At 50.7% G+C, this 57,671-nt stretch carries 49 protein-coding genes, 1 tRNA gene and 1 pseudogene (1 of these 51 running past the window's edge); 23 read left to right on the top strand and 28 right to left on the bottom strand.

The genetic code is table 11. The features are described from left to right. Positions 1 to 374: the final stretch of an acyl-CoA dehydrogenase gene (locus RIC19_RS14555; protein WP_350179057.1), read on the top strand. The gene continues 817 nt to the left of window position 1, outside the view; the window shows 374 of its 1,191 coding nt (coding positions 818-1,191); its start codon lies beyond the left edge, outside the window; the stop codon is at positions 372 to 374. A gap of 133 nt (positions 375 to 507) precedes the next feature. Continuing rightward, on the top strand, positions 508 to 1,638 hold the full coding sequence (locus RIC19_RS14550) for a site-2 protease family protein (protein ID WP_350179056.1): 1,131 nt from the start codon (positions 508 to 510) through the stop codon (positions 1,636 to 1,638). Between the two features lie 123 nt (positions 1,639 to 1,761). On the opposite strand, the gene RIC19_RS14545 is transcribed toward RIC19_RS14550, so the two are convergent. From RIC19_RS14545 to mqnC, 10 genes are all read right to left on the bottom strand, one after another. Beyond that, positions 1,762 to 2,343: a transposase gene (locus RIC19_RS14545; RefSeq protein WP_350179055.1), complete on the bottom strand. Its 582-nt coding sequence runs from the start codon at positions 2,341 to 2,343 to the stop codon at positions 1,762 to 1,764. 9 nt (positions 2,344 to 2,352) lie between these two features. Next, on the bottom strand, positions 2,353 to 2,697 hold the full coding sequence (locus RIC19_RS14540) for a DUF3024 domain-containing protein (protein ID WP_350179054.1): 345 nt from the start codon (positions 2,695 to 2,697) through the stop codon (positions 2,353 to 2,355). A 143-nt stretch (positions 2,698 to 2,840) separates the two neighbouring features. Further along, on the bottom strand, positions 2,841 to 3,308 hold the full coding sequence (locus tag RIC19_RS14535; RefSeq protein ID WP_350179053.1) for a YqhA family protein: 468 nt from the start codon (positions 3,306 to 3,308) through the stop codon (positions 2,841 to 2,843). Between the two features lie 172 nt (positions 3,309 to 3,480). Next, the gene (locus RIC19_RS14530) at positions 3,481 to 3,888 is read right to left on the bottom strand and encodes a putative toxin-antitoxin system toxin component, PIN family (RefSeq protein WP_350179052.1); all 408 of its coding nucleotides are present in this window, start codon (positions 3,886 to 3,888) and stop codon (positions 3,481 to 3,483) included. A gap of 6 nt (positions 3,889 to 3,894) precedes the next feature. Beyond that, positions 3,895 to 4,131 (bottom strand): DUF8507 family protein, encoded by a 237-nt coding sequence (locus RIC19_RS14525; RefSeq protein WP_044218872.1) that lies wholly within the window; start codon positions 4,129 to 4,131, stop codon positions 3,895 to 3,897. Positions 4,132 to 4,246: 115 nt separating this feature from the next. Beyond that, positions 4,247 to 7,642 carry a methylmalonyl-CoA mutase family protein gene (locus RIC19_RS14520; RefSeq protein WP_350179051.1) on the bottom strand — a complete coding sequence of 1,132 codons (3,396 nt, stop codon included), beginning with the start codon at positions 7,640 to 7,642 and terminating at the stop codon, positions 4,247 to 4,249. Positions 7,643 to 7,946: 304 nt separating this feature from the next. Next, positions 7,947 to 8,315, bottom strand: coding sequence for a hypothetical protein (locus RIC19_RS14515; protein WP_350179050.1), 369 nt, complete (start codon positions 8,313 to 8,315; stop codon positions 7,947 to 7,949). Between the two features lie 114 nt (positions 8,316 to 8,429). Then, positions 8,430 to 9,527 carry a helix-turn-helix domain-containing protein gene (locus RIC19_RS14510; protein WP_350179049.1) on the bottom strand — a complete coding sequence of 366 codons (1,098 nt, stop codon included), beginning with the start codon at positions 9,525 to 9,527 and terminating at the stop codon, positions 8,430 to 8,432. Between the two features lie 20 nt (positions 9,528 to 9,547). Next, positions 9,548 to 10,387, bottom strand: a complete 840-nt coding sequence (locus tag RIC19_RS14505) for a purine-nucleoside phosphorylase (RefSeq protein ID WP_350179048.1) — start codon at positions 10,385 to 10,387, stop codon at positions 9,548 to 9,550. Between the two features lie 76 nt (positions 10,388 to 10,463). Then, the gene (gene mqnC / locus RIC19_RS14500; RefSeq protein WP_350179047.1) at positions 10,464 to 11,606 is read right to left on the bottom strand and encodes a cyclic dehypoxanthinyl futalosine synthase; all 1,143 of its coding nucleotides are present in this window, start codon (positions 11,604 to 11,606) and stop codon (positions 10,464 to 10,466) included. A 273-nt stretch (positions 11,607 to 11,879) separates the two neighbouring features. On the opposite strand from mqnC, the gene rimP reads away from it, so the two are divergent. From rimP to infB, 3 genes are all read left to right on the top strand, one after another. Next, the gene (rimP, locus tag RIC19_RS14495) at positions 11,880 to 12,359 is read left to right on the top strand and encodes a ribosome assembly cofactor RimP (RefSeq protein WP_350179046.1); all 480 of its coding nucleotides are present in this window, start codon (positions 11,880 to 11,882) and stop codon (positions 12,357 to 12,359) included. A 54-nt stretch (positions 12,360 to 12,413) separates the two neighbouring features. Next, on the top strand, positions 12,414 to 13,652 hold the full coding sequence (gene nusA / locus RIC19_RS14490; protein WP_350179066.1) for a transcription termination factor NusA: 1,239 nt from the start codon (positions 12,414 to 12,416) through the stop codon (positions 13,650 to 13,652). A 322-nt stretch (positions 13,653 to 13,974) separates the two neighbouring features. Continuing rightward, on the top strand, positions 13,975 to 17,139 hold the full coding sequence (infB, locus tag RIC19_RS14485) for a translation initiation factor IF-2 (protein WP_350179045.1): 3,165 nt from the start codon (positions 13,975 to 13,977) through the stop codon (positions 17,137 to 17,139). Between the two features lie 98 nt (positions 17,140 to 17,237). On the opposite strand, the gene RIC19_RS14480 is transcribed toward infB, so the two are convergent. The 4 genes and pseudogenes from RIC19_RS14480 to rpsA form a co-directional block, all read right to left on the bottom strand. Continuing rightward, complete coding sequence (locus RIC19_RS14480; protein WP_350179044.1) at positions 17,238 to 17,756, bottom strand: class IV adenylate cyclase; 519 nt, start codon at positions 17,754 to 17,756, stop codon at positions 17,238 to 17,240. Next, entirely contained in the window at positions 17,743 to 19,503 is a 1,761-nt protein-coding gene (locus tag RIC19_RS14475; RefSeq protein ID WP_350179065.1) for a CHAT domain-containing protein, read from the bottom strand. The genes RIC19_RS14480 and RIC19_RS14475 overlap by 14 nt, the downstream gene beginning before the upstream one ends. Before the next feature lie 189 nt (positions 19,504 to 19,692). After that, a pseudogene (locus tag RIC19_RS14470) lies at positions 19,693 to 19,956 on the bottom strand (tetratricopeptide repeat protein); the annotation flags it as partial. Between the two features lie 750 nt (positions 19,957 to 20,706). Beyond that, positions 20,707 to 22,839 carry a 30S ribosomal protein S1 gene (rpsA, locus tag RIC19_RS14465; protein WP_350179043.1) on the bottom strand — a complete coding sequence of 711 codons (2,133 nt, stop codon included), beginning with the start codon at positions 22,837 to 22,839 and terminating at the stop codon, positions 20,707 to 20,709. 296 nt (positions 22,840 to 23,135) lie between these two features. Between rpsA and RIC19_RS14460 the strand changes: the two genes are divergently transcribed. Together RIC19_RS14460 and RIC19_RS14455 are read left to right on the top strand one after the other, a co-directional pair. Then, complete coding sequence (locus RIC19_RS14460) at positions 23,136 to 24,806, top strand: AMP-binding protein (RefSeq protein WP_350179064.1); 1,671 nt, start codon at positions 23,136 to 23,138, stop codon at positions 24,804 to 24,806. An 84-nt stretch (positions 24,807 to 24,890) separates the two neighbouring features. Beyond that, a complete protein-coding gene (locus tag RIC19_RS14455) occupies positions 24,891 to 25,313 on the top strand; it encodes a RidA family protein (RefSeq protein ID WP_350179042.1) in 423 nt (140 codons plus the stop codon). On the opposite strand, the gene ddlA is transcribed toward RIC19_RS14455, so the two are convergent. Continuing rightward, positions 25,310 to 26,383 carry a D-alanine--D-alanine ligase gene (gene ddlA, locus RIC19_RS14450; protein WP_350179041.1) on the bottom strand — a complete coding sequence of 358 codons (1,074 nt, stop codon included), beginning with the start codon at positions 26,381 to 26,383 and terminating at the stop codon, positions 25,310 to 25,312. The two genes, RIC19_RS14455 and ddlA, sit on opposite strands and share 4 nt — an antisense overlap. A gap of 115 nt (positions 26,384 to 26,498) precedes the next feature. Here ddlA and RIC19_RS14445 point away from each other — a divergent pair, with 115 nt between their 5' ends. Together RIC19_RS14445 and RIC19_RS14440 are read left to right on the top strand one after the other, a co-directional pair. Continuing rightward, positions 26,499 to 28,727 carry a glycoside hydrolase family 20 protein gene (locus RIC19_RS14445; protein WP_350179040.1) on the top strand — a complete coding sequence of 743 codons (2,229 nt, stop codon included), beginning with the start codon at positions 26,499 to 26,501 and terminating at the stop codon, positions 28,725 to 28,727. A gap of 244 nt (positions 28,728 to 28,971) precedes the next feature. Then, positions 28,972 to 30,189, top strand: coding sequence for a flavin monoamine oxidase family protein (locus RIC19_RS14440; RefSeq protein WP_350179039.1), 1,218 nt, complete (start codon positions 28,972 to 28,974; stop codon positions 30,187 to 30,189). A 119-nt stretch (positions 30,190 to 30,308) separates the two neighbouring features. Here RIC19_RS14440 and RIC19_RS14435 read toward each other — a convergent pair. The 3 genes from RIC19_RS14435 to RIC19_RS14425 all read right to left on the bottom strand — a co-directional run bounded on the left by RIC19_RS14435 (position 30,309) and on the right by RIC19_RS14425 (position 32,291). After that, positions 30,309 to 30,385, bottom strand: a tRNA-Ile gene (locus RIC19_RS14435). A gap of 115 nt (positions 30,386 to 30,500) precedes the next feature. Next, positions 30,501 to 31,316 (bottom strand): mechanosensitive ion channel family protein, encoded by an 816-nt coding sequence (locus RIC19_RS14430; protein WP_350179038.1) that lies wholly within the window; start codon positions 31,314 to 31,316, stop codon positions 30,501 to 30,503. 162 nt (positions 31,317 to 31,478) lie between these two features. Then, positions 31,479 to 32,291 (bottom strand): mechanosensitive ion channel family protein, encoded by an 813-nt coding sequence (locus RIC19_RS14425; RefSeq protein WP_350179037.1) that lies wholly within the window; start codon positions 32,289 to 32,291, stop codon positions 31,479 to 31,481. A gap of 314 nt (positions 32,292 to 32,605) precedes the next feature. Between RIC19_RS14425 and RIC19_RS14420 the strand changes: the two genes are divergently transcribed. Both RIC19_RS14420 and RIC19_RS14415 read left to right on the top strand, forming a co-directional pair. Further along, entirely contained in the window at positions 32,606 to 33,082 is a 477-nt protein-coding gene (locus RIC19_RS14420) for a regulatory protein RecX (RefSeq protein ID WP_350179036.1), read from the top strand. A 131-nt stretch (positions 33,083 to 33,213) separates the two neighbouring features. Continuing rightward, positions 33,214 to 33,429 carry a hypothetical protein gene (locus RIC19_RS14415; RefSeq protein ID WP_350179035.1) on the top strand — a complete coding sequence of 72 codons (216 nt, stop codon included), beginning with the start codon at positions 33,214 to 33,216 and terminating at the stop codon, positions 33,427 to 33,429. 119 nt (positions 33,430 to 33,548) lie between these two features. Here RIC19_RS14415 and RIC19_RS14410 read toward each other — a convergent pair whose 3' ends face one another. Beyond that, the gene (locus tag RIC19_RS14410; protein WP_350179034.1) at positions 33,549 to 35,090 is read right to left on the bottom strand and encodes a hypothetical protein; all 1,542 of its coding nucleotides are present in this window, start codon (positions 35,088 to 35,090) and stop codon (positions 33,549 to 33,551) included. A 192-nt stretch (positions 35,091 to 35,282) separates the two neighbouring features. Here RIC19_RS14410 and RIC19_RS14405 point away from each other — a divergent pair, with 192 nt between their 5' ends. Together RIC19_RS14405 and RIC19_RS14400 are read left to right on the top strand one after the other, a co-directional pair. Next, positions 35,283 to 35,702 carry a LytR/AlgR family response regulator transcription factor gene (locus RIC19_RS14405; RefSeq protein WP_350179033.1) on the top strand — a complete coding sequence of 140 codons (420 nt, stop codon included), beginning with the start codon at positions 35,283 to 35,285 and terminating at the stop codon, positions 35,700 to 35,702. Between the two features lie 28 nt (positions 35,703 to 35,730). Continuing rightward, a complete protein-coding gene (locus RIC19_RS14400) occupies positions 35,731 to 36,852 on the top strand; it encodes a glycosyltransferase family 4 protein (protein ID WP_350179032.1) in 1,122 nt (373 codons plus the stop codon). Between the two features lie 72 nt (positions 36,853 to 36,924). Here RIC19_RS14400 and RIC19_RS14395 read toward each other — a convergent pair whose 3' ends face one another. Further along, on the bottom strand, positions 36,925 to 38,079 hold the full coding sequence (locus tag RIC19_RS14395) for a prolipoprotein diacylglyceryl transferase (protein ID WP_350179031.1): 1,155 nt from the start codon (positions 38,077 to 38,079) through the stop codon (positions 36,925 to 36,927). A 42-nt stretch (positions 38,080 to 38,121) separates the two neighbouring features. Beyond that, positions 38,122 to 39,477 carry a tRNA (N(6)-L-threonylcarbamoyladenosine(37)-C(2))-methylthiotransferase MtaB gene (mtaB, locus tag RIC19_RS14390; RefSeq protein ID WP_350179030.1) on the bottom strand — a complete coding sequence of 452 codons (1,356 nt, stop codon included), beginning with the start codon at positions 39,475 to 39,477 and terminating at the stop codon, positions 38,122 to 38,124. 197 nt (positions 39,478 to 39,674) lie between these two features. On the opposite strand from mtaB, the gene RIC19_RS14385 reads away from it, so the two are divergent. Both RIC19_RS14385 and RIC19_RS14380 read left to right on the top strand, forming a co-directional pair. Further along, the gene (locus tag RIC19_RS14385; RefSeq protein ID WP_350179029.1) at positions 39,675 to 40,778 is read left to right on the top strand and encodes a 2Fe-2S iron-sulfur cluster-binding protein; all 1,104 of its coding nucleotides are present in this window, start codon (positions 39,675 to 39,677) and stop codon (positions 40,776 to 40,778) included. Between the two features lie 197 nt (positions 40,779 to 40,975). Beyond that, positions 40,976 to 41,782: a TIR domain-containing protein gene (locus RIC19_RS14380; protein ID WP_350179028.1), complete on the top strand. Its 807-nt coding sequence runs from the start codon at positions 40,976 to 40,978 to the stop codon at positions 41,780 to 41,782. Positions 41,783 to 41,896: 114 nt separating this feature from the next. On the opposite strand, the gene RIC19_RS14375 is transcribed toward RIC19_RS14380, so the two are convergent. From RIC19_RS14375 to RIC19_RS14360, 4 genes are read right to left on the bottom strand one after another with little or no spacing between them, the layout of a single operon-like run. Beyond that, positions 41,897 to 42,997: an SO2930 family diheme c-type cytochrome gene (locus RIC19_RS14375; protein WP_350179027.1), complete on the bottom strand. Its 1,101-nt coding sequence runs from the start codon at positions 42,995 to 42,997 to the stop codon at positions 41,897 to 41,899. Between the two features lie 12 nt (positions 42,998 to 43,009). Further along, the gene (locus RIC19_RS14370) at positions 43,010 to 44,206 is read right to left on the bottom strand and encodes a parallel beta-helix domain-containing protein (protein ID WP_350179026.1); all 1,197 of its coding nucleotides are present in this window, start codon (positions 44,204 to 44,206) and stop codon (positions 43,010 to 43,012) included. A gap of 27 nt (positions 44,207 to 44,233) precedes the next feature. Further along, entirely contained in the window at positions 44,234 to 44,926 is a 693-nt protein-coding gene (locus RIC19_RS14365) for a DUF4412 domain-containing protein (protein ID WP_350179025.1), read from the bottom strand. 48 nt (positions 44,927 to 44,974) lie between these two features. After that, a complete protein-coding gene (locus tag RIC19_RS14360) occupies positions 44,975 to 45,553 on the bottom strand; it encodes a DUF6090 family protein (RefSeq protein ID WP_350179024.1) in 579 nt (192 codons plus the stop codon). A gap of 124 nt (positions 45,554 to 45,677) precedes the next feature. On the opposite strand from RIC19_RS14360, the gene RIC19_RS14355 reads away from it, so the two are divergent. Both RIC19_RS14355 and RIC19_RS14350 read left to right on the top strand, forming a co-directional pair. After that, positions 45,678 to 46,568, top strand: a complete 891-nt coding sequence (locus RIC19_RS14355; protein ID WP_350179023.1) for a competence protein CoiA family protein — start codon at positions 45,678 to 45,680, stop codon at positions 46,566 to 46,568. Between the two features lie 126 nt (positions 46,569 to 46,694). Beyond that, positions 46,695 to 47,339, top strand: coding sequence for a hypothetical protein (locus tag RIC19_RS14350; protein WP_350179022.1), 645 nt, complete (start codon positions 46,695 to 46,697; stop codon positions 47,337 to 47,339). Between the two features lie 74 nt (positions 47,340 to 47,413). Here the strand turns inward: RIC19_RS14350 and RIC19_RS14345 are convergent, their stop codons facing one another. Both RIC19_RS14345 and RIC19_RS14340 read right to left on the bottom strand, forming a co-directional pair. Next, entirely contained in the window at positions 47,414 to 48,430 is a 1,017-nt protein-coding gene (locus RIC19_RS14345; RefSeq protein ID WP_350179021.1) for a tetratricopeptide repeat protein, read from the bottom strand. Positions 48,431 to 49,364: 934 nt separating this feature from the next. Continuing rightward, entirely contained in the window at positions 49,365 to 50,819 is a 1,455-nt protein-coding gene (locus tag RIC19_RS14340) for an aldehyde dehydrogenase (RefSeq protein WP_350179020.1), read from the bottom strand. A 292-nt stretch (positions 50,820 to 51,111) separates the two neighbouring features. On the opposite strand from RIC19_RS14340, the gene RIC19_RS14335 reads away from it, so the two are divergent. Beyond that, positions 51,112 to 53,022 carry a YgiQ family radical SAM protein gene (locus RIC19_RS14335; RefSeq protein WP_350179019.1) on the top strand — a complete coding sequence of 637 codons (1,911 nt, stop codon included), beginning with the start codon at positions 51,112 to 51,114 and terminating at the stop codon, positions 53,020 to 53,022. A 328-nt stretch (positions 53,023 to 53,350) separates the two neighbouring features. Here the strand turns inward: RIC19_RS14335 and RIC19_RS14330 are convergent, their stop codons facing one another. Then, a complete protein-coding gene (locus RIC19_RS14330) occupies positions 53,351 to 53,491 on the bottom strand; it encodes a hypothetical protein (RefSeq protein WP_350179018.1) in 141 nt (46 codons plus the stop codon). 263 nt (positions 53,492 to 53,754) lie between these two features. Here RIC19_RS14330 and RIC19_RS14325 point away from each other — a divergent pair, with 263 nt between their 5' ends. From RIC19_RS14325 to RIC19_RS14305, 5 genes are all read left to right on the top strand, one after another. Continuing rightward, positions 53,755 to 54,003, top strand: coding sequence for a hypothetical protein (locus RIC19_RS14325; RefSeq protein WP_350179017.1), 249 nt, complete (start codon positions 53,755 to 53,757; stop codon positions 54,001 to 54,003). Positions 54,004 to 54,032: 29 nt separating this feature from the next. Continuing rightward, positions 54,033 to 54,434 carry a hypothetical protein gene (locus tag RIC19_RS14320; RefSeq protein WP_350179016.1) on the top strand — a complete coding sequence of 134 codons (402 nt, stop codon included), beginning with the start codon at positions 54,033 to 54,035 and terminating at the stop codon, positions 54,432 to 54,434. A 13-nt stretch (positions 54,435 to 54,447) separates the two neighbouring features. Next, entirely contained in the window at positions 54,448 to 55,206 is a 759-nt protein-coding gene (locus RIC19_RS14315; protein WP_350179015.1) for a hypothetical protein, read from the top strand. A 135-nt stretch (positions 55,207 to 55,341) separates the two neighbouring features. Then, positions 55,342 to 56,325 carry a helix-turn-helix domain-containing protein gene (locus RIC19_RS14310; RefSeq protein ID WP_350179014.1) on the top strand — a complete coding sequence of 328 codons (984 nt, stop codon included), beginning with the start codon at positions 55,342 to 55,344 and terminating at the stop codon, positions 56,323 to 56,325. Positions 56,326 to 56,635: 310 nt separating this feature from the next. Beyond that, on the top strand, positions 56,636 to 57,103 hold the full coding sequence (locus RIC19_RS14305; RefSeq protein WP_350179013.1) for a S41 family peptidase: 468 nt from the start codon (positions 56,636 to 56,638) through the stop codon (positions 57,101 to 57,103). Positions 57,104 to 57,671 lie beyond the last annotated feature (568 nt).

Below are 57,671 nucleotides of genomic sequence, written 5' to 3'. Positions count from 1 at the left end.
AAGCCATCAGCAAGCATCAGGCAATTGCTTTCAAGCTGGCGGATATGGCTACGGAAATTGAAGCAGCCAAACTTATGGTTTACCGGTCGGCCTGGCTCAAGGACAATCATATGGACTACGATATGGCGAGCTCGATGGCGAAAATGTACGCTTCGGAGGTGGCTATGCGGCATACAGTTGAGGCCGTGCAGGTCCACGGTGGCTATGGCTTCGTGAAAGAATACCACGTAGAGCGCCTGATGCGCGATGCGAAGATTACACAGATTTACGAAGGCACTTCTGAGATACAGCGTGTGGTGATTTCCCGCAATATCCTGAAAGGGCAGTTGTATCTGCCTATTTTCCGGGGCAGTATGCAGGAACAGGGCGCATAAGCAGCGGCTGCCCGCCAAAAAAGTATAGGAAAGCATCTTCTCAGTATCGGGGAGGTGCTTTCTGTTTTTTAAAAACTAAGCCTCCGGTTTTTACGTTTGTCAAGGGAGTATATTTCTTTACCTAACCTCACTCATGAAAGGCGTTGTTCAGATTGCAAAGTTCTTCGGTATACCGGTACAAGTCCACTGGACCTTCCTGCTCATCTTTGTGTGGGTGTTGGCCAAGGGGCTGGGAGAAGCCTGGGACTGGGAGACGATGGCATGGATGACGGGGTTTGTGCTGGCCATCTTTGGCTGCGTGGTACTGCACGAGTTTGGGCATGCTCTCACCGCCCGCCGCTACGGGGTGGATACCCGCGATATCATTTTGTCGCCCATTGGAGGGGTGGCCCGCCTGGACCGCCTCCCCGAGGATCCGGTGCATGAATTTATGGTCGCTGTGGCCGGGCCCATGGTCAATGTGGTCATTGGTATAGTCCTCTCCGCTCAGCCTCTGCTGGCCTCTGACCAGAGCCGCACGAAGTTCTACAACTTCTTCATGAGCCTGGTCTACCCCAATTCAAATATCTTTTCTGTGGGGTTGTCGGGTTGGGATTACTTCCTGTTCGGGCTCATTTTCCTGAATGGTATTCTGGCGGTTTTCAATATGGTACCGGCTTTCCCGATGGACGGGGGGCGGGTGCTGCGCGCACTGTTGTCGATCCGGCTTGGCCGGCTGAAGGCTACGCGGATCGCCACTTACGTGGGGCAGTTTCTGGCTGTTGGCCTGGTGGCTTTTGGGGTATGGCAGTTCAGTATTATCACAGCGGTGATCGGCGTTTTCGTATTTGTGATGGCGGCCAATGAGTATAAAATGGTGCGCTTCGATGGCATTCTCAGCAAGCACGCTGTAGCCGACATTATGCGTCCGCAGTACACTCCGTTGTACACCGATCAGCCGCTATCTGCTGCTTTTGATCAGATGCAGCATGGCACCGAGCGCCACTTCCTGGTGTTTGACGAGTGGCACAACCTGACCGGTACGCTAGGCGAGCGCAAACTGGTGAAGCTGGCCAAAGACAAGAAACTCGATCCTTCCTCGATCCCCCTCAGCAGCGTCATCCGCCCTTTCCCCGATGCCCTCCTTCCCACCGACCCGCTGGATGAAGCTTACGGCAAGGTGTACTGGAAAGGCCGTGGTATCCTCCCGGTCTTCCATCAGGGCAAGCTGGTAGGTGTGGTGGATGAGAATGGGCTGTCGGGGTTGTTGAAGGTGAAGCGGTAGGGTAGTTAACCTCGTACTTCGCTAACTTCGCTTCTGTGAATTTTACTTTTTCGGGTGCTTCCTGAAGGCGTACATCTATCTTAATGTTGCCGTCTTGGTTCTGGTAGATGAGGATTTCGCTGTTCATATGGTATGAAATTTATCATCCGTCCAATTTTCAGGATTATTGATGATGTATTCCGAAATGCGTTGATACGATTTTTTGGTTCTGATGATGTGGTCGTGATAATTTCGTTGCCATAATTTACCCATTGTTTTATTTTTGATTTTGTAAATTTTCAAACAACCATTCGCCACCAATGATTTATATGCCCCAACAATGTCGCCAACCGTTTTCGTAGGGGCAGGGCTTACCCCTGCCCTAATATCATTGCCAACAATCATTTCATTTTGGGCAACCGCATCATTTTGGGCAACCGCAAGGGTTGCCCCTACACCCAATGCGATGATACCGTGCATATGGTTGGGCATTATTTGAAAAACATCCAATTCTAAATTTGGAAACCGTTCCGATAATTGCACCCATTCATTATAGGCAATTCGGCCATATTCATTCAAAACCATTTGGCTATTTTTAATATGTCCAAATCGGCAAATTCTATCCTGACAACAAATCGTAACAAAATACAATCCTGCCTGCGAATAATCGTATCCTTTTAATCGGATAGACCTGCGGTGGTGAATATGTGGATTGTATCTATTCATTCATCTGGGTTATCCAAAAAAACAATGGTGCTTATCCTCTTCAATCACTTCCAATAATTCCTCCAAATGTGTAGCAACGGGATAAGGTTCGTATGCCTCCCATTTTCTGCTGGCACGTATCCAATACAAGTTCCATTCGCCACGTGATTTGTAATATCGTATTTTGGCAAATTCGTGATGCAGTATATTCTCGGGTTTGTTCCATTGCGGACGAATTTCATAGATTAAAACAACACTACCGTCCCAAGAAAAGCCCATATCCAATTGCTTTCGAACTTCTATATCTTTTGGGCGAATCTGCTCTATGAATACCTTTAGTATCCTATCATTAAGATCTATCTCCTTTCCTTTCATAACAAATCATTAATCATTGACGGCTTATCAGAAACCATCCTCTTCACAACCCCCTCTCATCAGTACAGGGCAAAGTAGTCAGCTATTGAACTTGTGCCATTTGCACCAGCCAGACAGAGCCTTCAGGCGCTTTTGCACAAGTGCTAACTTTCTTTCTTCTGCTTGATGCTCAGGAAGTAGCTCAGCCCAATGATCACCAGCCCCAAAGCAATGCCATAGCCCATAATATCGTCCTCCCCATTCCAGGTGACGACTTTACCCATAAAGGAAATACTCATGACTAAAATCGCCACCGTAATGAGCATGACCTTGAGCTGATCCATGTTTTTGATGTTGATCCAGTCGGGCAGGCCGGCGATCGGTTGAAAGAAGAGCTCGTACAAGCCTACCGCTACAAGCAGGGCGGTGATGCCGAGCAGAAAAAAATCAACGATGCCCACCACAATTACGATGATGTCTTTTTCGGAGTGCTGATTCTGCAGGATACCACCTGCCGCGTGTACCGTCTCTACCATACCGTACAGCATTACCGCAACGGATAAGGCAAAGATGCCCAGCAGCCCAATTGCTGCCAGTCCTTTTATGCAGTAAATGAGAAACCGATTGCCCATAGTTGTTTTTATATATAGTTGACAGTTGGTTACTATGCTTCTAAGTCGGGGGCGGTGGGTAAGCAGTCTACCTGTACAGACTTGTAAATAGAAAACTGTACTTTATTGACCCAATAAATTGAAGGGCATAAAGATAAAAAGATAATAGGGTGCAATTACCAACAATATCTACTTACTCTTGCATCAATTTAAGAAATGCCGCTGCTTTTTGGACATTGACCTTGGGAAAAGATAGATCGTGTAGTACATTAAAGTGTTTATCATTACTTACAATAAAGTCAGCATTACTCGCGATCGCGCAGTCTACAAATTTATTATCGTCCGCATCTGACTTGACGAGCTGCCATTTGAAGTACTTGGTAGTCCAAAGAACGTTTGGAGCATTTTCTATAAGCTGCAAAGCGTACTCTGTTAATTCATTGCCCATATGCCTGGACAAGACCTCTTCATACTCTGCAAGAATATCTGTCGTGACGCAAAGTTTGTACCTCTCCGTAATAAAGGCATCGAAAATTGGGCGAAACCTGGATTTCGGAGAAATGGAAACGAGTAGCACATTAGTATCCAGCACCACTTTCACAATAGCTTAATTTTCAGGGTCATAGGGGGTGCGTTCATGCGTTTCCAGCAGCCGGTCCATGTCTTCGTCCGACCAATTATTTTTTTCCCAGGCTTCATCGGCCAGGTGGGACACTTTTTGAGCCAGGTATTCTACGATCAACCTTTTAATCTCACGCAGATCTTCTTCATCCAGTTCACGTGAGAACAACCTGAGGATCTCAAGTTGCTGGTCGTTTAGGGGGAGTTTTTGTGCAGAGTCCATGAAAATTCTTTTTAGCAGTCCTAACTAAAACCTACTCCGGATCAAAAGTATGTGAGCCCTGACCGGGAGGGTTATAAATAGGAACAGCTTACCCTGAAAAGCGGTTCCGTTTTCTCTACATATTCCGCCGGTACTGTCCACCGACTTCATACAAAGCATGCGTAATCTGCCCCAGGGAGCAGTACTTGGTGGCTTCCATCAGCGCATCAAAGAGGTTGCCGTTTTGGATCGCAAGCTGTTGCAGGTGCTTCAGGTGGCGTTCGCTGCGGTTGGCATTCGCTTCGTGGAGCTCTCGCAAGCCTTGGATTTGCCCTTCTTTTTCTTCTTTGGTAGCGCGGATGACCTCTCCGGGCCGCACCGTAGGCGAGCCTTCTTTATTCAGGAAGGTATTCACGCCAATGATAGGCAGTTCGCCGGTGTGCTTGAGCATCTCGTAGTGGAGGCTCTCATCCTGAATCTTACCGCGCTGATACATCGTTTCCATCGCGCCCAGTACGCCGCCGCGCTCAGTAATGCGGTCAAATTCCAGGAGTACGGCTTCTTCCACCAACTCGGTCAGCTCTTCAATGATGAAGGCACCTTGCAGTGGGTTCTCATTCTTAGACAGACCGAGTTCGTGGTTGATGATCATCTGAATAGCCACGGCGCGGCGCACGCTTTCTTCCGTTGGCGTGGTGATGGCCTCGTCGTAGGCATTGGTGTGCAGGCTGTTGCAATTGTCGTAGATGGCGTAAAGGGCCTGCAGGGTGGTACGGATATCGTTGAAGCTGATCTCTTGTGCGTGCAGGGAGCGGCCCGAGGTCTGAATGTGGTACTTCAGCTTTTGGGAGCGCTCATTGGCGTTGTACTTTTGCTTCATGGCTTTCGCCCAAATACGGCGGGCTACCCGGCCGATCACGGCATACTCTGGGTCTACACCGTTGGAGAAGAAGAAGGACAGGTTGGGCGCAAAGTCGTTGATGTCCATGCCCCGGCTCAGGTAGTATTCCACGAAAGTGAAGCCGTTGGCCAGGGTGAAGGCGAGTTGCGTAATAGGATTGGCACCAGCTTCTGCAATATGATAGCCGGAGATGGAGACGGAGTAGAAGTTGCGCACCTTATTCCAGATGAAGTGCTCCTGCACATCGCCCATCAGCTTGAGGCTGAATTCGGTAGAGAATATGCAAGTATTCTGTGCCTGATCTTCCTTGAGGATGTCGGCCTGCACGGTGCCACGCACGGAGGAAAGGGCTTTGGCTTTAAGCTCATTGTACACACTTTCTTCCAGAATTTGATCACCGGTTACGCCCAGCAGGAGCAACCCGAGCTGATCATTGGTTTTGGGGATATCGGCGCGGTACTGCGGACGGGGCAGCCCGTGGTCATCGTATAATTCCTTCAGTTTGGCTTCGACTTGGTCTTCCAGCCCATGCTCGCGGATGTACTTCTCGCACTGCTGATCGATAGCCGCATTCATGAAAAAGGCGCAGATGGTTGCCGCCGGGCCATTGATCGTCATGGAGACGGACGTCTTGGGGTCGCACAGGTCGAAGCCGGAGTAGAGGCGCTTGGCATCATCGAGGGAGCAAACACTCACGCCGGAGTTGCCGATTTTACCGTAGATGTCCGGCCGGTAGTCCGGGTCTTCGCCGTATAGCGTCACCGAGTCAAAAGCGGTGGACAGGCGCGCGGCTGGCATGCCTTCGGACAGGTAGTGGAAACGCTTATTGGTGCGCTCCGGACCGCCTTCTCCGGCAAACATGCGCGTAGGGTCTTCGCCTTTGCGCTTGAATGGGAAAACGCCGGCGGTGTAGGGAAATTCTCCCGGCACGTTTTCCTGTAAGGACCACCGCAGGATCTCACCCCAGTCCTTGAAGCGGGGCAGGACTACGCGGGGAATGCGGGAGTGGGATAGAGAAGTCGTGAATGTCGGCACACGGATTTCCCTGCCCCGCACCTGATAGACGAATTCATCGGCCTTGTACTGTGCCTTTTTATCTTCCCAGGTCTCAATGATACGCTTGCAGTAGCCATCGAGCCCCAGCTCCACTTCCTCGTAGGCTTTTTTCAGACTCGCCAGGGTTTCTGCTTTATTGGGCAGGTTGTCCTCCGCCTCAATCGCTTTGATGGATTCGTTGAGGGCGAAGAGCTTACGTGCCACCTGTTCCTGCCGGTCCACCCAGGCATCGTAGTTGCGGTTGCTGTCGGAGATTTCCGAAAGGTAGCGCACCCGCTTGGGCGGAATGATGAATATCTTTTCGCTCACCTCATCGCTGGCCATAAAGTCGGACTTCAGGCCAGCGCCGGTGCGCTCGGCGAGCACGTCCATCAGCGTGCGGTACAGCTTGTTCATGCCCGGATCGTTAAACTGAGAAGCGATGGTGCCAATGACCGGCATCTCGTCCAGCGATTTGTCGAAGAGCATGTTGTTGCGCTGATACTGCTTCTTCACGTCCCGGAGAGCATCCTGTGCGCCCCGCTTGTCGAATTTATTGATGGCGATTACGTCCGCAAAGTCGAGCATGTCGATCTTCTCCAGCTGAGTGGCGGCCCCATACTCCGGTGTCATGACGTAGAGCGACATATCGGAGTGGTCGATGATTTCCGTATCGGACTGCCCGATCCCGGAGGTCTCCAGGATGATAAGGTCGTACTGTGCGGCTTTGAGAATGTCGATGGCATCCTGTACATGCTTAGAAAGCGCCAGATTGGACTGCCGGGTGGCGAGGGAGCGCATGTAGACGCGGTTCCGGGCGATAGTCCCTGTAACAGCGTTCATCCGGATGCGGTCGCCCAGCAGCGCGCCCCCGGTTTTACGCTTGGAGGGGTCCACGGAGATGATGGCGATGGTTTTATCTTCGAAGTCGAGCAGGAAGCGGCGCACGAGCTCATCGACCAGGCTCGATTTGCCCGCCCCGCCGGTACCGGTAATGCCCAGCACCGGAATGGTTTTGCCCTCAATGTCTTTGCGCAGTTGTTCGAGCCAGCTGCGGTTCTCTTCCGGGAAGTTTTCGGCTGCAGAGATCATGCGGGCGAGTACATGCGGGTCTTTATCTTTGAATTGCTTCAGCTCACCGTTGAGGTGGGTGCCCACGGGGTAGTCACACTTTTCCAATACGTCATTGATCATGCCCTGCAGGCCCATGTCGCGCCCGTCATCCGGGGAGTAAATACGGGTGATACCATAGTCGTGCAGCTCTTCAATTTCTTCCGGCAGAATGGTACCGCCCCCACCTCCGAAGAGTTTAATGTGGCCCGCACCCCGCTCCTTAAGCAGGTCGTGCATGTACTTAAAAAATTCCGTATGCCCACCCTGATAAGAGGTAATGGCAATGCCCTGCGCATCTTCCATGATGGCGGTATCGACAATTTCCTGTACGGAGCGGTTGTGGCCGAGGTGGATGATTTCAGCGCCTGAGCTCTGCATGATGCGGCGCATGATGTTGATGGCGGCGTCGTGCCCGTCAAAAAGAGAAGCGGCGGTCACGATCCGAACTTTATGTTGTGGTTGGTAGGGCGCTACGGTTTGCATACGTGGTTTTATTGGTTAAAAGCGGCACAAAATTACAAAAATTCTGTAAGACTAGTTTGGTGACTAGCCTACAGATGTATAACAAACCTGAGGGTTGGTGGTTTTACACAGCGTGGTTGACCGCGCCTTATATTCAAGAGGAATGATTTTCAACAAGACCAGGGGATTGAAGGCATCTCCAATCCCCCGCCGGGTAAATCTACCTGGCTATCTGTGTATGATCTGTTCCTTATTTTATGGCTTCAAGGATGTACTCTCTATATAGCGAAAGTCCCCAGGCGCATGATGGCGAGGTCAGAACGATCTAGTTTTCCGGCATTTGCTGATAGCGCATCCCTTCCACGGACTTACTTAGCCTGGCTCTTACCTTCACGTCTCTCGGGGTGGGGTTTGAAAGTAGGACCGTTTCCCGCCTGCCTGCCCGAAGTTGGGTTTGCCCTCTGCCAGCCAGGATGAAGCTTTGGATTTGTTTACCGGTTGATTTTTCTATAGTCCGAATATTTAGGGTTACGCTGCTCAGGTTTTTAAGTTCAGCGCGAAAGCTGCTGTTCTCCCCTTCACCCAGCACAAATTCTTCTCCGGCAGGAATGCCAATGGTAGAATAGGAGGCGCAACTGCTGAGCGTGATAGCAAGCAGTATTGCGAAATTTCGGAAATAAGATAGCTTAGTCATGGTGCATTAGGTTTTGATCCATAATGCTGCAAAAGTGCCGTTTCAAAGGCTTTACAGCGCCTCGAAATGCATAATGAGACGGATTGGACCGTCCGGTCTGAGGGAAAAACAATATCAGTCTTGAAAAAATGCGGTGGGTGAGCTGCCGGTATGGCCTTTGAAGGCGCGGTTGAAAGAGGCTTTAGAGTTGAAGCCTGATTCGAAGGCGATAGCGAGGAGCGTCAGGTGTTCGTGTTGCCCTTCCTGTACGAGCCGGATAAATTCCTCCACCCGGTACCGGTTGACTAATCCCCGGAAGGATTCGCCCCGGCTGCTGAGTACTTTGGATACGGTGTTGCGGTGTACGCCTAAAAGCTTAGCAAAGGCTTCCAGGCTGAGTTCAGGGTCAAGATAGGGCTTGTTTTCCTCAAGTAATGCATCAATTCTGGCCGAAAGTTCCGGCGCTTCAGCAGGTGGTTTGGTTTGGGCTTCCGGCAAAATCAGGCTCTGATGCTGGTACAAATAGGCGTGGTACCCGATCAACAGGCTGATGCCAGCATAGGACAACTTCAGCGGGAAAGCCACCCATTCCATATTGAACAGGTTGTACTCGAAAAAGCCATACAGCACCCAGTCCAGGATTTCGTAACCTGAACTGATCAGGAACAGAAACGCCAGGGAGATGTTGAACCGCCGGAGCCAGCGGTAGACAGGGCCTTTCCAGAACAATTCCGGGACACCGTGCAGCATGCGGTAAGCTGCCCCCAGGTACCCAAGTGCAAGTACTATGAGCAGCCCTTCCTCAATAAACTGTCCGCAGGGGGCGATCACCTCCCGCCAAATCCAGCTCTTATATGCCGCGCTTCTAAATCCAATCGACAAATAAAAAAGGAATTGTAGCACCGGGAGGATAAAGTGGGGCAGGTGCCGGCGTTGCAGTCTAAAGGAAGGCTGTATCCTTGACCGCACGAAAAAGTAAAAGAGCGGCCCAAGGCTCAGGCTAAAGTTGATCGGGATAAAATACAGAAAGGGATACTGTGCGTAGATGCCAGCCATAGCAAACAGACCATTGCTGAGCGTTAATGCATAGAGGATCAGCAGTATACCCAGCAGCAAATTAGACTGCCGCATCCCCGCTTTGCGCAGCAACAGCTGAACGCCCACCACAAGGCAAAGGAGTATGCCAAACCCGGAAAGGAAGATGGCGATCAGGTCAGGTATGGCGATGTTCATGGAGGGCTGGGCTTATGTGCTTATCCCTCCGGCAGCAAATCTGGCATCAGGCCCGACAAAATCTCCCGCATTTTAGGCTCAGCGCCCTGCGCTACTGCAATGACTTCCTCCACGCTTGTCTCGGTCAATTCCTCAATAGGATAGCACTTATTGGTGGCTACGGACAGGACCAGTACAGGAAGGTTGGCGTGGCGGGCTACAAGTACCTCGGGCACGGTAGACATACCCACGAGGTCAGCGCCAACTACGTGGGCAAATTTATACTCCGCCGGGGTCTCCAGGTTGGGGCCCTGCAGGCTGAGATAAACGCCTTCGTGAGCGCGGATGCCCAGGTTTTTGGCCACAGCGAGCCCTTTGGCATTCAGCCTGCGGTCGTAGGCATTGAGCATATCCGGGAAGCGCGGGCCCAGGCGCTCGTCGTTTTCGCCCCGTAGTGGGTTTTCGGGGTGGAGGTTGATGTGGTCGCGCACAAAGACGATATCGCCGGCCTCCATATTGGCATTCACGCTACCTGCCGCATTGGATATCACCAGCCGCTGCACCTGCATGGCCGCCATGACCCGCACCGGGAAGGTAATCTGCTTCGCCGTATAGCCTTCATAATAGTGGAAACGGCCGGCCATCGCCATCACCGGTATACCCTGGAATTGCCCGAATACAAGCTTGCCCTGATGGCTTTGCACGGTAGAGACCGGGAAGTGTGGGATATCCGCGTAGGGGATTGCGACCTCGGTATCGATGTGGTCTGCCAAATTGCTGAGACCCGTACCGAGAATAATACCCAGTTTGGGCTTGACGGCCGTCTTACTTTTGATATAGGCAACGGCTTCCTGTATCTGATCGTAAAGTATTGTTGACATAGATAAGGTGTGCTGAGGCAGTAGTGAATAGTTGAATTTGCTGCACCGGAAGCGCTTCCCGGTGCAGCAAACTTATTTAATCGACAATCATTTGCTCGCGGTCGAGCTTTTGCTGAACGATATTTTCCGGTAGCTCGACGTGCTCGTACTCCTGACTGCGGAGCTGCGGGATATACCCGGCTTCGCGGATGGACTCCTGTATGCCATCGGCTGTGAAGCGGAAGCGGGCACCGGCAGCGGAGACCACATTCTCTTCGATCATGATGGAGCCAAAATCATTGGCCCCGGCATGCAAGCAGAGTTGTGCCACCTGCTTGCCCACGGTAAGCCAGGAAGCCTGAATATTGGTGATATTGGGCAGCATAATGCGGCTCATAGCGATCATGCGTACATACTCGTCTCCGGTACAGGTATTGCGTGCCCGCTTGAGGCGCTTCAGGATGGTATCCTCATCCTGAAAAGGCCAGGGGATGAAGGCGATGAAACCCTTGGCGCCTTCCGGCTTCATGGCTTGCACTTCGCGGATGCGCACGAGGTGGTCCATGCGCTCCCAGTTGGTCTCAATATGCCCGAACATCATCGTGGCAGAAGTGGTCAGGCCTACGTTATGGGCGGCATGCATGATGTCCAGCCATTCCTGCCCGCCACATTTGCCTTTGGAGATGAGTCGGCGGACCCGGTCGGCGAGGATTTCAGCCCCTGCGCCCGGCAGGGAGTCCATCCCGGCATCTTTCAGCGCCTGCAGCACTTCGGTATGCGTACTGCCCTCCAGTTTGGTGATGTGCGCGATCTCGGGCGGGCCGAGAGCATGCAGCTTAAGGTCAGGGTACAGCGCCTTGAGCTGTTTAAACAGGTCGACATAGAAGCTTAGGCCGAGGTCGGGGTGGTGCCCGCCCTGCAGCAGGAGTTGCCGCCCGCCGTAGGCATAGAGCTCGTCAATTTTCTTTTGGTATTCTTCAATGCTTGTTGTGTAGGCCTCCTCGTGCCCGGGGCGCCGGTAAAAATTGCAAAATTTGCAATTGGCGATACAGACATTAGTGGTATTCGAGTTGCGGTCGATGATCCAGGTAACTTTGTTGTGTGGCACGTGTTGCTTACGCAGCTTATGCGCAACGTGCATGAGCTCCGCAGTAGAGGCATTTTCAAAAAGGAATACGCCTTCATCTGTGGAAAGGGGCTCAAGATTAAGCGCCCGGTGCAGCAATTCGTCGACTTTCATATTTTTCTTTTTCCTGGTCTCTGTAATTATTGATCCAACAAATATAGCGCAAGGTGGTTTGGCCCCGGGCACAAACGGTTCAAAAATCATTGAAACCCGGGGGCGGCTCGCCCTAAAAATGAGGCGCGCTGCTCAAATATGTCGCAGTGTGTTGCTTTTCAAACAATAAGGACGTATATTTGCACCAGAAAGAAAACAAACTCGAAAGAGGGAACGCGAAAACGTTCCCTCTTTTTGTTGCAGGTACTTCACGTGCCGGGTTCAAAATTTTGAATGGCTGTGGTAGAAGATAAAATCAAGGCCCTCCTTGAAGAGAAATTTCTGGAGGATGCCTTCTCCGATTGTTTTTTGGTAGACCTAAAGCTGCACGCGCACAACAAGCTTGATGTGTTTCTGGACAGTGACTTTGGTATCTCATTTGAGCAGTGTCAGCGGATCAGCCGCTACCTGGAGCACTATCTGGATGAGGAGCAGTGGCTGGGCGAAAAATATGTACTCGAAGTGTCTTCGCCCGGGGTATCCCGCCCCCTGATGATGCAGCGTCAGTACCCGCGCAATATCGGCCGCAAGGTTGAGGTTATGCTCAAAGACGGCGACAAACGCACCGGCATTCTCAAGGAAGTGGACGAAGGGGGGATTACCCTGGAAGAGAAGATCCGTATCAAAGAAGGCAAGCGCAAAAAGACCGAAATCATTGAGACTGAAATCTCCTTCAGCAGTATTGAGCATACTAAGGTGAAGGTTACTTTTTAAAAAATCATAAGCAGGGAGTGCCTGAGCACTGCCACCAAATAGTAGATAACCATGATGAATCTGGTTGAAACCTTTTCGGAGTTCAAATCCGGAAAGAACATAGATCGCCCCACAATGGTCCGCGTACTGGAAGACGTCTTCCGCACGCTCATCCGCAAAAAATACGGGACGGATGAAAATTTCGACGTTATCGTAAACACCACTAAGGGTGACCTGGAACTTTGGCGTGTCCGCGAAATCGTACCCGATGGAGAAGTAACAGACGACCGCAGTCAGATTTCAATTTCTGAAGCCTTTGCTATTGATGAGGACTATGAGATTGGCGAGGAGTGCTACGAGCAGCTCCACCTGGAGGATTTTGGCCGCCGTGCCATCATGGCCGCCCGGCAAACGCTGATTTCACGCATTATGGAGTTGGAGAAAGACGAAATCTACCGCAGCTACAGCGAGCGCATCGGTGAAGTGGTGGTGGGCGAAGTGCATCAGATTCTGAAGCGGGAGTTCCTGGTTTTGGACGATGCTACCGGCAACGAATTGGTGCTGCCCCGTAGCGAGACGATCCGCGGCGACTTTTTCCGTAAGGGAGATATGGTGCGCGGTGTGATCAAGGCGGTGGATATGCGTAACAACAACCCTGCCGTAATCATGTCCCGTACGGATGCCTTGTTCCTGGAAAAACTTCTGGAGCAGGAAGTGCCGGAAATCGAAGACGGGCTAATCACCATCCGCCGTATCGAGCGTATCCCCGGCGACCGCGCAAAGGTGGCCGTAGAATCTTATGATGACCGCATTGACCCGGTAGGTGCCTGTGTGGGCATGAAGGGGTCTCGTATCCACGGAATCGTGCGGGAACTGCGCAATGAGAATATTGATATTGTCAACTTCACGAATAATGAAACGTTGTTCATACAGCGTGCTCTGACGCCAGCGAAGATCACACGGATCGCCCTGGACCAGGAAAAGAAGCGGGCAGAGGTATTCCTTGAGCCCGATCAGGTCTCCCTGGCTATCGGCAAAGGCGGTACCAATATCAAGCTGGCCAGCCGTCTGGTCGGTTATGAAATTGACGTATACCGGAATCAGGTCGAAGAAATTGAAATCGACGATGTCGATTTGGAAGAATTTGCAGATGAAATTGATGGCTGGGTTATTGAGGCCCTCAAAGCCATTGGTTGCGATACCGCCCGCTCTGTACTGGAGCTCAGCAAGGATGAATTGCTGCGCCGTACGGACCTGGAAGAGGAAACCGTCGCGGACGTTCTGGGTGTCTTAGCTGCTGAATTCGAAGATTAATTTAAAATATCGGGAACTCGTACGCTGCTTTTAGTGTTCGAGTTCTATAAATCATGGTATAAAAGCCTTCAGCCTGAAGGCTTTTTGCTGTTTTACCGTACAGATTTTTACAGATTAGAGGTTAATCCTTTTATCTTTGCGGCAGATCAGGTCATTCTGAATGAGAAAGCCCTTTTATTGATCCTGATTATTTGAGATAGGTTGAAAGCTTTTGGTATGTTACTTTCTATTTTATTCATCCAAAAAAGATAGTAAGATATGTAAAGGAAAAGAGAAGCTCTTGCCTATCTGCAGACGTTGCAAAAAGTACTAAAACTTCATAATGGCGAAACGTTTAGTTAAGATAGCTAAAGAATTAAATGTAGGAACCTCTACGATCGTAGAGCACCTCACCAACAATGGGTTCGAGATAGAGAACAAGCCTACCGCTAAAATCTCGGACGAGATGTACAATGAGCTCCTCAAGGAATTTCAAAAGTCCATCGCTATCAAAGAAAAGGCTGATCAATTGGTGATTGGCAACCGTCCCGCCGCGGAAGACCCTGGCAAAGGGGATAAAAGGGCTCCCGAGGTACCTGCTCCCAAGCCTAAAGCTGAAGTCAGTAAGCCTGTTACGAAAGCTCAGCCACCTACCGAAAAAGCAGTGCCTCCTGCTGCAGAACCTTCCGCGCCCAAACCTCCTTCTTCCGAAAAGGAAAAGCCCGCTGAGCCCAAAGAGGCTCCCAAAGAAGCCGAGCCTGAAAAGAAGGCAGAGCGGGTGAGCGGATTGAAGGTGATGGGCAAGATTGACCTGGACGCGGCCGGCAAGGGCAAGAAAAAGCCAGCTGAAGACAAGAAGGAAGAAGCACCAAAAGCGGAACCCCAGAAAGAAGAAAAAGCAAAGACCCCTGCGTCTGATGCCAAACAAGACCCTCCTGCTGATAAAGCGAAGGAAGAAAAACCGGCTGCTAAGGAAAAGCCTGTAGAACCCAAGCAGGAAACAGAGGCACCGAAAAAAGAAGAAGCCCCGAAAGAAGAGGCGCCTGCACCCAAAGCGGCTCCTGTCGCTGAAACTGAGGTGCCTTCCAAACCGGAAAAAACCGAAAACAAAGCGCCCGAGGAAGCTCCTAAGCAAGAGCAGGCTGCCAATTCAGACGAAAAGGCTCAACCTGCAGCTGCCGAAGGACCGAAAGGTAAGCAAGAAGAGGCCACCGATAAAGGGGCAGAAGCCGGAGACGCGGCTGCAGACCAATCGAAAGGAGGACTGGTCAAAGCTGAAGCGCCTGAACTTCGCGGCCTGAAAATCCTCGGTAAAATTGACGTCGATAAGGTTGATCGGTCGAGCCGAAAGAAAAAGAAGAAAGACGACAAAAAGGAAACGCCTTCTACTTCTACCTCTACTAATGATGAGCCTCGCAAAAAGCGCCGTAGAAAGCGTAAAAAAGTGGTTGCGCCATCGGATAGTGGTTCCGGGAAAGGCGGAACTGCACGTAGTGGCAGTGGTGGTAGCGGAGGCAGTGGTGGTAGCCGCCGTCCTAAGCGGGGCCGCAAAAGAGATGATGAAGTAAAAGAAGTCTCTCAAAAAGAGATCGAAGATAAGATCAAGGCAACGATGGCCCGGATTTCCGGGGGTGGAAGTAAGCGAAAGCGACAGAAACTGCGCCGCGATAACCGTGAACGCCTGAGAGAGCGTCAGGAAGAGCGCGAGCAGGAAATGGAAAGCAAGTTTCTGGAAGTTACAGAGTTTATCTCTGTTCAGGAACTCGCCAACCTGATGGATGTAGGGGTCACCGATGTGATCATGACCTGTATGAACCTCGGCGTTATTGTTTCCATTAATCAGCGCCTTGATGCCGAAATCATCGAGCTCGTTACGGAGGAATTTGGCCACGAAGTCAAATTCATCAACGCGGGTGAGGAAGATGAGGAAGAAGAAGAAATCATCGACGATCCGGAAGATCTGGAACCAAGAGGACCGATCGTTACGGTGATGGGCCACGTTGACCACGGTAAGACTTCATTGCTGGACTACATCCGTGAGGAGAAAGTAGCCGACGATGAGGCGGGTGGTATTACGCAGCACATTGGTGCTTACGAGGTTTACCTCGGGGCGCAGGATGATGTAGCCAAGAAAATTACCTTCCTGGATACGCCGGGTCACGAAGCCTTTACGGCTATGCGTGCACGGGGTGCCAAGGTCACTGATATTGCGGTGATTATCATAGCCGCGGACGACAGCATCATGCCGCAAACCAAGGAGGCTATCAGCCACGCACAGGCTGCTGGTGTACCAATGGTTTTCGCCATCAACAAGGTGGATAAGCCCGGTGCTCAGCCGGAACGCATCAAGCAGGAACTCGCTTCTATGGACTTCCTGGTGGAAGAATGGGGCGGTAAGTACCAATCACAAGATATTTCTGCCAAAACCGGAATGGGCATTGATGAGCTGCTGGAGAAAATCCTGCTCGAAGCAGAATTGCTGGAGCTCAAAGCCAATCCGAACCGTGAAGCGGTGGGAGCGGTTATCGAAGCCTCGCTGGACAAAGGCCGGGGTTATGTAACCAAAATCCTGGTACAGACGGGCACACTCGAAATTGGAGACCCCATGGTGGCAGGTGAGCATGCAGGTAAGGTGAAGGCGATGTTTAATGAGCTTGGTAAGCGTGTGAAAGAAGCAGGGCCTTCCAGCCCGGTTCTTGTACTCGGCCTTGGCGGTGCGCCACAGGCAGGAGAGCGCTTCAGAGTCATGGAGAGCGAGCAGGAAGCCCGTACGCTGGCTACCAAACGAGCCCAAATTTCCAGAGAGCAGGCCAATCGTGCAACTAAACGGATCAGCCTTGATGAAATTGGCCGCCGACTCGCACTGGGCAACTTTAAGGAGCTCAACCTGATCGTGAAGGGTGATGTGGATGGCTCAGTAGAGGCATTGGCAGACTCCCTGATTAAACAGTCTATTGAGAGCGTTCAAGTGAATGTGATCCACAAAGCGGTAGGGCAGATCATTGAATCTGACGTACTGCTGGCTTCTGCTTCTGACGCTATTATCATTGGCTTCCAGGTGCGCCCATCAATGGGTGCCCGCCGACTGGCAGAGCGCGAAGGAGTTGAGATCAATACGTACTCCATTATCTACGAAGCGATCGAGGAAGTTCGTGCAGCCATTGAAGGTATGCTCGAACCGACCAAGGAAGAGAAGATTACGGCGCAAGTCGAAGTCCGCGAAACTTTCAAGATCAGCAAAGTGGGTACGGTTGCCGGCTGCTACGTGCAGGAAGGCAAGATCAACCGCAATTCTTTGATCCGTATCATCCGAGATGGTATTGTCATCTATCCGATTAAGGAGGGGCAGACCGGAGAGCTCTCTTCACTGAAGCGTTACAAAGATGACGTTCGGGAAGTGAAGTTCGGTACGGAGTGCGGTCTTTCCGTCAAAAACTACAACGACCTCAAAGTCGGTGACTTTATTGAAGCCTACGAGATTATAGAGATTAAACAAACACTGGATTAGAGCGCGAAGCACTAATTGAGCTTGTTTTAACGATAGAAAAAGGCGCTTTCAGTTGCTACTGAAGGCGCCTTTTCTGGTGTGCAAACTCTTCTTTGGAGCTATTGCTGCCCGATCATCATATCGCTGTAGGACACTTCGATCAGGTCTTTGGATCTGATTTTGAATAAGTCGAGATAGTACTGGCACTGCTCCCGCAGTTTCTCTTCACCGATGCTCCCATCTTTGTCAATGGCTTCGATTTCCACGAAGGAACCCAGCCCTTCCACTTCATCTACATGAAACTTTACATTCTCAATGAAGTAGATAGAGCGGCGTTTGGTCACAATGGCCAGTACGGGCAGGGCTTGTTCCAGCACATCCTTTAACTCTGCTCCTCCTTCCGTTTTGTACAGAGACACATCGGAGCGCTTAGGCCCCGCTTGATTACTGCGGAAGTAATGGATCAGGGCATTTTCTATGTTGCCCTGCCGAAGTTTCAACCGGCCTTTGTTCACTTTAAAGTAGGTGTCTGTTTGTTTATCAGTGCCCAGGAATTCGGCTTGTTGGGCGGCAAGCAGAGCGTGGATTTCGGCCGGGTTTTGAGACTTGGCCTTTATTTCTACATTAATTCTTTGCATGGGTTTGCTGTCTTTTCGATCTGATTAAACCGCCCAAAATTACGAATAGCCCCAATAGAAACAGGCATATCCACCACAGAAAATCTCCGGAAGAAAGGGAAAGTGGGGCCATATCGCCCTGTGCGACGTAGCCGGCCCAGAAAAAGGGGTGCGCAGCTTTGGCGGAGGCGCGGTGTATGTAGTCGAGCTTGGCGTTTCGTAAGGCCGCATCCTTGGTGATACCGGTATGGAGTTGTTCGTAGAAGCTGCTCATGAGGTCGGCGGAAGCCTGATCGCTTACCCGCCACAGGGTAGTGATCAGGCTCCGGGCTCCGGCCTTGGAAAAAGCCTGGGAGAGACTGATTACACCTTCCCCTTTGGAGAGCTCACCGAGGCCAGTCTCGCAGGCACTTAGCACGACCATGTCTGCCGAAAGGTTCATCAGGTATAACTCCCGCGCATACAAGCGGTGGCTCATTGCGGTATCCCCGGGAATTTCCGAAAAGCACAGGTAAGAATACTCGCCCTTTTTATCATTGGCCTTAGCATGTGTGGCCAGGTGCAGGACCTGATACTTTGGTGCCTGCTTCAGAAAAGCCGCTTTAGTAGCAGCATCTGCTTCCAGGGTTTTTGCAGAAAAGAAGTCGGAGATCCGATTGACCTCTTCCTGGTTAGCCATCAAAGGGCCGAATTCACGCCTGCGCTGTGATACGGTTGCTTCAGCAGCCCTGCTATCAGAAAAAGAAGGTGCAAAACCCAGAATGGCCGAGCGGTCGTGCCTGTTGCTACCGCCTTGCCTGACAAAATCATAGGGCGAATAGGCATAACTCACCTGATGGCTCTGAATCAGGTATGGATACTCGTTAAACGGGGTTTCCGGGTCCGGCGTTGCTTTGAGCAATACATCAAACGGCAGGTAGGCCACGCAGTTGTCTGGCACGATCAGCAACCGGAAGGGCAATAGGCTATCCACAGGTTCCAGCAATTGCTGGTAAAGCCAGTGCGCACTTTTGGCGTAGTTCTCCACCAGTGCAGGAGAGGGCTCAAGTGCCCATTCGTAGAGCGCGTCCCGCATCGTACTGACCTCCCGGGCAAGCCCCTCCGGGATTTTGGTATTGTAAAGGCTGATATTTTCCCCATCCAATACAAAGGTGAACACATATTGGTAGCCAATGAAATACTGCACCATCGCGCGGTCATCTTGCCTAAGCTGTGCCTGCACCAGTTGCAAATCAGGAGGCTTGGGGATGTCCCACATCTGTTGCATGCCAGGAAAGGCAGCCTGCAAGCTGTCCAGAAAATTGAAATATTGGTTTTTAGCATAGAGGGCAGAGTCGACGAGGCTGGGCGCTTCCCCTTTGTCTTCCCGTTGTTCATGCAGTCGGTTTTCGAGGGTAACAAACTTTTTCCTCAGTTCAAACCGGCGCTGAAGCAATGCCGTGGGAAAGAGCTGCTCCGCCGCTGCATTTTGTGCCGCTTCCCGTACATGTATCGCTTTGCCGCGGCCCGCTACCGAAAAGGCTTCCTGCAGGTAGCGGGTATCCTGTGTCTCCTCGTAGAGTTTGTACCGGACATACAGGGCTTCTTCGTACATATAGTAAAACCGGTCAATGAAATAACGCGAAGAAGTGTGGCTGAGGTTTTTACTCATGTACTCCAGCAAATCGAGGTACTGCTCCTGGTACGCCCGGGATGCCCGTAGGTTGTCTAGTGTGCCCCCGTTGGCGTAGTGGAATTGTTCGTTTTGGGCGTGGTAATACAGAGTCAATAGTAAGGATATTGGACTATCTAACCGATCAAAAGGGAAAGGTTTATTTGGAGTGTAGCCTAACTTTTCAAGGGCTTGATCTAGATATTCTTTTGCCTTTTGATTTTCTCCTAACCAAGAATAAGAAGCGGCTATGTTAAATAACGAAAATATAGGAGAGGCAGGGAACGGGTGTAGTCTTTTTAATTCTAATGCGTTCTTATAACATTCAATTGCTTTGTTTAGCTGGCCATCATAGTAGTATATATCTCCAAGCTTTTTGATAATTAGTGCATTGTCTTTTGGTGAAAAACGGGTGGGGTTTTTCTCTACTCGTTCGACAAGAGGTTTGATAAATCTGATTGCTCTTTTTCTTTCACCAACTCTTTCATAGTAGTTCGCTAAATTTATGCTATACTTTATATAGCATTTGTTTTCAGGCAGATTGCAATAAGGTTTTGCTCTATTAAGCATTTCTTTAGCTTCTTCTATCTTTCTCTTTTTGAATTCTAATTCTGCGAGTAAGCAATAAAGAAAACCTTTGAACTCTCTGTCTTTTGATATCGATTTCGCATCTGTATCTAGTAATCTGAACGAGAGCGTAATATAATGTTGGCTTTTATCTAAGTTTGAATTGTGAAAGGAAGCTTCTGCGAGGTTGATAAGAACTCTTAGCTTCTCAAGGACTAAATAGTTTGCTGGGTAGCTGTCGGCTAGGAGAAGGAATAGCTCACCGGTTTCAATAGTTTCTTTTTCGTCTTGCCTGAATTCTACTAATGCAGTATTGACCCACATCAGGGTTGAAGCAAGGTGCTTTGGATATTTTTGGGCTAGTTCATCTAACTGAGGTAGGAAATAACTTTTAATGTGATTTAGTAACATTAAGGTGTTTTGTCCATTTATTCGGTTTTCTATCTCTTTGCCATACGCCTCTATTTCATCAAGGGAAAGGGACGAACCAGTGGGGTATTTAACTTCTAAAGGATTAAAGCCCTGATGAGCTTGAGTGTATAAACAAAGAGGTGTTAGTACTATGCTTATGACTAATAAAGGTCTTCTAATAAGGGATGTCATAGCGGATTAGGTATTTTTAGGAATAAGGCGCACTTTTTTGCTTTTTACGGAAGTGATATGAAAAATACGATTTTTTAACAAATAAAAAAAGACCCACAACCAATGAAGGCTGCGGGTCTTATGATTTACAGAGGTTGGTGACCGTTTTAATTATTGGTCATCCTCACTCTTATTCTCGGTATCATCATCGCCCTCAAGCTGATCCTTCAGCTGACTGAATACGTCGAGGTCGCCCAGTGTGGACTTCTCAACTGTAGACTGTTGCTTCTTGACGGCTTGACGGGTCTCCTTACGCTCTTCCTGCTTCTCCTTGCGTACTTCGTCCTTCGCTTCACGGCGAATATCATCGAGGTAACGCAGGTGAGAAACAAGGATACGCTTGTCGTCACGGTTGAACTCAATCACCTTAACGGTCAGGGTCTCGTCTACTTCAGCGAGCTGACCATCTTCCTTGCGGATGTGCTTGATCGGTGCGAACGCTTCCAGGCCGTAAGGCATCTGCACAATTGCGCCCCGGTCGTCGCGGCGTACGATTGTGCCTTCGTGGTAAGAGCCTACCGGGAATACATTTTCGAAAGTATCCCATGGGTTCTCTTCCAGTTGCTTGTGGCCTAACGACAGCTTGCGGTTGTCCTTATCGATTTCAAGAATCATGATGTCGATGTTCTCACCAACCTTCGTGAATTCAGAAGGGTGAGAGAAACGCTTGGTCCAGGAAAGGTCAGAGATATGGATCATACCACCAATACCTTCCTCCAGCTCAACAAACACGCCATAAGGAGTGAGGTTCTTCACTTCACCGGTATGACGGCTGCCTTCAGGGAAGTTGTTCTGAATCTCGCTCCAGGGGTCTTTAGACAGTTGCTTGATCGAAAGCGACATCTTACGATCCTCGCGGTCGATGGTCACAATCTTCGCATCGTACTCCTGATTGAGCTTGAAGTACTCACGGGCATTGATCGGCTGATTGCTCCAGCTGACCTCAGATACGTGGATCAGGCCTTCAACGCCGGGCTGTATTTCAAGGAATGCACCGTAGTCTTCGATGTTGACAATCTTACCTTTAACGGTAGAGCCTTCTGAAATATCTTCAGGTAGCACCTCCCAAGGATGTGGCTGCAGTTGCTTCAGGCCAAGAGAAATCCGCTTCTTGTTCTCGTCGAAATCGAGTACAACCACGTTGATTTTCTGGTTGAGCGACAGCACTTCGCTTGGGTGGCTGATGCGGCCCCAGGAAATATCTGTGATATACAGCAGGCCGTCTACACCACCAAGGTCGAGGAACGCACCGAAGTCGGTGATGTTCTTCACGAGGCCTTCGAGTACCTGTCCTTTTTCAAGGCTGGCAATGATCGCCTCACGCTGCTCTGCAAGATCGCTTTCGATAAGCGCCTTGTGAGAAACCACAGCGTTCTTGATCTGCTCATTGATCTTGACCACCTTGAATTCCATGGTCTTACCCACGTATGAATCGTAGTCAATGATTGGCTTGATATCGATTTGCGAGCCTGGGAGGAATGTCTCCAGTCCGCTGCAATCAACGATGAGTCCGCCTTTGGTTTTGCTGATAACGGTACCTTTAATGACGGTGCCGTTCTCATACGAGTCAACGATGCTTTCCCATGCACGCAGCAGTTTTGCTTTGCGGCGGGAGAGTACCAACTGGCCGCGGGCATCTTCCTGCTGTTCTACGTAAACGTCGATTTCGTCTCCAGGGCCCAGGTCTGGTGTGTCCCGGAACTCAGAAGTTGGCACGAGTCCGTCAGACTTGAAGCCAATGTCCAGTACAATATCACCATCGCTAATTGCGGTAATCTTACCCTTAACGATTTCGTTTTCCAGAACAGAAGTCAGCGTTTCCTCATACTGATTGGTCAGCTCTTTGCGCTTCTCTTCGGTATAAGCAAGGCCGGAACGGCGGTCGGCAGACCAGTCGAAGTCGTCGTGTGCAGTTTCTGCAACAACAGGCTCTTCTTCCTCTTCGTCTTCGTCCTCCTCCTCGTCTTCTGTTGCCTCATCCGAATCGTCTTCTGAGTCATCATCAGACGCTTCGTCTTCCGCTTCCTCAGTTTCCGCTGCGGGAGCTTCTTCTTCTTCTTCAGACTTTTCAGCTTCCACTTTTTCAGTTTCCGCTACGGGAGTTGCCTCTTCTTCAGGCTTTTCAGCCTCCGTTGTTTCGGCTTTTTCTTCTTCTTGTTCAGCAGCAGAGGTGGTTTCCTCCGGCTGTTCAGCAGGTGTCTCTTCCTGCTGTTCTTCTTTTTCGAGATCTTTGTCGTCTAGCATTGAAAGAATGCTTTTGGTTAAAAAATCGGATTAAAAACAGGGCTTTGCAAGCCTTATTAAGGCATACTGCTCCCTAAAGCGGGGCAAAGGTACTGCAATAAATCAGGAAATGAAAATAAAAAGTACTGTAAGTTAGCAGCTTAGAGGGTAGGTTTGGAGGTGTTTACAGCGTAAAGGTTGTTGCAAACACACTTCTAAGTAGGCTTTTGTGGTAAAAGTGCGTACAAAATACTTATTTTAGGCACTCCTGAACCTGCTAGCATAACCAAAACGGAAAAAACCAGAGATAAGAAATGATGAGTGATCAACGGCCGTGGCTTAAGAACTACCCAAGCGGAGTTCCTGCCAACATCAATCCAGACGAATATCCCACATTGGTGGATATGTTTGAAGATACTTTCAAAAAGTACAGCCGCCGGGTGGCTTTCTCCTGCATGGGCAAAGAGCTTTCTTTTTCGGATATCGATAAGCATTCTAAAGCATTCGGTGCTTATTTGCATTCACGTGGACTAGAGCCTGGCGACAAAATCGCCCTGATGATGCCCAACCTCCTGCAGTACCCCATCGCGCTATTCGGGGCCTTAAGGGCCGGGCTAATTGTAGTCAATACCAATCCCTTGTACACGCCCAGAGAAATGCGGCATCAGTTTACGGATTCCGGTGCCAAAGCCATCGTTATCGCCGAAAACTTTGCTTCCAATCTGGAAAAAATTATCGGGGACACGAATATCACAACGGTCATCACCACAAGCATCGGTGAGATGCTGGGCTTTCCTAAAAAGCTTGTCGTCAACTTTGTGGTACGCCAGATTAAGAAAATGGTGCCGGCTTATAATATCCCGAACACCGTGAGCTTCTCCGATGCGCTGAAGCAGGGCAAGCGGTTTACGCTCAAAGCCCATAAAGGGAATGCCGACGATGTGATCTTATTGCAGTATACCGGGGGCACCACCGGGGTAGCCAAAGGTGCGATGCTGACCAACCGCAATCTTATTGCTAATATGCAGCAGATCCGGGCATGGATGATGCCGTTCCTGAAAGAAGGGGAGGAAATCGCTCTCAATCCACTACCGATGTACCACATCTTCGCCTTTTCTGTCAACTGCCTGGCGCTCATGGGGGTCGGTACGACTAATGTGCTGGTCACCAATGCCAGAGACCTCCCTTCGGTCATCAAAGCGATGAAGGATTATCCGGTTACACTAGTAACGGGTGTCAATACCCTCTTCAATGCCCTGGTCAACCACAAAGACTTCAGCTCAGTGGATTTTAGTTCGCTCAAAGTGACTGTAGGTGGGGGAATGGCCGTACAGCGCTCGGTAGCGGAGGCCTGGCAAAAAGTAACAGGCTGCCAGCTTTCTGAAGGCTACGGTATGACGGAGTCCTCGCCGGTAGTCAGTGTGAACCCACTGGACAATACGGGCCGGATCGGAACCATAGGTCTGCCGGTGTCTTCCACCGATGTCCGCATCGTGGATCAGCAGGGCAATGTGCTGGGCTACAATCAGCCGGGCGAGCTGCAGGTGAAAGGCCCGCAGGTGATGAAGGGCTATTACAACCGGCCCGATGAAACCAACAAGACCCTCGTGGATGGATGGCTGTGTACCGGCGACGTTGCTATGCTTGATGAGGATGGCTTTATGCAAATTGTTGACCGGAAGAAGGATATGATTCTCGTCTCTGGTTTCAATGTATATCCGAATGAGGTAGAGGAGATCGTTGCTTCTCACCCAAAAGTGCTGGAGTGCGCTGCCGTGGGCGTACCGGATGAGAAGAGTGGCGAAGTTGTGAAGGTCTTCGTGGTCCGTAAAGATAATTCGCTCAAGGAGAAAGAGCTGATTGAATATTGCCGGGGCGAACTGACTGGCTACAAAGTGCCCAAAAAAGTAGAGTTCCGTGATGAACTGCCCAAAACAAATGTTGGAAAAATCCTTCGGCGGGAATTGCGCGAAGACGCACAGAAATAAAATCATCTGAGCCCGGCGTGCTTGCTGTACAGCCGGGCCAACAGATGCTGGCATAGCATCTGTTCGTGCTATAAATGATAAGATATGGCTTCCGAAAAATTTGATGCCAATAGTGCGCCCAAACCCGTTGGGCTTTACCCGCATGCCCGCCGGGCCGGCAATTTGCTCTTCCTCTCCGGCATTGGCCCCCGGGACCCGAAAACGGACGGCGTGCCCGGTCTGGAACAGTCTGGCAGCGGCAACTACACGAGCTTCGATTTTGAGGCACAGTGCCATGCGGTCTTCCAGAACGTACGGCGAGTATTAGCCGACAGCGGTGCCAAATGGGAAGACCTGATAGACGTGACCGTTTTCCTCACCGATATGAAGCGGGATTTCCATACCTACAACCGCGTGTATGCGGAATACTTCAAGGACCATCAGCCTTGCCGGACTACAGTAGGTATCGATAGCCTGCCAACGCCTATTGCTATTGAGCTGAAGTGCATAGCGGCCGTTGGGGATTAGTCCCTAAAACTGGTCTTTAATGCTTTGCGCGCCTGATGCCTTTGTACGGCAAGTTCGATCAGCCGTTCGATCAGTTCCGGATAACTCAGCCCCGCTGCCACCCACAGCTGAGGGTACATGCTGATATCTGTAAAGCCGGGCAGGGTGTTCACTTCATTGACATAAATATCGCCTTCGGGGGTCAGGAACATATCGACCCGGGCCATCACTTCACACTCCAGCGTCCGGAAAGCCTTTAATGCAATGGCCTGCAGGCGGGGCAGTTCTTCGGGTTTGACTTTGGTAGGGATGAGCAGTTTGGCCGTATCCGGGTTTTCGTATTTGGCATCAAATGAATACTCTTCCTGCGTGACAATTTCGCCCACCTCAGTGGCTTCCGGGCGCTCATTGCCCAGCACGGCGCATTCCACCTCTCTGCCTTCAATCATTTCTTCGATTAATACCTTGCGGTCATAGGAGAAGGCATCCGTTATGGCAGCCTCAAACTGATCGGCCCGGCTGACTTTATGCACGCCCACCGAGGAGCCCATATTGGCAGGCTTGACGAATACCGGACTGCCGAGCTTTGCCTTGACCTGCTCGTAAGACCACGATGCCGCAGTGGAGCTATGGAGTACGATATCCTGCGCTACTTTCACGCCCGCTTGCCGCAGCAACCGCTTGGCCACATCCTTGTCCATGGAAACAGCCGACCCCAGTACGTCGGGCCCCACGAAGGGGAGGTCGATCGTGCGGAGCAAACCTTGCAGTACGCCATCTTCGCCGGTGGGGCCATGCACGATCATGAAGGCGGCATCGGGCTGCGCAATGGGCTGCTGATTATCAAGGCGGATGAGCTGCCCTTCGGCCCGGCCCGGAATAATAGCCAGCTCCGGCCCGCTTTCGGCTATGAACCGCCCAAGGCCCGCCTCTTCCTGTAGGCGCCAGCACCCCGACCGGTCTATACCAATGAGCAGCACTTGGAACCGGTCTCGCCGGATAGCGGCCAGAATATTTTTGGCAGAACGGACCGAAATTTCGTGTTCCGGGGATTTGCCCCCGCAGATGACAGCAATAGTCTTCACAGGCATGTGGATTTAAGGAGCCAATATAGGACAACCCGCAGTTGTGCGCTAAAAATTGTAAGTTTATTCTTCGAGCAGTTTCAAAAACTCCGGAATCGTACAAGCATTCAAAAAATTAATCATGCACAAATTTCTTTTCTTTTGTTGGGTGGTCGCCTGTTTGTGCCCGGTTGGAAGCAACGCCCAGCTTAGTTTGGTCAAAAACGGGCAACCTCTGGGGCGTATCCTCATTGATAAAGAAGTAGCTGCCGACAGTATGGCAGCTGCCGTATTGCAACGCTTTATTGGCGAAATGAGCGGCGCAGTACTGCCCGTCCGGGATTTCAGGTCTGCCCGCCCCCAGCCCGGTGATGCGCTGATTGGGAGCTTTCAGCTCGGCACCTGGCCTGACCTTCCGGCGGTTGCGGATAGCCTGGTGGAGGATGGCTTTCTGATTCATACCCAAGATGGCTACCTGCGCCTGCTCAGTGGTGGAGGCCAAGGCAGTGTGTATGCCGTAGTCACCCTGCTGGACGATTTCCTGGGCATGGATTACTACGCCAAAGACACTTACACGCTGCCCCGCCAGACGGATATCACCTTACCTGCGCTTAGCCTGGAAGACCACCCCGCATTCGCCTACCGCCAAACCTTCAGCTATGGCCTGGAGGACCCTGTTTATAAACTGTGGTTCCGCCTGGAAGCACCGAAAGAAGCCTTTGCGGGCAACTTGTGGGTACATACCTTCGACCGGCTCCTGCCCTCGGCTCAATTTGGCGAAAGCCACCCGGAGTATTACTCCCTGATCAAAGGCAAGCGGCAGCCCGGAAAAGCCAGTCAGTGGTGCCTGACAAATGAGGAGGTGCTGGAGCGTACAACGCAACAGCTGGACTCGATTTTTAAAGTACACCCGGAGCAGGATATTATTTCGGTCAGTCAGAACGATGGCAACTTTACGTACTGCACTTGTGATAATTGTGCCGCGATAGACGAGCGGGAGGGCAGCCCCAGCGGTACGCTCATCCACTTCGTCAATCAACTGGCGGACCGGTTTCCGGACAAAATGATTTCTACGCTAGCCTACCTGTACAGCATGCATCCGCCGAAGCATTTGAAGCCTCGCCCGAATGTCAACATTATGCTCTGTAGCATTGACGCCAAACGAGAAGTACCACTTACTGATAACGCTACCGGGCAGGATTTCGTGAAAGCACTTAAAGGCTGGGCCGCTATCTCGGATAATATCTTTGTATGGGACTACGGCATCAATTTCGATAACCTGGTGGCCCCTTTTCCAAACTTCCATGTGCTGCAACCCAACATGGCGCTTTTCCATCAGCACAACGTGCGTATGCACTTTGCACAAGTAGGTGGAAAGCGGGGCGAAGACTTTTCAGAATTACGCGCCTATATGCTTTCCCGCCTGCTTTGGGACCCCTATCAGAATGCCGACGAACTGATGCTTGAGTTTATGGAAGGGTACTACGGTGCCGCGGCGCCCCATTTATACCAATACCAGAAGATGCTGGAAGCCGCCCTTTTCGCGGGTGATATCCCGCTGTGGATTTATGATACGCCGGTTTCGCACAAATCAGGCATGCTGCGTGCCCGACTCCGCGCCCGCTACAACGAATTATTTGACCGGGCAGAAGCGGCCGTGGCGGATGAGCCTGAACGATTGCGCCGCGTACGCCGCTCGCGCCTGCCCCTGCAGTACGCCGAGCTGGAAATTGCCCGTACCCTTCCTGAGCGCGATCCTGCACAACTGAACATCATGCTCGACACCTTTGCCGCCCGGACAGCCCGCTATGGGGTGGAAACCCTGAACGAGCGCAACAATGCTCCCGCAGACTACTGCCGGCTCTACCGCGAGCGTTACCTCCGCAAGCCCGAAGGCAATCGGGCTGCTGGTGCAAAAGTGACCTGGCAGGAGCCGCCGTCCCCCGGTTACCTCGATGGCGCAGCTGCTGCCCTTACCGACGAGCTTTACGGCGGTACCACCTTTGGCGACAGCTGGATCGGCTGGGAAGGTAAAGACGGCAGCTTCGTCATTGACCTCGGTAGGGTACAGCCCGTAAAGTCGGTGGAAACTGATTTCCTGCATCAACTTGGCGCCTGGATTCTGTTGCCCAAAAGCGTCACCTATGAGGTGTCAGCAGATGGAAAAAACTATAAGCCTTTCGGCAAAGAGCTACTGCCGGAAGACCGCTCCCGGGAGGTGAAGTTTGTGGGCGTTAAGACGGAGCAAACGGAGGCGGTTCAAGCCCGTTACATCCGTGTATCGGTAGAGGGGGTTAAAACCTGCCCGGCCTGGCACTACGGCGTAGGCTATCCGGCCTGGTTTTTTTTGGATGAGGTGGTGGTGCGGTAGCTCCGCGCTTTTCCTAGTTGTATTTTTAAGAGGTGAAATACGGGCCTTGATGCATTGGGCCAGTATGGTGGGAAACATGAGCTGTTACCAACTACGCATAGGTTTTTTGCCTGTCTTTATCCTGCAATACAAGTCTGCAAAAGCTATCTTGCAGACTTGCAGCGTAGAAAGGAAAGCGCTGCTTCAAGCAGGGGGGACTCCCAACACGCTCTTAATGACGAACCCAAAATCTTAACCTACGGCTATGACCCGCAAAGCATTTATCGAAAAAGCCCTGAAAGCCAGTATGGGGCTGCCCTTGTTTTCGTCCTTTTTACTGGAATCATGCAACCGCTACGACTTGGAATTCCCGGTTCTTCCAATGGGCTTTCAGGGTAAAGTCCTTGTAGTGGGAGCTGGCGCTGCCGGTCTTGCTGCCGGGCACCTGCTGCAACGCTCTGGTATTGATTTTGAAATCATCGAAGCTGCACCGGTTTGGGGCGGGAGGATGAAAAAAGCAGTCGGCTTCGCTGATTTCCCCATTGACCTGGGCGCAGAATGGATCCACACCCATCCGGATATTTTATCGGATATCCTCAACAGCCCGGGCATGGATATGGATACGAAAATTGATTTCATTGCGTACAGCCCGAAGACCACACAGACCTGGAACAACGGAAGGCTCAGGAACCATAACTACATCAGTAAGTTGTATTCCGAATGGAAATTCAAGCACACCACTTGGTTTGGCTTTTTCGAGGCATATATCGTACCGGGTATTGAAAGCCGTATCACTCTCAATACCCCCATTTCAGAAGTAGACTATTCTTCTGACAGGGTGCAGCTAAAAACAACAGACGGCCGCATTTTTGAGGCTGATAAAGTACTGTTCACCGTACCGGTCAAAATCCTGCAAAATGAGCTCATCTCGTTTGTCCCGCCTTTGCCTGTATCTAAAACTAAAGCCATTAACCAGGTTGCTGTTGGCGATGGCATTAAGATTTTTGTGGAGTTTCAAAGCCGGTTTTATCCCGATATGCTCTCCTTTGGCCCTATCCTGAAAGCCTTTCGGAAGGAAGAGAAGTTTGTTTACGATGCAGCATTCGGTAAGGATTCTGATAAGAATATTTTGGGGCTATTTGCGATTAATGAAGCAGCGGCAGCCTATACGCAGCTTGGTACAGAATCAGCCATTATCGGGGAATTTCTGAACGAGCTCGATGAGATATTCAGCGGTCAGGCTTCGGCTGGTTATGTAAAGCACATCATTCAGAACTGGTCTGCAGAACCTTATATTCAGGGGGCTTATTCTTACGATTTTGAAGAGAAGCAGTGGCGCGTGGTGGAGGCCATTCAGGAACCAGTAGCAGATCGGCTGTTCTTTGCCGGCGAAGCCCTCTCTATCGATCATCAGGCGACGGTGCACGGTGCTTGCGAATCGGCATTCGAGGCGATGTCCCGCATGTTGGCGGCAGGGCAATAGATTCTGAGGGGGGCGTTGTAAGAGCGTGTTGGGACTTTAGTAATCGGTTTGTCCCGGTGCACCGGTACACTTTCCTCCCTGCGTAAAACCAAAAAAGCCCTGGCATTTGCCGGGGCTTTTGGTGGTCCCACTTGGGCTCGAACCAAGGACCTACTGATTATGAGTCAGTTGCTCTAACCAGCTGAGCTATGGGACCAGAGCATTGCATAAATGCAGCGCAAAAATAAGTATTCTAAGGTTGTCAGGCAAGAGTTGACTGAAAATAGAGGGCTGTAAAAGTTAAATGCTTCTACAGCCCCCTGTGATGTTGCTTATTCGCCCTTGTCCAAATGTATATCCATTTGAGGGTAAGGAATGCCGATGCCATTGGCGTCAAACTCCTTCTTGATGCGCTCAAAGAAGACCTTATAAGCTGGCCAGAAGTTTTCGTTTTTCGCCATAAAGCGGACTGCAAAATTGACGGAGCTGTCGGCCAGTTCTTTTACAAAGATGTCATAGCCTGCCTCCAGCTCAATATTGGGGAGGCCTTTGACGATCTCTTCAATCAGCGCCTTTGCTTTGTCGATATCATCGTCGTATCCGATGCCAACGGTAAGGTCATGCCGACGGATGCCCTGTGCCGTGTAGTTCTGAATGGCGTTGCTGGTAATTTGCCCGTTCGGGATGATGATCAGGCGGTTGTCAAGTGCAACCAATACGGTATGGAAAATGAAGATATCGGTCACCGTCCCGGCATGGCCATTCACTTCTATAAAGTCGTTGACTTTAAAAAACTTGAAGATTAAAATGAGCACACCACTGGCAAAGTTGGCCAGATTGCCCTGTAGCGCCAGTCCAACCGCAAAGGCTAATGCACTGAAAATAGCGACAAACGATGTCACCTCAATACCGAACATAGAAGCCACACTGAGTAATAGCAATACCTTCAGGCCAATGCTTACCAATGAGCCCAGAAAATCACGGACAGACTCTTCGTCCACGTACTTGTCCATGGCTTTTTTGATCAGCTTGGTAACGCGGCCAATGACCCAAAAACCAATGATCAGGGTTAAAATAGCTCCAATAAACTGCATCGCATACTGTGCAATGAGACCTTGGGCTTGTTCAAGAATTGAGTTCAAATCCATGACTTGATAAATTTTTTAGATTGTTAATAGTGAGATTTGCTGCGAAGGATAGGTAAAAAAATGATTTTCTACAAAATACAGGGCTGAAAATCATTTCCCGGTTTCCAGCCCTGCGTGGCCTAGCCTGCCTGTAACGTACTACGCTGAGACTCGGCCAGTCTCTTACTTGTCCAGATGTACGTCCATCTGCGGGAATGGAATACTGACGCCCGAGCGGTCAAACTCCTTCTTGACGTGCTCATGCATATAAAAATAAGTATCCCAGTAATGTTCACTTTTGATCCACGGGCGCACGAGGAAGTTTACCGAGCTATCCCCCAGTCCGGAAACTTTGATGAGCGTCTCAGGCGTGCTTAGGACGTAGGGGCAGGCATCGGAAACGCGCTTGATCGCTTCCCGCGCCTTGTCGATGTCATCACCATAGCCGATGCCAAAGGTCATATCTACACCCATTTCACCCTGACCGGAGATATTGGTGATCACATTGCTGGTCACGACACTGTTTGGGATGATGATGCGTTTGTTGTCTAATGTTTGCAAAACGGTATTGAAGACTTGAATGCCAATGACTTTTCCGGTTTGCCCACCACCTATCTCCACCAGGTCACCGACGGTATAAGGCTTAAAAATCAGCAGGAGTACACCACTTGCAAAATGGCCAAGGCTACCCTGCAAGGCCATACCTACAGCAAAGGCGAGCGCACCAAACAGTGCTACGAATGAGGTGGTTTCGATACCGAACATACTGGCTACGCTGAGCAGCAACAGTACCTTAAGGCCTACACTGAGGAGTGAGGACAGGAACGGGCGGATGGTAGGGTCGAAGTTCCGCTTCTCCATACTCTTCTTGAGCATGTCTGTTATTTTCCCAATAATCCAGAAGCCTATAACGAGCGTCAGAATAGCGCCGCCAACTTTGGGCAAATAAGTGGTGACGAGCGTACCAAGCAATTCGAAGTCTAGCAATTGATCCATGTTGATTGTTGTTTTGTTTTGAGTATTTTAGAGCCTGTAGGGGTTTTACACTTCGGGCTGCTCTTGCCAAATTTCGTCCTGCTCTTCGTTGCTTACCGGTCACGTAGCTAAGGCTATGTGATTTAAGAATGGGCCCCTTTGCTCCCATTCTTGAATGTATCGCGCCTCGATCAGAACAAAATTTGGCGCCGTTCGCTCCAAAAGTAAAATCCCATAGAGATCCTGTATTCAGGACTCCTGGTTTTTCAGACGTAATTTTAGCTGAAAGTTACGTTTGCTTATTATAAAAAAGGCGCAAAAGCAATGTGAAAGATATGCCAAAGTGGTATTCAAAGGAGGAAGCCTTACAGAAATTGCAGCACTATTGTGCCTATCAGGACCGCTGTCATCAGGAGGTCCGGCAGCAACTCAGAGATATGAATGTGTATCCGGATTGGCGGGAGGAGATTATCGTGGCGCTTATCGAAGAGAATTTCCTGAACGAAGAGCGTTTCGCCCGTAGCTACGTCAGGGGCAAGTTCCGGATGAAAAAATGGGGCCGCGTACGCATCAAACAAGAACTGCGCCGAAGGAATATCTCCGATTATTGTATCCGAAAAGGCCTGTCAGAAATAGAGGAAGCCGCCTATTCCGAAACGCTAAATGAGCTGGTTGAAAAAAAAGGAGACCGGACTGATGCTGCCAACCTCTGGGCTTTCCGGAATAAAGTAGCTCACTTTGTGATCAACAAAGGATACGAGCCAGCCATGGTGTGGTCGGCTGTCAAGGAAATTTACCCGGATAGCACTTAGAGTATGTTAGGATGCTGACTTTTGATAGTTTTTGGTTTGAAAAAGGTAAGAGGGGTGCCTTATATTTAGGTTGGATAGAAACGGGTTAATTTCAAACCCCCGTTATTCTGGTTATTTAAAACAGGAAAATCATGAAAAAACGTCAACATGCTCTTCAGAAATTTGAATCCGCCCGCTTGTCCAAAAAGGCATGCCTAAAGGCAAAGGGTGGGCATAAATACAGCCCGACCGGAGCTGGTTTCCAGGGAACTTTTATTTGGGAAACCGTAGATGTACGCGGTTTGATGGGGCAAGGCCATGAGTCAGAAAAAAGCCTCAATACAACCCTGAGCCAACTTGGCGGATAGCGCCGGATACACTACTCGTGGATGAGATAAAAGGGATTGTTGATTTCAAGCCCGGCATGAGTAAGTGTTTCAGCCCCAATAAATTACGATTTGTTTGATGCGGAATAGGGAGTACAGCTTTACCGGCTGCGTTCCCTAAATTTCCGCTTGATAACCGCTCCATATGTCTTCCCTTCCAATTTGCTTTCCAGCCAGGCCATCAGGTCAAATGCACGGACAAAGAAACTTTTGGCCCGTTCTGCCTGTGGCAACCGCTCAAACTCGCCTTTGAGGTTTTCGTAAGCCGTCTTTAGCTCGTGCCGTGAAGGCGAGCCGGTCGCTTTGCGAATGAAACTGATGATTTCCCGTTCCACATCGTGCAACTGCTCCCGTTTTTTCAGGTACCGGTAGGTGCTCCTGATCAGAGAGTCGAGCAGCACGTAGTTGCCGAGCTCAAAGTGTACAATCAGGTTGAGAATGCGCGCCGTACCCTGTAACTCCTGCCGTTCTACCGTTGTGCTCAGGTTGAGCCAGTCGTTGAGGTACGAGAGCGCATCATCGTAAGCTCCTGCACCAAATGAGATATGGAAATAGTAATAATAAAAGGTGTTGGTCTCAAAGAGGTCATTATCGAAGCCCTGCCGTTCTGTTAGGTGGGTTTTCAGAGCTGATAAGCCTTCGGCAAAATCACCTTTGGCAATGCAGAGCGAAAACTTATTTTGATAATACTGCCGGTGAATCTTGAGCTCATCGTCTTTGCTCAGCGGGTGGACTTGCCTGAGTTTTTCCAGGTACACCTCCAGGGCTTCATAGTCGCCTACCCGCCCACAGCTCATGATGAGGTTGCTCAGCGCAGAAATATATTCAGAAACATCTTCCTTTAAAAAGTGGGGCTTAGACTCCATCAGCTCTATGAGCTGCTCGCTGTTTTGGTTGAAGCCCTGCAGGTCGCCCGTGGCCAGCTGATAAATGCTCAGGGTACGGAAGTAGTAAATTTGCGCCTGATGTGCATCGTGCTCCGGTGCTTCCTGCAACAAAGGCGTATCTACGATGTCGGCCAGGCGCTTCCGGAACGCCGGCCCGGCCAGAGAGGCATCTTTACGCAGGCTGACGAGCAACCGGAAGAACAGATTGCGGTAGGCCGAAATACTGCTGAGCTGTTGTTGCAGCATGCGTTCTTCGGTCTCTATGCGCTCCAGTGCCTCATTGAGGTAGTCGATGTCCGATTTGGCGTAAGCCAGCTGTTTTTCCCAGCCCAGAAGGTCCAGAAGTACCGTGAAGCGCTCGTACTTATAAGCCACCTTCCGGGCTTTGTGCAGAATATCCTGACAATCGGAAAACAGGGAGCGACGAAACAAGACCTGTAAACTTTGCATGTAGTGGCGCAGCTTGTAATCTACTGAAGTCTTCTCGTCGTAGCCCTGCAGGCTCTTCAGGCACAAGTCGTAGAGGTAGGCTTTGAGCTCTGAGTACTTGCGGCTCTGTACCGGTGCGCCCTGATACACCGCTTCCTTGAGCGCTTCATCATCAAAATCTTCACGGGCCTCGATAGCGTCGAAAAGGCGTAGGTATTTGCTATCCTTACCGGAGGTGTTGCCGACAAAGACTTTGAAGTACCGTTTTTCTGAGCCCGACATGGACTTGATAAGTTGGAAGAGCTTATTCGATGGGGTCTTGGGCATAATCTATGTCCTTTATCAATACAACTGGGCTTATATAACCCCGGCAAAGCCATTTTGGCTGCCTGCCAGGCAAAGGTATTTTAAATTCTGAAACCTGACAATAAACCGAATGCGTATTGCGCTGCCAGCTCCCTTCGCCTAATATTAGGTTAGATTTTTACATTCATAAACGCTACTTAATACAAACGGCCTATGAAAATGGTAAGCTTTACACCAAAATCCAGCAACTTACGCCCGGTAACGCCCGCTACGAGCTTGAATATACGCCGGGCAAAAATTGCGCTGCCCACACTTGAGGGCTACCTCTTTCGTCCGGTAGCCGCTATCCTCTACCTGAAAGCAGAAGGTAACTATACCACCATCCGCTTTATTGACGGCACGCAGGAGCTGATCTGCAAAACCCTGAGCCACGTGGAGAGTATGCTGGGGCAGTACCCGCAGTTCGTTAGGGTCCACCGGTCCTTCGCTGTCAATATTGAGCGTATGGACCGCTATGTGCGGGGCAAAGGCGGATATGTGGTGATGGAATGTGGTAGAGAGATCAGCGTTTCCAATAGCAAAAAAGCTCACCTGGCAACGGCAGTAGAGTTGCACTTTGGTGCCCGTCTGTAGATCGGGTTTCCTATCTTTGGCGGTCTATATGAGAGTCGCCATCAATACCCGATTTCTGCTGCCGGGCCGCATCGAAGGCATCGGCAGGTATACCTACGAAGTGGTACGCCGGCTGCTGCGCGAACACCCCGAGCACGAATATCTGTTCCTGTTCGACCGCCCGTTCGACCCCGCTTTTACATTCGATGGGCAGGCGCAGGGTATTGTACTGCCTCCTCCTGCCCGCCACCCCTTGCTTTGGTACCTGTGGTTTGAATGGGCAGTGCCGGTTGCGCTACGGAAGCACCGGGCAGATGTGTTTTTCTCACCCGACGGCTACCTGTCCCTGCGCTCGAAAGTGCCGGCGCTCATGACCGTGCACGACCTGGCTTTCGAGCATTTTGACGGTCATATCCCAGCTTTAGTCAATCGCTATTACCGCTATTATACGCCTCGTTTTTGTGCCCACGCCAGCCGGTTGCTGGCCGTTTCCGAGTATACCGCAGCGGATGTGCAGGAGCGCTACCATATTCCCGGGGAGCAGATCGCTGTTTGTGGTAATGCCTGCCGGGAAGGGTTCCGGCCACTTCTTGAAACAGAAAAACAGGCTGCGCGGGCGCGTTGGAGCGCCGGTCAACCCTACTACCTCTACATCGGCTCCATTCACCCCCGGAAAAACATCCACCGGCTAATTGCAGCATTCTCTGCGTTTAAGGCACAAACGCAGAGCCCCGCCAAATTGCTGATTGCGGGCCGCTTTGCCTGGCAGGCCGGGCCAGTAAAAGCAGCCTATGAAGCTTCTGCCTATCAGCAGGATATCGATATGCTGGGCTTTGTGCCGGATGAAGCACTGCCGGAACTGCTGGGCGCAGCAAAGGGGTTCGTATACCCTTCTCTTTTTGAAGGTTTTGGGCTGCCCTTACTGGAGGCGATGCATGCCGAAGTGCCGGTCATCACCTCCAGCGTATCTTCTATGCTGGAGGTGGCCGGAGACGCTGCTCTGCTTGTGGACCCGCATAATACCGATGCGCTGGCCCAGGCGTTGGTACGGTTGGATGGAGCGGCTGAGCTACGGCAGCGGTTGGTGGAGAAAGGGCGGGTTCAGCGCAGGCAGTACAGTTGGGAGCAGACGGCTTCTGTGGTTTACAAAAACCTGGAACTGCTTTTTTAGCTTGTTGGTAGATCTGCCGACAGACCAAACCGGCCTTGTTTCCCTTTCGGCAAGATGAGCAGCTGCAGGAGCCTAGCTTTTCCGCCGCCCCAGCCAAACTGCACCTCCAAGTCCGATCAGGAACAAGCTCACCGCGATAAACTGTGCCTGCGTCAGGCCCGTACCCAAAAAGGAATAGACCTCATTAATGCGCACCTGCTCAATGAAAAACCGCTCCATCCCGTTAAACATCAGGTAGATGAAGAAGAGCATGCCCGGATAGCTTTTGGTGACGCCGCGCAGCCCGAACAGTATCCCTCCAATCGTGAACGCCATTAGCGATTCGTAGACCGGGGTGGGGTACACCGGTGGCTGCAGCCGGGTGCAGTAGATCATTTCGCAGCCTTCAATAGGTATGCCCCGCCGTAGTACATTATGCGGATAATCGTATGACCACAGCCAGTCGGGCAGGAACCACCACTCGGGCTGCGCTGCTGCGTTCACTATGCCCCAGTCGCCATCACCGGAAAAATGGCAGCCCAGGCGGCCCACTCCGTAGGCAATGATCAGGGCAGGGGCAACGGCATCCAGAACATGCACAATCGGAATGTTCTTCCGCCTGAGGTACAAAGCCACAAAAAGGAACCCGAAAATCAGCCCGCCGTAAATCGCCAGCCCGCCACCCGAGAGGAGCGTGCCCAGGGGGTCAGCCAACAGCGCGGGAATATCTTCAACGACGGCAAAAACTTTGGCACCTACTACCCCCGAAATAGCAGCAATAATGGTGATTTCGCTGATCCGGTCGTGCGGGTAGATTTTCCGGATGGCCTGCTTGGGTTTGGGCAAAGCCTGCCGGTTCCCATTCCAGTACCGGTAGGCCGCGAAAGCCACGCCCAGCAATAGCCCCCCGCTCCAACTCCCGGCGGAGGAGAGCAGTATTTCTGCCGCATCGGCCTTTAGTGCAGCAAAGTTCTGGTAGGCATAAATGCCCTTGAAGCCCAGGATGAAACCCCAGATACCATTGGAAGCAATTTCTGCAGCTGTGGGCGGTTTGCCAAGCTCAATTTTGACCTGCTCCGCTTCAAAGAGGCCTTCTCGTGCCTTGCGCTTCAACTCATGGTAAAGGATCAGCGCAGCCGATAAAATGGCCAGGACCAAAAGCAGCCCGAAGGTCTTGAAAATGGATAGCCAGTTGTCGGCAGGCGTGCCGAAGAGGTCATGAAAAACATAGGAGAGGTCGGGGTACATCCGTTGCGGAATTGGTGTGCCCCAAAGGTAGGGCTTTGTCGTTTAATTTGCTACTGATGCACTGGCTTCCGCCAATGCCGCCTCCACAATGCCCTGCTCATTGATGTGGTGCAGGTGCACCGTTGCCATTGTGTTGAGGCGTTCTTCCTTTAGGGGCAGGCTGACGCGTACGTAGTTGTCGGTGAAGCCGGACATCAGCCCCTCTTCCTTGCTTTGTTCAAAGAGAACGGTACGGGCGGTGCCGGCAAACTGCTCATAGAAGTACCGGCGCTTTTTCTCACTCAGTATGGTCAGCATTTTATTGCGTTGGCGGCGCTCCTCCATCTCCACATGGTCGGTACGCTCGTAAGCCGGTGTATTCGGGCGCTCGCTGTAGGTGAAAACGTGCAGGTAGGAAACGTCCAGCTCATTCAGGAATCGGTAGGTCTCCAGAAAGTCTTCCTTGGTCTCGCCGGGAAAGCCTACGATTACGTCCACTCCAATGCAGCAGTGCGGCATGAGGGCTTTGATCTTTGCCACGCGGTCGGCGTACAGCTCGCGCTTGTAGCGGCGGCGCATCTCCCGTAGCTGCTTGTTGTTGCCCGACTGCAGAGGCATGTGGAAGTGCGGTACAAACCGCTTCGATTGAGCTACAAACTCGATGACCTCATCGGTGCACAAATTGGGCTCGATGGAGGAAATGCGGAAGCGGTCGATGCCTTCCACCTGATCAAGTTCGCGGATCAGATCGATGAACATTGCCTCTTTCTTGGGGCGCACACCTTCAATCACTTCGGTTCCATTGCCAAAGTCGCCGATGTTGACACCGGTAAGCACAATTTCCTTTACCCCCATCTCTGCGATACGCTGTGCGTTGGCCACCACGCTCTCGACCGTGTCGCTACGGCTGCTGCCCCGTGCCAGCGGAATGGTGCAGAAGGTGCATTTGTAGTCGCAGCCATCCTGTATTTTCAGGAAAGACCGGGTACGGTCGCCAAAGGAAAAGGCATTGACAAACTCATTGGCTTCTTTTACCTCGCCGGCGCGCACCATGCCTTTGCCGGGCGCCTTGCTGAGCTCCTCCACATAGTCGAGAATACGGAACTTCTCCGCTGCGCCCAGTACCAGGTCTACGCCTTCGATTTCGGAAATCTCCTCTGGCTTAAGCTGTGCATAACAGCCCACCACCACCACTTTGGCCTCTGGCGAGTACTTCAGGGCCCGGCGTACAATCTGCCGGCATTTCTTATCCGCAAAGTCAGTCACGGAGCAGGTATTGACCACGTAAATATCCGCGCCATCCTTAAACCCCACTTCTGCATACCCCGCCTCTTCGAACAGCCGCCCGATCGAGGAGGTCTCGGAATAATTGAGTTTGCAACCCAGGGTATAAAAAGCGACGCTGCGTGGTGTGCCCATGTTAACTGCTTGATTATGCGTTTGCTAAAGAGCCGCAAAGTTACATATACTTATCCGGTTCGTCAAGCAGGTTTCAATCGTGAGATTGAACCGCAACCGTTCTACTGCGTTACCTGAATTCTACTTTCAAATTCAGGCTTGGGCAATGAGGCAATTTTAGCCTATTTTTGCCCCGTAAAATGAAATATGAAGAGATTATGAGTAAGCAATTTTATGATCTGCCGGTACGGGAAGTACGCCCCGAAACACAAGATGCGGTAACACTGGTTTTTGAGGTGCCGGAAGACCTGCAGTCTGCTTTTAAATATAAACAGGGGCAGTACCTGACCCTGCGTTTTGACATCAACGGGCAGGAAGAGCGCCGTTCGTACTCGATGTGCAGCAGCCCGGTAGAAGAAGACCTGGCTGTGACGGTAAAGCAGGTGGAAAACGGGAAAGTGTCGACTCACATCAACCAAAAGGTAAAAGCCGGGGACACCATCTCGGTTATGCCTGCCGACGGGCGTTTCTACACGGAGCTTGACGCTGATCAGCGGAAGGACTACTACCTTTTTGGTGCCGGCAGCGGGATCACTCCATTGATGTCTATTCTCAAAACCATTTTGGAGGAGGAGCCGCAGAGCACGGTCTACCTAATGTATGGCAACCGCAATGAGGAGTGTATTATTTTTAAGGAAGCTCTTGAGGGTTTACAGCGCAAGTATGAGGGGCAGTTTTATGTAGCACATCTCCTGAGCCAGCCCAAACGGGAAAAAGCAGGGGGCGCACTGGGCTTTCTCAAGAAAAGCAAAACATCATGGGAGGGCCGGACCGGCCGTATTGACCCCGGGCAGGTGCAGTGGTTCCTGGGGGAGTATAAAAAACGCAGCCAAACGGCAGAGTACTTCATCTGCGGCCCTGGCGATATGATTGATACCGTGGAAGGGGCGTTGCTTGGGCAGGGTATTGACAGCAAGCACATTCACACCGAGCGCTTTACCACCGGGCAGACCGCAACGGATGCCCCAAAGGCAGAAGGTGTGGATGGTGCCAAAGTGAAGGTCCATCTCGATGGCTCCGAAGTAGAAGTAACCGTAAAATCCGGCAAAACCATCCTGGATACACTTCTGGCAGAAAAGCTCGACCCGCCTTATTCCTGTACGTCTGGTGCCTGCTCGACTTGCATGGCTAAGGTGCTGAAAGGCGCAGTGGAAATGGATGCCTGCTTTGCACTGGATGAGGATGAGGTGCAAGAGGGATTCATCCTTACTTGTCAGGCTCACCCCACTACGGACGAGGTGGAAATCACCTACGACGTATAAGCTTTGGCATTTCGGGGTGATATTGGTAGCTTTGGAGTATAAAGGACGGTTCCTCGGGAAATGCTGTGAGCAATACCAGTGTGATCGTTGGAAGGATTGCCATTATGGCGGTATTCCTTCCGCCGCGCTCATTTCCTGTGAAGCTTGTCCATGAATACTGAATTTTCTCCTGACCTGTTTGCCAAAATACCTGACCAATGAATCCCCACGCCATACTGAAGCAGATTGATGTGTTCAGAGATAGTATTGCCACTGCTTCTGACAACCGTCAGCTCAGCCAGTTGTCTGAGCGGCTAACTGCCTTGCTTAATGCTCACTTCCCCGATGCTTCGGAAACCCATAGTGCCATCTTGCTGACCAGTGAAATGCACGACCTCAAACAGCGGGAGATGAAAGGCATCATCGGTGCTTCGGAGGGGCGGCTTGCCCGGAATCAGTGGACGGACAAATTCCTCAATTTGCTTATAGCCGCTAAGCTCATGGTGGCTAATGAGAGTGGTGAAAATCCCAAGGATCCAAGTATTCCGCAGAGCGGGCCGGTCAGGGCCGAAGCCCCGCTTAAGTTGTTCCTGTCCTATGCGGAAACCGACCAAGAGCTGAAAAACCGCCTCGATAACCACTTGACTGCCCTTAAGCGGGGCAACCTCATTGATGTGTGGAGCGATGAGCAGGTCATAGCCGGTCAAGACTGGGGGCAGGAAGCCAAAAATAAGATAGAGGATGCCGATATTGTCCTGCTGCTGGTTAGCGCAAGCTTCATCGCTTCTGAGCATATCTGGAAATCAGCAGTGGAAAAGGCAATGGCGCGACGCGCAGAGGGCGTTATCGTGGTACCCGTGGCCCTGAAACCGGTAGATGGGGAAGGGCTGCCCTTCGCCGGGCTGCAAGGCCTGCCCCGCTCCGGCAAGCCAGTCACGTCTTACGATGACCTTGACCTCGGGCTGCTGGAAGTCGCCAAAGGGGTGCGGGAAGTCGTAGAATATGTTCGGCAGCAGAAAGCCTAACGCTGCGTATCTATATTGGAACTGATCAGCGTTGATCCGCACTCCAATTCTCCGGGGCCTAAGCTCCAAACAAACTCTCAGCCAGGGCCCGTACGGACAAGTATGAGCGCTTTCCTATTTCCCACATTCTCCCTCCAGCCCTGCAATCCACTCGCGGACCAGGGCGATGCCTTCTTCATGGGGGACCGCCCGTCCAATTTCCGGCATCATTACCCCCGGGTCATCGGCTTCCATACGGTAAACCAGGATGGAGCGGTCGGGCTGACCGGGCTGAATGCCAAACTGCCTGCCTCCCGAGCCTTTGCCGGCAGCAACCGGCGATTTGCAAATGCCCAGCTGAGCGGGCTGCCCCAAAAAGTCGGTACCCAGGTAAAGGCCGGTGGTATGCGCCGGCCCCTTAGGATGATGGCAATGCCCGCAGTTGATCTCCAGATAAGCCAAGGCCCGCTCAGCTACTGTGCCGGTTGCGGGGTCGTCCCAGTCGGGCAGAGGGGCAAACTGTGCCGCCCAATTTCCGGCTGCCAGCTTGCCAGTTGCCTGCCAGCGCTCGACCTGATTGTCCACCGTGCCATCCGGATAGCTGTAGGGTGCATTTAGGTTGCGCACCTTAGGGCCTATAGGGAGTAACACCTTGTCCTGATTGTGGCAGCTTTTGCATTGGTTTTTGTTGGGCACGGCATACTCCACAGTGCGCGCCCAGCCCTGCTCATCGGTCCAGGCAATGTCTTTGAAGCCGCCTACCAGATTGAGCTCCGCTTCAGTATCGGCTTCGTTCCAAATGTAGGTGTAGGCATCCCACTTCCCGTGGCGCTTCATCAGCAAGCGGGTTTCTACCAAGTCCTGGTTGTGTGCAGGCTGTCTAAAATCAGAAGGGTAATAGAAAGTTTTGATCAGGACCGTATGATCGGGGAAAATCACCCGCCCCTCCGTATTCACGGTAGCTTGTACACTGTCCGGCATCCAAACATAACGCGCCTTGTGCGCATAGTCGGTGAAAAGAGAGGTGATGGGTGCGTAGGGCAGCACGCCGGTATTGGGCACAGCACCGTCCTTTCCTAACGACTTGAAAAAGGCATAGTCGGACAACTCGGGGTAGGGCACAGCGACCGGGTCAAATTGAACAGGCCCGACAGCAGGTGCGGTACGGCATTGCCATAGTACAACCGCCAGGCTCAGGCTGAAAATACAGAAGGTCAAAATACGCTTGATGCTCATCGTCGAATGGTTTTACCCTTCCGGGGCACAGGCGTATGCTGATACTTCCTGCTGCACCTTTTCAAAATCGTTTGCGGCATCTACATCGGCAAACCGCAGATCAGAACCGGGCTGATCAATGCAAATATTCATGGGGTTGCTGCCACTTCGGCTATGGTCCAGGATACCATCGTAGAGGATGTCCTGTGGCTTGCCGGGGAAGAGATAGTTGACCATTTTACCAAAATCCTTGCTCAGGTCTGGCACAGCACGCTTGCGCTCGTAAGTATTGCCATAAATGCGGATGTCGTAAGAGTATGGGTCGTAGTTCTCGTCTTCCCAGGGATTCTCCGTAATGTAGTAGCTGGCAATAGCGGTGCCAATGGTTTTGTGCCCGATGATCCGGTTGTTGTACACGTCCACTTCTTTGGCCGCCAGCAGGATGATCCCTGTACCCGGTGGTACAATGCCCACAATATTGCCTTCGGGCGCAAAGTTGGTGTGGTTGTTTTCAATAATTTCGTTGTCATAAAGTTTACAGCCCCGGCCATTGCCTGCAGGCAGCTCCGGCAGGTCAAAGACGAGTATGCCACCGGTATTTTGCGCTGCCTGGTTGTTGTAGACCTCGGCCTGCGTGCAGTTCTCAATTTCAATACCCGCTACATTTTCGTGAGCATAACAGTTGCGGACTATCACATTGGTGCATTGCCCCACATAGATGCCAGCATCCGAAGCATAGCTGGCTTCGCAACCTTCAATGAGCACATTGGTGCTGGAAACCGGATAGAGCCCGTAGCCGCCATTGGACTCATCTGCTCCGCCCCGCCAGGAAGTTTTGATGTTGCGGATGGTAATGCCGTTGCAGTCCTGCAGTTTGATGGCATCGCCTTTCGTATCCAAAATCGTGAACCCTTCAAGTGTAACCGAATCTGCCGTTACGCGCAGCCCCTCTGCTCCGGCTTTTTGGTACCGGAAGGAAAGCACGGTGGCGTCTATGCCCGCACCACGAATGGTGACATTGGGAATGCCATCGAGCGAAAGCGGGCGGTCAAACTCAAAAGTGCCGGCAGGGATGTCAACTACACTGCCAGGCTCAGCGGTGATCAGCTGTTCCTGCAGGGTTTGGTATAAATCGGTGGCGATTTCACCGGGCGCGGCCTCCTGTGGTGCCGGGCTGCAGGAGGCCAGCCACAGGAGCGTAGCAGTGTACAGTATAGTGTGGAGTCTCATGGTTGAATTCGGTTAGGGCAATCGGAATTAGAACTTCATCATCTCGGATATGGGCTTCACCGTGTAGCCTTTTGGCCTTTCGAAGTGGGAGGCCTCAACGGGTGTATTATCCAGTTTGACCACCTCCATAACCAACCCTCCGTCTGCCCCGGGAGTGGCGATTTCAATCCGCATCGGGAGTCCCTCAATATTGGTGGATCCGAAGAAACCCGTTGCCGACACATTGCCCTGATTGGGCACGGATAGCTGGGGCGCCTTAAAAGCATCTGTTGCCCAGATCACCTGTTCGGTTTTTCCGCCCCCGTCGTTAGCCATGGTAAGAACATATTTGTGGCAGGTATAGCCAAGAATTTCCATGGTCTCGCCGGCTACTTTTTTGGCCTGCTCCTGATTGGCAAATGCCTCCTGCCCTTCCTCCATGTCTTCTTCTGACATTTCGAAAATGGTTTTTTCACTGTCCTTGACCACATAGGATTGTCCGTTGTTGACGATAATGCGCCCCATCATATTGGCCACCATACCGCCTACCATTTCGGTAGCCATTTGGTTGTCGCCATAGCGGGTGATCATCTTTTCGGGCATAAAGGCCGCCATCATCCCGGCATCTTCTCCCTCGGCATTAAGTTTGTAGCTGTACTCCAGTGTGCCTTGAAAGGTTTTCTGAGCCCAGCTGAGTGTGGCGGTACTTACGGTAAGTAGCAATACAAATAAAATACGCATGTGTTGATTTTTTTTGATTTAGTGATTGACCAACAGCCCGCACTGGAACTATTGGCGTTGTGCGCTTTGCTGAAGTAGGGGTTTATGGTTGTCCAGGAAGCTGGAGTAAGATTCCAAAAGTGCCTGTTCACTATCAATCACATCTGACAGTAAATAGGCAAAGGTGATTTTAGTTTCCTGCTCTTTGTCGTTGATATGGGCGTAAGCAAAATCACCCAACCTGTTCATTTTATCTGACAGGGTATGCGAATGGGTTTCAATTTCCATCAATTGTGAGATGAGTTCAAAGTCTACCAATTCGGCTTTATTGGAAATGAAGAACCGCAAACTGATATTTTTAACAAATGGGAATTGAATACCGCCTAAGCTGCTTAGCTGTTCACCGAGCGTTTGCTCCTTTTCACTGATGTCGTTTTCAAGCCCGGCGAGGACATCGAAGTGCCTTTTCAGCACCTCGTCTACAGCGCTTTGACCCAGCTTGATTTCGGTTTCGATAGCCTGCAGGGTCTTGGCAAAAAACCTTTTATTATTGGCTTTTTCCTTGAAATTGTTGATCGAAACGGCGATCAGCACACCAATAACTACAATAGCTATTTTCTGTAGAAGGTATACGATTCGGTTTTCCATTGGCTGCTCTTGATTATCTGCAACTTAGCGACGAGCGATTGATAAGCGTCGCTTAAAGATACAAGAAATATGCTGTTGGGGAGGAGTTGATTTTTTCAAAAAACGTGTGTATTTTGTTATAAAAATGGGCACTTTACCTTTCGCGCTCCGCGATCATCAGATTGTCAGTATTGATGAAGTCAGCCGTGGCTTATCCTGTGGTTGCACCTGCTTATCCTGCGGTGCACCTATGGTGGCCAAAAAAGGGCAGCGGCAAGCCCACCATTTTGCTCATTATAAAGGGGCGGATTGTGCGCACGGCCTGGAAACCGGGCTGCATCTGCGCATCAAAGCCTTGTTCCGGGAAAGGCGCAGCATCGTAGTGCCGGCCCTGTACCTGCTCCGGCAATCGGTGGCTTACTTTCAGCCCTATTTGTTCAAGTACGATCAGGTGGAGGAAGAGCCCTATGTAGGGCAGCTCTATCCCGACTTAATTCTGCGCAAGGGGCAGCGTGCACTGTTGCTGGAGATCGCAGTTACCCACCAAACCCCTCCCCGCAAGCAACAAAAACTCCGGAAGTTGGGCTTGCCTGCCCTGGAAATTGATGCACTATCGCTGTATGAGACTGTTCTGCAGGGCAGCGGGCCACCCGACATCCGCGCATTTGAGTACGAATTGCAGCAGGGGACAGGCTATAAAAAGTGGCTGTTCAATCCGGCCCGGCAGCGGGCAGCGTTCCGCTTACGCAAGATGGCTATTGTCCGGCCGGTCAAACACCGGTTGTACAAAGGCTACCATCAGTACCTGACCACTGACTGTCCGCTGGGCAAGCGACGGTGGCGGTCTGGCTACCGGGAGGGGCAGGCTTACGCCAATGTCATTCAAGATTGTATGCACTGTCCGCGTTGTGCCTTTCTGGAGTACGAGACGGAATATGTGGGCTATCAGGAGGTCCCGCTTGCGCCTGTCAGGGTACACTGTTGGGGGCATTTGGAACAACCTGTAAAGCCTAAGCCTTGGCAGACACCTGTATAATACTTCGCGAAATATCCATTTGGATCGGCGCGGTTAGACTACATTTGCGCTTATTCAATTTGCTATGCTCTGAGGCTTAAAAAAAGAGTACTTTTAGCCTAATTCGTTCAATTGAAATCCGCGCTTATGAAAAATTACATTTGGGTATCAATGCTCTGTTTAATCAGCCCCCTATTCGGGCAAGATACGCCTGCCCGCACCTTTGAGGCCCGGGTCTATGGCAGCGCTTATGTGCTCAATTCCCGTTGGCATACTTACAGGCCATTATCGGTTAAAGGGTTTGACGTTGGCCCGTTCTCATTAGCTTTATCTACTGCAAAGGGGGCAATTGTACAGGAGCTTGAGCTAGGCTACTGGGGGGGTGAAAATGGCTTGCCCGGTTACAGGCAGGAACTGCAGCAGATGCACCTGAGGTATGAATATGGCACTTACCTTAGTAGAAAAATCCTGAATCAGGTGCGGGTACGCATCGGTGCCGGCTGGCAGGTCTTTTATCAGCATAGGGAAGAAATACCAACGGTTATTGGCAGGTACCTGCGGGATCGTGACCGAGTTGGTCTGGGCATGGACTTCGTGTCCCACTTTGAGGTGCCATTGCGACCGCGCCTGTTTTTAGATTTGAGCTTAGGGTTCCTGAATTTCACCTACGCCCTGAACCGGTCTTACTCCCACAATCCAGGGCTGCCGGAGCGGCAGCGTGAACTAACTAATTTTGAGCTGGATTGGTTGTTGCTACGGCAACTGCGGATCGGAATAGGTTACCGCTTGTAGGTAAAATAAGCCCGGCGCTCTGTATGTCAGAACGCCGGGCTTAACAAGAGTATCATGAAGGCCAAGGGGTACTCTTAAATAGCTTGCAGCAACTCAGCGGCTCGCTCTGAACCGTAATTAGCTGCTTCCTCCCAGGCCTGTTGAAACCCCGATTTTCCCAGCTGTTGCAGGGTCATACCCCGGTATAGCAATAGCTCCGACTGAGAGGCATTAAGCTCGTTGTCAATGCTTAGCGCGGTATCAAAAGCCGTCAGGGCATCTTTGTATTTGGCTTGTTCAAACAAAGAGATACCATAATTGCAGAATGCCCGTTTGCGCCACTTGAAGTTGGGGTCATCTTCATTGAAATGACGCTTCGTCACGAACTTAAGTTCAAATTCTGCTTTGTCCCATTGCTCCAGCTTAAGGTGGCATTCTCCCTTTATACGGCGGGACTGCCAAAACATAGGCTGTAAGGGAATAGACCCTTTAATCGCGTAGACCAAGTCTGCAGCTGCGGCAGCGTAATCTTCTTTTACAATATAGACCAGGGCACGGCCCAGATAAGGTTCTGCAGCATTAGGGTTGATGTCTATGCTCTTGGAATAGTCATAGATCGCATCGTCGTAGTTGCGCAACTGCTGATTAACAAAACCACGGCGCTCGTAGGCCTTGGCATGACGCTCATATTTATCGATAGCCCGGCTTAATGCCTTCATGGCTTCTTTTTCACGGCCTTCTTCCTGAACGAGCTCACGCCCCTGCAGGAATGCTTGCACCGCAGCCTTGTCACTATTAGGCTCAATAACGAAATGCTTGACAACTTTGCCCTCATTGACCATCCATGCACTGAAGCTGCCGGCAATCGCATAATCGGCAACAAATTTCAGAATGTTGATGGTATTATTCCACTCCTTCGAGGTGGCAGCAGGGGCAATTTCACGAGGCACATGTAAAGACTGCGACTCTTCGTCAAAGACTGCTTCTCCATTCAGGAGAATAGCATTGCGATAATAGTTTTCGGATCGGTGCTCAAACATATCTACCATTTTTTGGTAGCTACGCTCAGTACCGAACTCAAAGTGCCCGGAAAAAATAGCTTTGTAAGTCATTGCTGCTGCCTTTTAATATCCTCTGTTGTAGTTGATGTCCTGTCTTGGCACCGTACCTGTGTACGGCTCCAGTATATGTTTGGGTGTAGTTGCTGTGGCGGGTAATCCCTACGGAAGCCCCTACAAACTTATCTTCTTCAACCTTACCGGTTCTGATTGATACTCCTGCAACAATATTGAGGCGGGGGTATGTTCACTTTTAAGGTTTCTGGCTTTGATCGTGAAACCGAAAAAAGCCTAAGCTAAGTAGTACTTGCTGTGTTCCAAGCATTTCCCCAAAGGAAACAGTTGCCCGCCATTTCTATTTCTTTGGTGGGCAAAAGCAGTTTTGGAAAAGCTCTAAGCAAATTGGGGTAAAGCAGCTACAGTTAATTTTAATCGCTACTGAGGGCTGCTGCATGTTTTCTCAAGTCCTGACGACAGGCAAAATGCCCTCGCTTTAGGTCGGATTATGTTTTGGATGGGAAATTTTGGTAATACCATCTAGTATTCAAAGATGGCATTTTTTTGTCGGAAAGGCAAGTTAAGGTGCTAAAATTTCATCACTTATATTCAGGTGCCGCAATAGGCTTAAGGGGGGTTGGGCTGTAGGGGGCTATAAATGCTATGTTGGGTGCTCCCCTAGAATAGGATAATTTGATAAAACACGATACAGGGCGAATACAATTTTTTGCAGGAGCGTCCCACAGATAGGAACAAATGTGGAAAACGCGTTGATAACCTGACGGATTTCCACATCGCCCCGCAAACACCTTGTTAGGTTGGTCCGGGTGGGCCCACTAACCCGGATTAGCGGCTGTTGTTTTTGGAATGGGAGCCTTTGCGGGTACTGGACCTAAAAGTGCATTCGAAGTAGTTTTGTGTTGGAAATCAATTGTTTAGGGTTCGTGGTGTCTGCTAATCGTTTACGCTCAAGGACTTCCGAAACAAGCCACTACTTGTATTTAATGCAGACATTTTTGGGCTCGGTAAAGAACCGGAGGGCTTCCTGCCCGCCTTCGCGCCCAACGCCCGATTGCTTCATGCCACCGAATGGGGTGCGCAAGTCCCGTACCATCCAGCAGTTGACCCAAACGATGCCGGCCTGCAGTCGCTCCGCCATGCGGTGAGCCCGGCTGACGTCCTGCGTCCAAAGCGTGGCTGATAGCCCGAATACTGTACCATTGGCTAGTTCGAGGGCTTCGGCCTCCGTATCAAAAGGCGCAACACTGACCACCGGCCCAAATATTTCCTCCTGATTGGTACGGCACGTTATCGGTAGCCCCTCAATGACAGCCGGGCGCAGGTAATAGCCGTTTTCGTGGGCGCCGCCGGGGTTGACCGTTGTGCCCCCGCAGAGGATTTTCCCACCTTCTACTTCCGCCAGGCTGAGGTAAGACTGCACTTTTTCCAGGTGCCCTTTGGAGACCAACGCGCCAAGGTCGGTATCCTTGGCCAGTGGTGGGCCGACCTTCAGGAATTGCGTGCGTTTGACGAATTCGTCCCGGAAGCGCTCATAAATCGGGCGCTCCACATAGATGCGGGAGCCGCAAAGACAAATCTGGCCATTGTTGGAAAAGGAGGAGCGGAGCGTCTGCACCATCATTTCATCAAAGTCGCAATCAGCGAAAATGATGTTGGGGTTCTTGCCGCCCAGCTCAAGCGATAGCTTTTTGAACAGGGGCGCTGCCGTTCGGGCGATATGCTGCCCGGTTTGGGTACCACCAGTGAAAGAGATGGCCTTCACTGCCGGGTGCTCCACAATGGCCTGCCCGGCTTTGGGCCCCAGCCCATGCACGATATTCAGCACACCCGCAGGGAGCCCCGCCTCTATGCAGGCCTGAGCAAGCAAAAAAGCAGTCATGGGCGTCAGCTCTGAGGGCTTGGCCACTACCGTATTGCCAGCCGCCAGCGCTGGCGCAATCTTCCAGGTGAATAAGTAAAGGGGGAGATTCCAGGGCGAAATGCAGCCTACTACACCCAGGGGCTGCCGCAGGGTGTAGTTGATCGCACTGCCAGCCATGCTATGGCTTTCCGACCCAAATTGCAGGGCTGCTGTAGCAAAAAAACGGAAGTTGGCCTGCGCGCGCGGAATGTCCACCGTACGGGCCATTGTAAAAGGTTTGCCACTGTCTACAGCCTCCGCCTTGGCGTAGGCTTCCAGGTTTTGTTCTATGATATCGGCAATGCGCATCATCAACCGGAAACGGGTGCGGGGCTCGGCATTAGACCAGGTCTCAAAGGCTTCCTGAGCAGCCCTGACCGCGTTTTCAATATCCTCCGGGCCGGAATCCGGGATTTGACTGTACACTTCACCGGTCGAGGGGGTGATGTTGTCCATGTAGGCACCGGACTCTGCAGGCACGAGCGCACCATTGATATAATTCTTGATGTACTTTTCGGCTGACATGTGGGCGGTTTTAGTTGGTTTCGCTTCCCCAAAATAGGGATTTCTGCCGGAATTCTGCATCTTTCCTCCTCGCCCTGGCTTAGTTGAGACGCCCCCGCTTCCCCTTTGCGTAGGCCTTGCAGCACTCTTCCTCCTCTTTGCGTGAACCTTGCAGCGCTCTTCCTCCTCTTCACCTGCCCGCACACCAACAATTGGTACATTCAATCCCGGGAACATGCACCTTTCTACCCTTTGATTGTTAGGGTTTTGTATCTTTGCCAACTTAACTGATACAAGTACAAAAAATCAGGTCATGCTAGATAATAGGCCAGTATCCGAATGGCTGCCCATCACCTGGGCAGAGGTAGAAGCAAGAGGGTGGAATGAATTGGACGTGGTGATCATTTCCGGGGACGCCTACGTGGACCACCCGGCATTTGGTACGGCAGTGATCGGCCGCATCCTCGAAAGTGAAGGCCTGCGCGTAGCCATCGTACCTCAGCCCAACTGGCAGGACGATCTGCGCGACTTCAAAAAGATGGGCAAGCCCCGCTTGTTTTTCGGTGTTACCTCCGGCTGTATGGACAGTATGGTCAACCACTACACCGCCGCCCGCCGCCGCCGCTCCACGGATGCCTATACGCCGGGCGGAGATGCGGGCTTCCGGCCGGATTATGCGACTATGGTTTATACCAAAGCCCTCAAACAGCTCTACCCTGATGTGCCGGTACTCATCGGGGGCATCGAAGCCTCCCTGCGCCGCGTGACTCACTACGACTACTGGTCAGACAAACTATTCCCGAATATTCTGGAAATGAGCGGGGCAGATATGCTGGTCTATGGTATGGGCGAGCTGCCTCTGCGGGAAATCGTCCGCCTGCTGCAACGGGGCGTACCATTCCACTCCATCGATACAGTGCTGCAAACCGCCATTCAGCGGTACCCGGCCAATGTTCCCAAAAATAAAAACTGGGAAGACCTCTGGCTCAATTCCCACGAGAAATGCCTGCGCGATAAGCTGGCCTTTGCCGCCAATTTTAAGCACGTTGAGCAACAGTCGAATAAGGTACAGGCTAAGCGTATTTTGCAGGAGGTCAACGGGCAGACCCTCGTCATCAATCCACCCTATCCACCTATGGAGGAGCAGGAAATTGATAAATCCTTCGACCTGCCCTACACCCGCATGCCTCACCCCAAGTACAAAAAGCGCGGTACGCCTCCGGCTTACGAGATGATCCGGTTTTCGGTCAATATGCACCGGGGCTGCTTCGGGGGCTGCAGCTTCTGCACAATTTCTGCACATCAGGGCAAGTTCATCGCCAGCCGGTCTGAGGAGTCTATTCTCAAAGAAGTGGAGCAAGTGACCAAGATGCCCGACTTCAAAGGCTACATCAGCGACCTCGGCGGCCCTTCGGCCAATATGTATAAAATGAAAGGCAAGGTGCAGGAAATCTGCGACCGCTGCGTGGCGCCCTCCTGTATCCACCCAGTCGTCTGTTCTAACCTGGACACGAGCCATAAGCCGATGACCGAGCTTTACCGCAAAGTGGATGCCCACCCTGAGGTCAAAAAAGCCTTTGTAGGCAGTGGCATCCGCTACGACCTACTGGTAGACAGCTACAACAAAAACCACGACGGCAGCCTCGACGAGTACATGGAGCAAGTCGTAACCTGCCACATTAGCGGCCGCCTGAAGGTCGCCCCCGAGCATACTTCAGATGATACCCTGCGCATTATGCGCAAACCTTCCTTCAAGCACTTCCACGAGTTCAAAAACAAGTACGAGGCGATCAACAAAAAGCACGGCCTCAATCAGCCGCTCATCCCTTACTTTATCTCCAGCCACCCGGGGTCAAAGGAGGAAAGCATGGCTAATCTGGCAGCTGAAACCAAAGACATGGGCTTCAAGCTGGAGCAGGTGCAGGATTTTACGCCCACGCCCATGACGGTCGCCACGGTCATCTATTACACCGGTGTGCACCCCTACACCCTCAAGCCGGTCTACACTGCCAAGACCAAAACGGAAAAGCGGCAGCAGCACATGTTCTTCTTTTGGCACAAGCGGGAGAACCACAAACAGATCCGCGAGAAGCTCATCAGTATCGGCCGGGAAGACCTCATCGAGAAGCTCATTGATGATCAAAAGAAGTTCCGGAAGAAAGAGTACGTCAAAAAGCGGAGTGAGGTCAAAAAGGGGAAGCGGAAGAAGCGCTATGGGCGGTAGTAAAGGCGGAGTTGCAATTCTGAGCTAAATCAACGTCTTTTCAGCGAGAGTTCCTCATGTCGTATTTAGAATGTCTCCTCCCTCAAGGGGGGGGCGTTGCGTTGCGCCCTTCGGATGTTTTTTTAGGGTCGATTCCTAAAATAAGTTGACAAATTATCGGATAAATCCCTGAAAAAGGTTGTCACATAATCTTATTCCTGAATTAGGTTGTCAAAGATACATTGTATAGCTTAGAATTTAGTGAGTGAAGCGGAGAAGGCTCTGCTGAGGAGCACCCTTCGAGGAATAGCTCACTCTTTAAACGCCTGTCAAGGTATAGCCGGCCTCCCTAAGTGAGGCTGGCTATTGTGATAGGCGGCAAAGTCATGCCTTCAAAACTTTTGCCGCTTTTGGCTTTTTCTTTCGTTGTTTCCACAGTTTTTTTTAGCGGACCGCTACCTTTTTCATGAGCTTGCTGGGGAGTCAGCATACTCCTGTTTGGTATACCCTTGCTTGTAATCTTGACGTGAAATAAGCTCTAAAATGGAATAGTGAATATATCAATTCTTCTGAGGTGCTTTTTACAGTTACTTGTTTTCAATCAGATTTAATCGTTTAGAACAGCTTTTTTTCTTGGAGTGCAATTTTTTTGCACAAACCTAAATTAAATTTGAAGCCTAAACAGGGGAAACTGAAAACCTGGCCTAAACAATGGGCGGATAAAGAGAGTAAGTGAAATGTAATTTAAGCGAAATGAAGGTTTATTTAAATCATGGATTATTGCTGTTCTTTGCAATGTCTTATTTTTTATTTTCTGCAACAGGCTGTAGTGATGATTGTGCGGAAGATGATAGTAGGCATATTCGGAAAAATTTTTCTATTGATTCGCAGGTGTTTCCCACAACTACTAGTTTCCAGCAATGTCCGATTCCTGAGAACCCAGCAGCTTTGCTTTGGGCACAGGGAATGAAATACCGGAAGTTTTTGGATGTGGAGAAGTGAGAACACGATATTTTCTCAATCATTGGATTTTGCAATTGAAGGCAAATAGTGAATGTGCCGATGGAGATGTGAATGAAGAATGGTTTGCGCCCGCTTTTCCAATGGAGGCTACTTGCTATTTTGAGTCTCAGGGTGGGCGCCCTATGCCCATAAACTCAGATTTCGGACAAGGAGAGTATTTTACCATGTGCCCTGATATTTACAGGGCCACTAATCGGGGGGTTGCCGATTATCACATCGAACTTTATTTAAGGTCACCTCGGTTCCAGGCAGCAGGTACTAATTGTTCTGGGTGTGCTAATGATGATTATATCGTTAGATTTCGCACCGATCGTGAATTTGTTGATGTAGGTCAAGATGAACAAACAGTTTGTTTTGATGATGCATTTATTTTTGCTAAACCATATTCGGCTATTGTTGATTGCCTTTAAAAAACCAATTGTTATGCGAATAGTATTTGTTTTATTTACGTTAGCATTATTAGGCTTTGGGTGTACTAAAGATAGTCTGTCCCTTTCTAAATTGAAAGAAACCCTAACCCTAATCGATATTTACAGGGCAGTTACTAATGAAAGCCTTGATGCATCACTTACCATTGACAATTATCAGGCTAACTTCGGATTTTCAGAAGAAGATAGGGTTACCTTGGTATCCACTGCCTGTGTTCCAGGTAAAGATATCTGCAAATATTCTAGTATCGCAGTCGATGACCTTCAACTTAAATTTGAAGAAGGTACCAACCGGTATCCTCACGATCCGATTTATAATGACCTTTTTGGGAAAACGGTTTCCGTTAGTTTGTTAGAAGGTGAAGGCGTCATTGGAAGAAACGGAATTTTGACTCAATTATATATCCCTCATGCCTTAGAAGTCGATATCAATGAAGTGCCGCAGTTGTCAAATAGCTTTGTGCTAAATTGGAATGCTGATCAGATGAATGAGCTTGGGGTTTATATAATTGTCCAGTATGCAGCTGTAGAGAACCCTAACTTCGTAGATGACTTCCCAGAAGAAATTGTCAACTATATCCAAACGGAAGATGACGGTAGCTATATTTTTCAAGTGAATGACTTCCCAGATATTCCTGAAGGCTCTTTGGTTACCCTCAAAATCATAAGGGGGGCTTTTGAACTGGCAGAAGAAGGTGAGGACCTCATTCGGGTATTTGCACTTTCTCACGTAACCGGTTATGCCCGGTTTTAAGTGCGAGCTGAAATCGTAAAATTTGATGCTGATGCCTTGTCTTTTAAGATGGGGCATCAGTATATTTTTTGGACAAACCTGGACAAGTCAGGCCTGCAAACTATTGTTACCTTTGCAGGGACAGCTGCCTGACCTATGCCATTTTCACTACTTGATCTGATCATTTTTATCAGCCTCGCCCAGGGGCTGGTGTTTGGGGGTATTCTCCTGAGTGCACCGCAGTTCAAAGGCACCGACAGCCGTTATCTGGCTTATACCATTATTATGGTGTCGGTCATTGGGCTGAATGAATGGCTGAGCAGCTGGGGTTTTGACGATCAATATTACTTTATTGACTTTTTCGGGGATGATGTGCCCTGGATGCTGTTGTTCTATGTACCCATCGTTTGGTATTTTCTAAAAGCAACCGGCCATACCGGACGACATATTCGGGCTTTATCCATTTTGCTGGTCCTGCCCTTTGCGGTCTTTCTATTCCTGAATATCCTTATTGACCTGGACGTGGACTTTGGGCTGTACTACTCCACGGCAGTTCTGGTGGCGCTGTGGGCAGTCATGGAGTTCTTGCCGGTAGGACAGGCCGATGCACTTGGGCACTGGGATTATGCACTTTGGGGTGGGGTTTCCTGCTTTATTTACTGGTTGTTGTATCAGGGGTTGGTGCGCAGCAGGCTTGAAGAAGTACCGGCGGAGGGGCTGGAAAATGTTGTGGAATCCGGTGCGCAGACTGAGGAAGCTTCATCAGATGGGGTCTCAAAAACAGCAGAAACCTATCAGGCTGCTCTTCAGGTACTCTTTGAGGAGGAACAATTGTACCGGGACCCCGACCTGAGCCGCGATAAAGTAGCTGCTGCTTTGGGCATTAGCCCGGGGTACTTGTCTCAGGTGATCCGTGAAGTCTCTGGCAGCAGTTTTACCACTTATGTCAATGCCCTACGTATAGCGGCGGTCAAACAGATGTTGGAAGACGAAGCCTACACATCCTACAGTTTGCTGGCGATAGGAGAGGAAGCCGGGTTTAGGTCGAAATCTGCATTCTATACTACCTTCAAAAAACATACAGGCATGACTCCAAGTGCCTACCAAAAGAGTGCGCATTCCTCAACTTCTGACAATTGAGTGCTGCTAGCGGATAAAAAAAGTAGGGTTTTATCATTTGCGCAACGTCATTAGAGCAAACTAAAATAAATCAATGATGACGAAATGCGCGATTTACACCTTACTGGGTATGCTGGCCTTCAACAGGTTGAATGCTCAGGATCCTACATCCAGCGGGCAATAGGGCTTACAGGCAGGCTGGGCAGAGTCTTCCCTTCATGATGCCCACACCCAAAACCCAACATTCTAAATGGATCAATCATGGAAAAGTACACCATAATATATAGGTATTATTTTTTGCCTTATCTCGCTTTCGTGCGAGAGGCATATCATGGGCATTCAGTATAGGAATAACCCGGAGGACAATTTTGAGGCTTTCTGGTTGGAGTTCGATCAAATGTATGGCTTGTTTAGGGTGAAAGGAGTAGACTGGGGTGCGGTGTACGGGCAGTACCGCCCTATGGTTGATGGACAGACCACTGATGAGGAGCTTTATGCTGTTTTTGTAGAAATGCTGAGCCTTCTTGATGACGGTCATATCATTCTTTTACCGGTTGGTACTGATTTGCCGATGTACAGAGGCGGCCCGGCAGGTAAGATTGATACGACCAGAGATTTCAACCTGGAGTTGCCTAATGGCTGGGGCTATAGCATGAGCATTGGAGAGTGGAGAGCAGCTGATGGCCGTAGTTACGAGGGCATTGGGCTGCCGCCTGATGAGGTGGTGCAGAATGTGCGTGCGGACTATTTAAACGGAAGAGATGAAGCGCTGGAACGGGCTATCGAGCTGCTCCGGTAGCAGCGTTAAAAAATTATTGACCGAGAATAGCACGATTGCCAGTATGTGGCCCTGTAGATTTAGTGTTTTGAATTCGGGATAGCCGCTATCAGTAGGACGTTACCAAATGATGGCCGCTACCTGACTTTTACCCTTTCAGGAAAAAGCAAAAGTTGCTTGTGAGAACGGGAAAAGGGTTATACATTTGCATTCGCTTCGCAAGAGAGGCAGCGCTTTGAGGAGCGGTTGAAAAAAGGAGCAAAATAAATTTGGTAATTTCAATATCAGGTTTTATCTTTGCACTCGCTTTTAAAGAGGAGCGGCTAACTTTTGGGACGGGGTTATTTAGAACAAGGTGCACACGGCACTAATTTGGAATAAAAAGCCTCAGAAAGTTTGCAGGAATGAAAAGTCAGCGTATCTTTGCAGTCCGCCTTGAGAAAAAGGCTGGGCAGCGCAGATGAGCGCTGGTTTTCAGGTAAGATTTTAGAGCGGCTGAAGAGCTGCTTAAAGATACGCCCAATTGAGGGCAGAAAGTTCATTGACACTGTTTTGTTAGAAGGTAAGCATGAGAATGCGGAACTTCGAA

The organism is Phaeodactylibacter sp. (assembly GCF_040219495.1).
Classification (GTDB): Bacteria; Bacteroidota; Bacteroidia; order Chitinophagales; family Saprospiraceae; genus Phaeodactylibacter.
This window is presented reverse-complemented; position numbering and strand designations above follow the sequence as displayed.

Bases quoted from the DNA above. Each gene is read 5' to 3' on its own strand.
- RIC19_RS14420 (WP_350179036.1), top strand. From the start codon at position 32,606: ATGCCAAAGTGGTATTCAAAGGAGGAAGCCTTACAGAAATTGCAGCAC.
- ddlA (WP_350179041.1), bottom strand. From the start codon at position 26,383: ATGCCTGTGAAGACTATTGCTGTCATCTGCGGGGGCAAATCCCCGGAA.
- RIC19_RS14515 (WP_350179050.1), bottom strand. From the start codon at position 8,315: ATGACTAAGCTATCTTATTTCCGAAATTTCGCAATACTGCTTGCTATC.
- RIC19_RS14405 (WP_350179033.1), top strand. From the start codon at position 35,283: ATGAAAATGGTAAGCTTTACACCAAAATCCAGCAACTTACGCCCGGTA.
- rpsA (WP_350179043.1), bottom strand. From the start codon at position 22,839: ATGCTAGACGACAAAGATCTCGAAAAAGAAGAACAGCAGGAAGAGACA.
- RIC19_RS14355 (WP_350179023.1), top strand. From the start codon at position 45,678: ATGGGCACTTTACCTTTCGCGCTCCGCGATCATCAGATTGTCAGTATT.
- infB (WP_350179045.1), top strand. From the start codon at position 13,975: ATGGCGAAACGTTTAGTTAAGATAGCTAAAGAATTAAATGTAGGAACC.
- RIC19_RS14380 (WP_350179028.1), top strand. From the start codon at position 40,976: ATGAATCCCCACGCCATACTGAAGCAGATTGATGTGTTCAGAGATAGT.
- RIC19_RS14545 (WP_350179055.1), bottom strand. From the start codon at position 2,343: ATGAATAGATACAATCCACATATTCACCACCGCAGGTCTATCCGATTA.
- RIC19_RS14415 (WP_350179035.1), top strand. From the start codon at position 33,214: ATGAAAAAACGTCAACATGCTCTTCAGAAATTTGAATCCGCCCGCTTG.
- RIC19_RS14510 (WP_350179049.1), bottom strand. From the start codon at position 9,527: ATGAACATCGCCATACCTGACCTGATCGCCATCTTCCTTTCCGGGTTT.
- RIC19_RS14440 (WP_350179039.1), top strand. From the start codon at position 28,972: ATGACCCGCAAAGCATTTATCGAAAAAGCCCTGAAAGCCAGTATGGGG.
- RIC19_RS14375 (WP_350179027.1), bottom strand. From the start codon at position 42,997: ATGAGCATCAAGCGTATTTTGACCTTCTGTATTTTCAGCCTGAGCCTG.
- RIC19_RS14480 (WP_350179044.1), bottom strand. From the start codon at position 17,756: ATGCAAAGAATTAATGTAGAAATAAAGGCCAAGTCTCAAAACCCGGCC.
- RIC19_RS14455 (WP_350179042.1), top strand. From the start codon at position 24,891: ATGGCTTCCGAAAAATTTGATGCCAATAGTGCGCCCAAACCCGTTGGG.
- RIC19_RS14535 (WP_350179053.1), bottom strand. From the start codon at position 3,308: ATGGGCAATCGGTTTCTCATTTACTGCATAAAAGGACTGGCAGCAATT.
- RIC19_RS14360 (WP_350179024.1), bottom strand. From the start codon at position 45,553: ATGGAAAACCGAATCGTATACCTTCTACAGAAAATAGCTATTGTAGTT.
- RIC19_RS14520 (WP_350179051.1), bottom strand. From the start codon at position 7,642: ATGCAAACCGTAGCGCCCTACCAACCACAACATAAAGTTCGGATCGTG.
- RIC19_RS14540 (WP_350179054.1), bottom strand. From the start codon at position 2,697: ATGAAAGGAAAGGAGATAGATCTTAATGATAGGATACTAAAGGTATTC.
- RIC19_RS14315 (WP_350179015.1), top strand. From the start codon at position 54,448: ATGCGAATAGTATTTGTTTTATTTACGTTAGCATTATTAGGCTTTGGG.
- nusA (WP_350179066.1), top strand. From the start codon at position 12,414: ATGAATCTGGTTGAAACCTTTTCGGAGTTCAAATCCGGAAAGAACATA.
- RIC19_RS14525 (WP_044218872.1), bottom strand. From the start codon at position 4,131: ATGGACTCTGCACAAAAACTCCCCCTAAACGACCAGCAACTTGAGATC.
- RIC19_RS14460 (WP_350179064.1), top strand. From the start codon at position 23,136: ATGAGTGATCAACGGCCGTGGCTTAAGAACTACCCAAGCGGAGTTCCT.
- RIC19_RS14340 (WP_350179020.1), bottom strand. From the start codon at position 50,819: ATGTCAGCCGAAAAGTACATCAAGAATTATATCAATGGTGCGCTCGTG.
- RIC19_RS14305 (WP_350179013.1), top strand. From the start codon at position 56,636: ATGGGCATTCAGTATAGGAATAACCCGGAGGACAATTTTGAGGCTTTC.
- mtaB (WP_350179030.1), bottom strand. From the start codon at position 39,477: ATGGGCACACCACGCAGCGTCGCTTTTTATACCCTGGGTTGCAAACTC.
- RIC19_RS14430 (WP_350179038.1), bottom strand. From the start codon at position 31,316: ATGGATTTGAACTCAATTCTTGAACAAGCCCAAGGTCTCATTGCACAG.
- mqnC (WP_350179047.1), bottom strand. From the start codon at position 11,606: ATGAAAGTCGACGAATTGCTGCACCGGGCGCTTAATCTTGAGCCCCTT.
- RIC19_RS14505 (WP_350179048.1), bottom strand. From the start codon at position 10,387: ATGTCAACAATACTTTACGATCAGATACAGGAAGCCGTTGCCTATATC.
- RIC19_RS14370 (WP_350179026.1), bottom strand. From the start codon at position 44,206: ATGAGACTCCACACTATACTGTACACTGCTACGCTCCTGTGGCTGGCC.
- RIC19_RS14550 (WP_350179056.1), top strand. From the start codon at position 508: ATGAAAGGCGTTGTTCAGATTGCAAAGTTCTTCGGTATACCGGTACAA.
- RIC19_RS14330 (WP_350179018.1), bottom strand. From the start codon at position 53,491: ATGCTGACTCCCCAGCAAGCTCATGAAAAAGGTAGCGGTCCGCTAAAA.
- RIC19_RS14385 (WP_350179029.1), top strand. From the start codon at position 39,675: ATGAGTAAGCAATTTTATGATCTGCCGGTACGGGAAGTACGCCCCGAA.
- RIC19_RS14425 (WP_350179037.1), bottom strand. From the start codon at position 32,291: ATGGATCAATTGCTAGACTTCGAATTGCTTGGTACGCTCGTCACCACT.
- RIC19_RS14395 (WP_350179031.1), bottom strand. From the start codon at position 38,079: ATGTACCCCGACCTCTCCTATGTTTTTCATGACCTCTTCGGCACGCCT.
- RIC19_RS14310 (WP_350179014.1), top strand. From the start codon at position 55,342: ATGCCATTTTCACTACTTGATCTGATCATTTTTATCAGCCTCGCCCAG.
- RIC19_RS14410 (WP_350179034.1), bottom strand. From the start codon at position 35,090: ATGCCCAAGACCCCATCGAATAAGCTCTTCCAACTTATCAAGTCCATG.
- RIC19_RS14325 (WP_350179017.1), top strand. From the start codon at position 53,755: ATGAAGGTTTATTTAAATCATGGATTATTGCTGTTCTTTGCAATGTCT.
- RIC19_RS14345 (WP_350179021.1), bottom strand. From the start codon at position 48,430: ATGACTTACAAAGCTATTTTTTCCGGGCACTTTGAGTTCGGTACTGAG.
- RIC19_RS14350 (WP_350179022.1), top strand. From the start codon at position 46,695: ATGAAAAATTACATTTGGGTATCAATGCTCTGTTTAATCAGCCCCCTA.
- RIC19_RS14335 (WP_350179019.1), top strand. From the start codon at position 51,112: ATGCTAGATAATAGGCCAGTATCCGAATGGCTGCCCATCACCTGGGCA.
- RIC19_RS14445 (WP_350179040.1), top strand. From the start codon at position 26,499: ATGCACAAATTTCTTTTCTTTTGTTGGGTGGTCGCCTGTTTGTGCCCG.
- RIC19_RS14365 (WP_350179025.1), bottom strand. From the start codon at position 44,926: ATGCGTATTTTATTTGTATTGCTACTTACCGTAAGTACCGCCACACTC.
- RIC19_RS14400 (WP_350179032.1), top strand. From the start codon at position 35,731: ATGAGAGTCGCCATCAATACCCGATTTCTGCTGCCGGGCCGCATCGAA.
- rimP (WP_350179046.1), top strand. From the start codon at position 11,880: ATGGCTGTGGTAGAAGATAAAATCAAGGCCCTCCTTGAAGAGAAATTT.